The 50,137-nt window shown below is 67.8% G+C and carries 42 protein-coding genes, 1 other RNA gene, 1 pseudogene and 1 riboswitch (1 of these 45 only partly in view); of the genes and pseudogenes, 28 read left to right on the top strand and 16 right to left on the bottom strand.

From position 1 onward, the window contains the following. Window positions 1–308 precede the first annotated feature (308 nt). The 4 genes from AC5P7F_RS20245 to AC5P7F_RS20230 form a co-directional block, all read right to left on the bottom strand. Window positions 309–1,694 carry an FAD-binding oxidoreductase gene (locus AC5P7F_RS20245; protein ID WP_014645929.1) on the bottom strand — a complete coding sequence of 462 codons (1,386 nt, stop codon included), beginning with the start codon at window positions 1,692–1,694 and terminating at the stop codon, window positions 309–311. After that, a complete protein-coding gene (locus tag AC5P7F_RS20240) occupies window positions 1,691–2,371 on the bottom strand; it encodes a metal-dependent hydrolase (RefSeq protein ID WP_046428806.1) in 681 nt (226 codons plus the stop codon). Before AC5P7F_RS20240 ends, AC5P7F_RS20245 begins: the two co-directional genes overlap by 4 nt. Window positions 2,372–2,481: 110 nt before the next feature. Beyond that, a complete protein-coding gene (locus AC5P7F_RS20235; protein ID WP_172412182.1) occupies window positions 2,482–2,850 on the bottom strand; it encodes a YraN family protein in 369 nt (122 codons plus the stop codon). Further along, window positions 2,840–4,561, bottom strand: a complete 1,722-nt coding sequence (locus AC5P7F_RS20230) for a penicillin-binding protein activator (RefSeq protein WP_046428809.1) — start codon at window positions 4,559–4,561, stop codon at window positions 2,840–2,842. The genes AC5P7F_RS20235 and AC5P7F_RS20230 overlap by 11 nt, the downstream gene beginning before the upstream one ends. Window positions 4,562–4,642: 81 nt before the next feature. Between AC5P7F_RS20230 and rsmI the strand changes: the two genes are divergently transcribed. Together rsmI and rnpB are read left to right on the top strand one after the other, a co-directional pair. Next, window positions 4,643–5,461 carry a 16S rRNA (cytidine(1402)-2'-O)-methyltransferase gene (gene rsmI / locus AC5P7F_RS20225; protein ID WP_014645933.1) on the top strand — a complete coding sequence of 273 codons (819 nt, stop codon included), beginning with the start codon at window positions 4,643–4,645 and terminating at the stop codon, window positions 5,459–5,461. Between the two features lie 151 nt (window positions 5,462–5,612). Next, an RNA gene (gene rnpB, locus AC5P7F_RS20220) (RNase P RNA component class A) lies at window positions 5,613–5,964 on the top strand. 88 nt (window positions 5,965–6,052) lie between these two features. On the opposite strand, the gene AC5P7F_RS20215 is transcribed toward rnpB, so the two are convergent. Beyond that, a complete protein-coding gene (locus AC5P7F_RS20215) occupies window positions 6,053–6,532 on the bottom strand; it encodes a DM13 domain-containing protein (protein ID WP_014645934.1) in 480 nt (159 codons plus the stop codon). A 360-nt stretch (window positions 6,533–6,892) separates the two neighbouring features. Further along, window positions 6,893–7,681 carry an NRDE family protein gene (locus tag AC5P7F_RS20210; protein ID WP_046428811.1) on the bottom strand — a complete coding sequence of 263 codons (789 nt, stop codon included), beginning with the start codon at window positions 7,679–7,681 and terminating at the stop codon, window positions 6,893–6,895. A gap of 324 nt (window positions 7,682–8,005) precedes the next feature. On the opposite strand from AC5P7F_RS20210, the gene mraZ reads away from it, so the two are divergent. The 15 genes and pseudogenes from mraZ to lpxC all read left to right on the top strand — a co-directional run bounded on the left by mraZ (window position 8,006) and on the right by lpxC (window position 24,856). Then, a complete protein-coding gene (mraZ, locus tag AC5P7F_RS20205) occupies window positions 8,006–8,452 on the top strand; it encodes a division/cell wall cluster transcriptional repressor MraZ (RefSeq protein WP_004143635.1) in 447 nt (148 codons plus the stop codon). 14 nt (window positions 8,453–8,466) lie between these two features. Continuing rightward, complete coding sequence (gene rsmH / locus AC5P7F_RS20200; protein ID WP_014645936.1) at window positions 8,467–9,435, top strand: 16S rRNA (cytosine(1402)-N(4))-methyltransferase RsmH; 969 nt, start codon at window positions 8,467–8,469, stop codon at window positions 9,433–9,435. After that, window positions 9,432–9,695: a cell division protein FtsL gene (gene ftsL / locus AC5P7F_RS20195; RefSeq protein ID WP_005415286.1), complete on the top strand. Its 264-nt coding sequence runs from the start codon at window positions 9,432–9,434 to the stop codon at window positions 9,693–9,695. The genes rsmH and ftsL overlap by 4 nt, the downstream gene beginning before the upstream one ends. Further along, window positions 9,692–11,536, top strand: a complete 1,845-nt coding sequence (locus AC5P7F_RS20190; protein WP_014645937.1) for a peptidoglycan D,D-transpeptidase FtsI family protein — start codon at window positions 9,692–9,694, stop codon at window positions 11,534–11,536. Before ftsL ends, AC5P7F_RS20190 begins: the two co-directional genes overlap by 4 nt. Further along, window positions 11,533–13,041 carry a UDP-N-acetylmuramoyl-L-alanyl-D-glutamate--2,6-diaminopimelate ligase gene (locus tag AC5P7F_RS20185; protein WP_046428817.1) on the top strand — a complete coding sequence of 503 codons (1,509 nt, stop codon included), beginning with the start codon at window positions 11,533–11,535 and terminating at the stop codon, window positions 13,039–13,041. The genes AC5P7F_RS20190 and AC5P7F_RS20185 overlap by 4 nt, the downstream gene beginning before the upstream one ends. Then, a complete protein-coding gene (locus AC5P7F_RS20180; RefSeq protein WP_046428819.1) occupies window positions 13,038–14,432 on the top strand; it encodes a UDP-N-acetylmuramoyl-tripeptide--D-alanyl-D-alanine ligase in 1,395 nt (464 codons plus the stop codon). The genes AC5P7F_RS20185 and AC5P7F_RS20180 overlap by 4 nt, the downstream gene beginning before the upstream one ends. Further along, window positions 14,422–15,507 carry a phospho-N-acetylmuramoyl-pentapeptide-transferase gene (mraY, locus tag AC5P7F_RS20175; protein WP_004154219.1) on the top strand — a complete coding sequence of 362 codons (1,086 nt, stop codon included), beginning with the start codon at window positions 14,422–14,424 and terminating at the stop codon, window positions 15,505–15,507. Before AC5P7F_RS20180 ends, mraY begins: the two co-directional genes overlap by 11 nt. Window position 15,508: 1 nt before the next feature. Further along, window positions 15,509–16,834: a putative lipid II flippase FtsW gene (gene ftsW / locus AC5P7F_RS20170; RefSeq protein ID WP_014645940.1), complete on the top strand. Its 1,326-nt coding sequence runs from the start codon at window positions 15,509–15,511 to the stop codon at window positions 16,832–16,834. Continuing rightward, window positions 16,831–17,919 (top strand): undecaprenyldiphospho-muramoylpentapeptide beta-N-acetylglucosaminyltransferase, encoded by a 1,089-nt coding sequence (gene murG, locus AC5P7F_RS20165; protein ID WP_046428823.1) that lies wholly within the window; start codon window positions 16,831–16,833, stop codon window positions 17,917–17,919. The genes ftsW and murG overlap by 4 nt, the downstream gene beginning before the upstream one ends. A gap of 40 nt (window positions 17,920–17,959) precedes the next feature. Beyond that, window positions 17,960–19,396, top strand: a complete 1,437-nt coding sequence (murC, locus tag AC5P7F_RS20160; RefSeq protein WP_014645942.1) for a UDP-N-acetylmuramate--L-alanine ligase — start codon at window positions 17,960–17,962, stop codon at window positions 19,394–19,396. Continuing rightward, window positions 19,393–20,355, top strand: coding sequence for a D-alanine--D-alanine ligase (locus tag AC5P7F_RS20155; RefSeq protein WP_014645943.1), 963 nt, complete (start codon window positions 19,393–19,395; stop codon window positions 20,353–20,355). The genes murC and AC5P7F_RS20155 overlap by 4 nt, the downstream gene beginning before the upstream one ends. After that, window positions 20,352–21,029, top strand: a pseudogene (locus AC5P7F_RS20150) (cell division protein FtsQ/DivIB); the annotation flags it as partial. The gene AC5P7F_RS20155 and the pseudogene AC5P7F_RS20150, both read left to right, overlap by 4 nt. Window positions 21,030–21,097: 68 nt before the next feature. Then, window positions 21,098–22,333: a cell division protein FtsA gene (gene ftsA / locus AC5P7F_RS20145; RefSeq protein WP_005408083.1), complete on the top strand. Its 1,236-nt coding sequence runs from the start codon at window positions 21,098–21,100 to the stop codon at window positions 22,331–22,333. Window positions 22,334–22,503: 170 nt separating this feature from the next. Further along, complete coding sequence (gene ftsZ, locus AC5P7F_RS20140; protein WP_005415297.1) at window positions 22,504–23,739, top strand: cell division protein FtsZ; 1,236 nt, start codon at window positions 22,504–22,506, stop codon at window positions 23,737–23,739. A 205-nt stretch (window positions 23,740–23,944) separates the two neighbouring features. Beyond that, window positions 23,945–24,856, top strand: coding sequence for a UDP-3-O-acyl-N-acetylglucosamine deacetylase (lpxC, locus tag AC5P7F_RS20135; RefSeq protein WP_014645945.1), 912 nt, complete (start codon window positions 23,945–23,947; stop codon window positions 24,854–24,856). Window positions 24,857–25,137: 281 nt separating this feature from the next. Here lpxC and AC5P7F_RS20130 read toward each other — a convergent pair whose 3' ends face one another. Then, window positions 25,138–25,587 carry a DciA family protein gene (locus AC5P7F_RS20130; protein WP_032956682.1) on the bottom strand — a complete coding sequence of 150 codons (450 nt, stop codon included), beginning with the start codon at window positions 25,585–25,587 and terminating at the stop codon, window positions 25,138–25,140. A gap of 12 nt (window positions 25,588–25,599) precedes the next feature. Here AC5P7F_RS20130 and AC5P7F_RS20125 point away from each other — a divergent pair, with 12 nt between their 5' ends. The 3 genes from AC5P7F_RS20125 (at window position 25,600) to AC5P7F_RS20115 (ending at window position 30,632) form a co-directional block, all read left to right on the top strand. After that, a complete protein-coding gene (locus AC5P7F_RS20125; protein WP_014645946.1) occupies window positions 25,600–26,556 on the top strand; it encodes a M23 family metallopeptidase in 957 nt (318 codons plus the stop codon). A 287-nt stretch (window positions 26,557–26,843) separates the two neighbouring features. Next, window positions 26,844–29,576 (top strand): preprotein translocase subunit SecA, encoded by a 2,733-nt coding sequence (gene secA / locus AC5P7F_RS20120; RefSeq protein ID WP_014645947.1) that lies wholly within the window; start codon window positions 26,844–26,846, stop codon window positions 29,574–29,576. Between the two features lie 102 nt (window positions 29,577–29,678). Next, complete coding sequence (locus AC5P7F_RS20115; RefSeq protein WP_046428827.1) at window positions 29,679–30,632, top strand: Nudix family hydrolase; 954 nt, start codon at window positions 29,679–29,681, stop codon at window positions 30,630–30,632. Window positions 30,633–30,735: 103 nt separating this feature from the next. On the opposite strand, the gene AC5P7F_RS20110 is transcribed toward AC5P7F_RS20115, so the two are convergent. Together AC5P7F_RS20110 and metF are read right to left on the bottom strand one after the other, a co-directional pair. Next, entirely contained in the window at window positions 30,736–31,320 is a 585-nt protein-coding gene (locus AC5P7F_RS20110) for a DUF4124 domain-containing protein (RefSeq protein ID WP_046428829.1), read from the bottom strand. A 40-nt stretch (window positions 31,321–31,360) separates the two neighbouring features. After that, complete coding sequence (gene metF, locus AC5P7F_RS20105; protein WP_014645950.1) at window positions 31,361–32,188, bottom strand: methylenetetrahydrofolate reductase [NAD(P)H]; 828 nt, start codon at window positions 32,186–32,188, stop codon at window positions 31,361–31,363. 203 nt (window positions 32,189–32,391) lie between these two features. Between metF and AC5P7F_RS20100 the strand changes: the two genes are divergently transcribed. From AC5P7F_RS20100 to AC5P7F_RS20080, 5 genes are all read left to right on the top strand, one after another. Further along, a complete protein-coding gene (locus AC5P7F_RS20100; RefSeq protein ID WP_014645951.1) occupies window positions 32,392–33,318 on the top strand; it encodes an alpha/beta fold hydrolase in 927 nt (308 codons plus the stop codon). A gap of 121 nt (window positions 33,319–33,439) precedes the next feature. Further along, window positions 33,440–34,402 carry a sensor histidine kinase gene (locus AC5P7F_RS20095; RefSeq protein ID WP_230548468.1) on the top strand — a complete coding sequence of 321 codons (963 nt, stop codon included), beginning with the start codon at window positions 33,440–33,442 and terminating at the stop codon, window positions 34,400–34,402. Further along, window positions 34,399–35,130 (top strand): LytR/AlgR family response regulator transcription factor, encoded by a 732-nt coding sequence (locus AC5P7F_RS20090; protein WP_014645953.1) that lies wholly within the window; start codon window positions 34,399–34,401, stop codon window positions 35,128–35,130. The genes AC5P7F_RS20095 and AC5P7F_RS20090 overlap by 4 nt, the downstream gene beginning before the upstream one ends. 50 nt (window positions 35,131–35,180) lie before the next feature. Beyond that, window positions 35,181–35,765: a DUF3228 family protein gene (locus AC5P7F_RS20085; protein ID WP_014645954.1), complete on the top strand. Its 585-nt coding sequence runs from the start codon at window positions 35,181–35,183 to the stop codon at window positions 35,763–35,765. Window positions 35,766–35,866: 101 nt separating this feature from the next. Beyond that, entirely contained in the window at window positions 35,867–36,502 is a 636-nt protein-coding gene (locus tag AC5P7F_RS20080) for an energy transducer TonB (RefSeq protein WP_046428832.1), read from the top strand. A gap of 70 nt (window positions 36,503–36,572) precedes the next feature. Here the strand turns inward: AC5P7F_RS20080 and AC5P7F_RS20075 are convergent, their stop codons facing one another. The 5 genes from AC5P7F_RS20075 to ahcY all read right to left on the bottom strand — a co-directional run bounded on the left by AC5P7F_RS20075 (window position 36,573) and on the right by ahcY (window position 41,528). Next, the gene (locus tag AC5P7F_RS20075; protein ID WP_046428836.1) at window positions 36,573–37,058 is read right to left on the bottom strand and encodes a hypothetical protein; all 486 of its coding nucleotides are present in this window, start codon (window positions 37,056–37,058) and stop codon (window positions 36,573–36,575) included. After that, complete coding sequence (ybaK, locus tag AC5P7F_RS20070) at window positions 37,058–37,531, bottom strand: Cys-tRNA(Pro) deacylase (RefSeq protein ID WP_046428838.1); 474 nt, start codon at window positions 37,529–37,531, stop codon at window positions 37,058–37,060. Before ybaK ends, AC5P7F_RS20075 begins: the two co-directional genes overlap by 1 nt. Window positions 37,532–37,641: 110 nt before the next feature. After that, window positions 37,642–38,985, bottom strand: coding sequence for a peptidoglycan-binding domain-containing protein (locus tag AC5P7F_RS20065; protein WP_080342711.1), 1,344 nt, complete (start codon window positions 38,983–38,985; stop codon window positions 37,642–37,644). A 50-nt stretch (window positions 38,986–39,035) separates the two neighbouring features. Further along, window positions 39,036–39,824, bottom strand: a complete 789-nt coding sequence (locus tag AC5P7F_RS20060) for a lysozyme inhibitor LprI family protein (protein ID WP_046428860.1) — start codon at window positions 39,822–39,824, stop codon at window positions 39,036–39,038. A 258-nt stretch (window positions 39,825–40,082) separates the two neighbouring features. Further along, window positions 40,083–41,528, bottom strand: a complete 1,446-nt coding sequence (ahcY, locus tag AC5P7F_RS20055) for an adenosylhomocysteinase (RefSeq protein ID WP_014645960.1) — start codon at window positions 41,526–41,528, stop codon at window positions 40,083–40,085. A gap of 36 nt (window positions 41,529–41,564) precedes the next feature. Next, window positions 41,565–41,648: riboswitch (S-adenosyl-L-homocysteine riboswitch) on the bottom strand. A 120-nt stretch (window positions 41,649–41,768) separates the two neighbouring features. Here ahcY and AC5P7F_RS20050 point away from each other — a divergent pair. Next, on the top strand, window positions 41,769–44,285 hold the full coding sequence (locus AC5P7F_RS20050; RefSeq protein ID WP_046428844.1) for a S9 family peptidase: 2,517 nt from the start codon (window positions 41,769–41,771) through the stop codon (window positions 44,283–44,285). A gap of 237 nt (window positions 44,286–44,522) precedes the next feature. Next, window positions 44,523–47,234 (top strand): phosphoenolpyruvate carboxylase, encoded by a 2,712-nt coding sequence (gene ppc, locus AC5P7F_RS20045; protein WP_032956706.1) that lies wholly within the window; start codon window positions 44,523–44,525, stop codon window positions 47,232–47,234. A gap of 116 nt (window positions 47,235–47,350) precedes the next feature. On the opposite strand, the gene AC5P7F_RS20040 is transcribed toward ppc, so the two are convergent. Both AC5P7F_RS20040 and metK read right to left on the bottom strand, forming a co-directional pair. Beyond that, a complete protein-coding gene (locus AC5P7F_RS20040) occupies window positions 47,351–47,857 on the bottom strand; it encodes an acyl-CoA thioesterase (protein ID WP_010481883.1) in 507 nt (168 codons plus the stop codon). 140 nt (window positions 47,858–47,997) lie between these two features. After that, window positions 47,998–49,209 (bottom strand): methionine adenosyltransferase, encoded by a 1,212-nt coding sequence (gene metK, locus AC5P7F_RS20035; protein ID WP_010481882.1) that lies wholly within the window; start codon window positions 49,207–49,209, stop codon window positions 47,998–48,000. Window positions 49,210–49,544: 335 nt separating this feature from the next. On the opposite strand from metK, the gene olsF reads away from it, so the two are divergent. After that, window positions 49,545–50,137: the 5' portion of a bifunctional ornithine lipid synthase OlsF gene (gene olsF / locus AC5P7F_RS20030; protein ID WP_046428847.1), read on the top strand. The gene runs 1,123 nt beyond the window's last position; 593 of the gene's 1,716 nt are visible here — the first part of the coding sequence; its start codon is at window positions 49,545–49,547; the stop codon falls past the right edge of the window.

Raw genomic sequence — 50,137 nt, 5'->3', positions numbered from 1 at the left:
GTCATCGCGATCTGGTCGAAGAGCAGCCGAGCATGGCTCGGCTCTACAGGAGCGCGAAGGTGAACGACACGTCGTTGTAGAGCCGAGCCCACGCTCGGCTTGCGCACACAGCGCGGGCGTCATCGCGATCTGGTCGAAGAGGAGCCGAGCATGGCTCGGCTCTACAGGAGCGCGAAGGTGAACGACACGTTGTTGTAGAGCCGAGCCCACGCTCGGCTTGCGCGCATGGCGCGGGCGTCATCGCGATCTGGTCGAAGAGCAGCCGAGCATGGCTCGGCTCTACAGGAGCGCGCAGGAGTGCGCGCAGTCTATGCCGGCGGCAGCACCTTACCGGGGTTGAGGATGCCGTCCGGGTCCAGCGCGGCCTTGATCGCGCGCATCGTTGCCAGCGTTTCCGGGGTGAAGGCCTGCGCCATGAAATCGCGCTTGGCCAGGCCGATGCCGTGTTCGCCCGACAACGTGCCGCCCAATGCCAGCGTCAGCTCGAAGATCCTTGGCAGCGCGGCATGCGCGCGCGTGTTCTCGTCGGCATCGTCCGGGTGGTAGAGGATGTTGACGTGCAGGTTGCCGTTGCCGGCATGGCCGAAGGTGACGATGGTCAGCGTGTAGTCACGTGCCAGCGCCTGCACGCCGGCCACCAGCTCCGGAATGCGCGACACCGGGACCACTACATCTTCATTGATCTTGCCCGGCGCCACACTGCGCAGCGCAGGCGACAGCGCCTTGCGCGCCGCCCACAGCTGGTCGCGTGCGCGGCCTTCCATCGCCACGTCCAGTTCGATCATGCCGTCGCCTTCGGCGGCGCTGGCCAGGGCCTGCAGCAGATAGGGCAGGGTGTCGTGGTCACCATCGGCCTCGACCAGCAGCATCGCACCGGCCTCTGGCACGTCAGCACCATTGAGCCGCAGCAGCTCCAGGCTGCGCGCGTCCATGAATTCCAGGCGGGTGGGTACCACCGGCTGCGACATCAACCGCGACACGGCGGCCGCAGCAGCATCGGCATCGCGGTACAGCACGCGCAGCCCGGCCTGGCTGACCGGCAACGGGGTCAGCTTCAGCGTGGCTTCCACGATCAGTGCCAGCGTGCCTTCGCTGCCCACAAGCAGATGGGTGAGGTCGTAGCCGGTGGCGTCCTTGGTGTAGGCACCACCGCAGCGGATCAGCTCGCCGGTGCCGGTCACCGCCACCAGGCCCAGCACGTTGTCGCGGCTGGTGCCGTACTTCACCGCGCGCGGGCCGCCGGCATTGCAAGCGAGGTTGCCGCCGATGCTGCAGATCTCGGCGCTGGAAGGATCCGGCGCCCAGAACAGGCCATGCGGGGCCAGTGCCTGCTGCAGGGTGCCATTGAGCACGCCGGGCTGCACGACCGCGCAGCGATCACCGGCGCGGATCTCGATGATGCGGTCCATGCGGGTGAACGACAGCACGATGCTGCCCGGCTGCGGGACGGCTGCACCGGTCGTGCCGGTGCCGGCGCCGCGCGCGACCAGCGCCACGCCATGCGCGCGACAGGCACGTACCAGTGCCTGAACCTGTTCGACGTCGGCGGGCAGCGCCACGGCTGCCGGACGCTGGCGGCGCCATGAATTGTCCTGCGCGTTGGCCTCCAGCGCGCTGTCATCCATGCGCCAGCCCTCCGCGCCCAGCAGGACGGACAGTTCGGCAACCAGGGCAGCAGGCAGGGCAGGACTCATGACGGATCTCGAGAGGCAGCAGGAGCGGGTTGGATCAGTTTCCAGGCGACAACGGCGCCGGCCAGCGGCAGCCACACCCAGCGCAGTTCGGAGAGCAGGGTAGCCACGCCGCGTGCGCTGAAGAACTGTGGGGCGAAGGGTGAAACGCGGATCGGTCGCCACGGCGCGAAGAAGCGGTGTTCGCTCCACGGCCAGGCCAGTGCGACGCCGAGGCCGCCGGTGGTCATCGCATCCAGCAGCGGATGGCTGGCGGCACAGACGAAGACGAATACAGCGGCTTGTACGGTCGATGCCACCGTTGGCCCTGCCTTGGTAGGTGCCAACCTTGGTTGGCACGAAACCGCCGACCAAGGTCGGCGACTACCGGGGCTGTGCTGCGCCGACCAAGGTCGGCGACTACCGGGGCTGTGTGGTGCCGACCAAGGTCGGCCGCTACCAAAGAATGCGAACGCCGCCGCCAATGCCGCCAGCACGCCGGCAAACAGCAGCGAATGGCTGGCACCGCGATGGCCGAAGGCATCCGCATAGGGAATGTGCAGCGCAAAGGCCAGTACATCGGCATCGGGCAGCATCGCGGCGATCACGCCTGCAACCAGCAGGCGCGGCGGGATGCGGCCACGATCAGCGGCGCACCACAGCGCCAGCGGCACGGCGGCATGGGTGATGATCGAAGGCATCAGTCACGCACCATGGTAGTGCCGGCCAGGCTGCGCTCTGGCGGGGGCCAACCTTGGTTGGCACAGACGCGCCGACCAAGGTCGGCTTCTACCAAGGCGGACAGTACACATCAGCAATCATCCAGCCGGAATGCGTCACGCAGCCAATGCAGCTGCGGCGGTTCGCCACTGGCTTCCACCACGTCGAAGCGGCAGGGCGCATTGGCCAGCGCGGGGTGGTCCCGCAGGTACAGCTGCGCGGCATGCGCCAGGCGCCGGCATTTGCGCGCATCGACTGAAGCGGCACCGCCACCGTACTCCGATCGCGCGCGATAGCGCACCTCCACGAACACCACGATGCCGGCATCGTCCATCACCAGGTCCAGTTCACCGCCGCGATAACGCACGTTGCGCGCGCGCGGCTGCAGTCCGGCCTGTTGCAGATGCTGCTCGGCGGCGGCTTCCACCGCCGAGCCACGTTGGCTGCGCTCAGCGACCACCGACGATCGGCATCGGCCGGCCGCCATTGAAGGTCGACCATGCCGGCTGGCGCAGGATGTTGCCGTTGCTGTCCAGGAACAGGGTGCCGGTGGCACCGTCCAGGCCGCCTTCGTTGGACAGCTTGTCCAGATAGGCGGTGATCTTCCAGGCGTCGGCGCCGAACGCGAACAGGCGGCCGGCCGCACCGCGTGCGCTCGGCAGGGTGCTGGCCACCTGGCTGGCCGAGGGCAGGCCGGACACGCTGCGCACGTTCCAGGCTTCATTCGGGTAGACGATGCCGTCCAGGGCCACGTCTTCTTCCACCTTGCCGCTGCCGACGGTCAGCTGCGAGGTGCCGACGCGGGTGGCGCCACCGGCACCGGCCAGCGCCAGCTGCGGCGCCAGCAGGCGGGCCTGCGGTGCACGCACGGCGAGGAACACCGCATCGACCTGGCCGGCATTGCGCACCTGCGCGCCGACATCGCCAACGGCATCGCTGACGTTGAAGGTGGCCACCACCTGCCCACCGCGCTGTGCGAAGCGCTGCGCGAAGGCGGCGGCGGAACGGCGGCCGGTGTCGTCATTGCTGCTGATCACCAGTGCGCGGTTGCGTTCGCGGCCACGCAGGTATTCGGCGGCGACGATGCCGTCGTCTTCCGGTGCCAGCGAGAAACCGGCGCTGCCGGCCGGCGGTGCGTCCTTGCCACGGTTCAGGGCCAGCACCGGCACCTGCAGCTGCTGGCGGCCGTAAACGGCGTCCACTTCGTCGCGGCCCAGCGGTCCGACTACGAAGTCGGCACCGGAGGCGACCGCCTTGTCATAGGCGGCGAGGGCACCGGCCGGGGTGCCGGCGGTGTCGAAGAAGTTGATGTCCGGACGGCGGCGGCTTTCACCGTAGTAGGCGCTCAACAGGCCATCGCGCACCGGCTGCGCGGCGGTGGCCAGGCGGCCGCTGAGCGGCAGCAGCACGGCCAGCTTGGCCGGCGGGCGGTAACCGTCGCTCATCGCCGGCGGGCGCTTACTGGTGTCGAACTGGGCCGCGCCATCGCGGTCGAACGGGCGCGGCAGCGGCAGGCCGCGCGCGATCAGCGCACGGCCGGCGAAGTTGTACAGCGGGTCGTTGGCCGGCAGCGCGGCGGCACGGCTGCGCAGGGTGGCGTCGTCGAGGGTGCCGAGCAGGCCGGCGATGGCGGCCTGGTTCTCGCTGCGCGTGCTGCCGGTCAGGCCGGCATGGGCACGGGCGCGCTCGTTGGCGGCACCGAAGGCATCGCCGGTGCCCTGCAGGGCCTGGGCGCGGGCCAGCAGCCAGCGGGTGCGCAGGCCGACCGCAACGCTGTCGGCATGATCCTTCAGCAGGGCCAGCGCCTGCGCCGGCTGCTTGTCGGCCAGCGCCAGCTCGGCACCGGTCAGCTGGTAGCGCTGCAGGCTGGCGCCGGACAGCTGGCGGGCGGTGAGCTGGCCCAGCAGGCTGCGCGCGCGGGCACTGTCACCGGCCAGGTGCCAGGCCCAGGCCGCATCGGCCAGTGCGTTGCTGCGGGCACCGCCACGCAGCGTGGCGGCCAGGCCTTCCAGCTGCAGTGCGGCGTCGCGCGGCTTGCCCTGTTCGATCAGCGCCAGCGCCTGGCCCTGGGCCGGCGAATCGGGGGTGCTGGTCAGGCTGGTGGTGGCACAACCGGCCAGCAGCATCAGCGACAACGACAGGGCGGAGAACCGTGCGGCGGGCTTGTTCATGATCGGGTCCATGCGATGAGGGCAGCGGCCTTGGCCGGGTACACGCTACGATTCTACCCTTGCCCCGTGAGTACCGCTGAAATGAGTGTCCCAACCCTGTACGTCGTCGCCACCCCGATCGGCAACCTGGCCGATCTGAGCCCGCGCGCGCAGGAGGTGCTGCGTTCGGTGGCGGCCATCTGTGCCGAGGACACCCGCCGCAGTGGCCAGCTGCTGTCCCATTTTGGCATCCAGCAACCACTGGTGGCCCTGCACGAACACAATGAAGAGGCCCTGGCGCAGCGCTTGGTCTCGCGCCTGCAGGCCGGCGAGTCGCTGGCGCTGGTCAGCGATGCCGGTACCCCGCTGGTCAGTGACCCCGGGTTCCGCCTGGTGCGTGCCGCGCGCGCGGCGGGCATCAAGGTCAGCCCGGTGCCCGGTGCCTGTGCCGCCATCGCCGCGCTGAGCGTGGCCGGCCTGCCCAGCGACCGTTTCAGTTTCGAGGGCTTCCTGCCGGCCAAGGCCAGCGGCCGCCGCGACCGCCTGCAGGCGCTGGCCGGCGAAGTGCGCACGATGGTGTTCTACGAATCGTCGCACCGCATCGCCGAATCGCTGGCCGACATGGCGGCGATCTTCGGTGGCGAACGCCCGGCGGTGCTGGCCCGCGAGCTGACCAAGCTGTTCGAGACCGTGCTCGATGGTGACCTGGCGGGCCTGCTGGCGAAGGTCGAGGCCGACGACAACCAGCGCAAGGGCGAGTTCGTGGTGATGGTGCAGGGCGCGGGTGATGACGAACAAGCGCAGCTGGCACATGGCCGCCGCGTCTACGCGAAGCTGAGCGAGCACCTGCCACCGTCGACCGCCGCCAAACTGGCCGCGGAACTGACGGGCGCGCCGCGCAAGGCGTTGTACGGTAGTTGATTGATCGTGCGGACCAAGGTCCGCACCCACCAAAGCAGAATCCGCACCCACCAGAGCGGCGGAAAAGATCCACGCCATGCGTGGATGGATGAACCGGACGCCGCGATCAGCACGGCAGGAAGGACCTGCGTACGCTAGAATATGCGCTGGCGGAGCCGGCCAGACAGTCGCGTCATCCCTTCGGGGGTGCCGAGGAAAGTCCGGGCTCCATAGGGCAAGGTGCCAGGTAACGCCTGGGCGGCGCAAGCCGACGGAAAGTGCAACAGAAAGATACCGCCTACGTCTTCTTCGGAAGGCCGGTAAGGGTGAAATGGTGCGGTAAGAGCGCACCGCGAGTCTGGCAACAGACCGGCACGGCAAACCCCACCTGGAGCAAGACCAAATAGGGATCCTTTGGCGCGGCCCGCGTTGGATCCGGGTAGGTTGCTTGAGCGTTGCGGTGACGTAACGCCTAGAGGAATGACTGTCCACGACAGAACCCGGCTTATCGGCCGGCTCCGCCTCCTTCTTCTTCCACGCATGGCGTGGAGCTACCGTGATTGCGGCGTCGGGTCCCTTTCCGGAGGAAAGGGACCCGACGCCACGCCCTGCTCAGCCCGGCGTGCGGTACTGCCCGGCGGAAATGAACTGCGAGAAGCGCTCGCACCACACCACCACCGTGGTGTAGTCGTCCACGTCCACGTTCGCGGGCACATCCACCAGGAAGCGGTTGAAGGTCTTCACCTCGCCGATGCGCTGGGCCTGCGCCTTGATCTTCAGGAAGTCGGCCTTGTTGTCGACGAAGTCGCGGACCAGGTAGACCTTGTAGTCCGGGCCCGGTCCCATCTTGCCGTCGAAGGCAACCTGGGTGGCGCTGACGCTGACCTTGCCTTCGGCCCAGTGCACCGCGTCGCTGCCTTTGAGGTCGCGACGGAAGGTGGTGCGATAGGTGGCGTCGTTCATCGCGGCCTGCACCTGCGTGACCGGCGGGTCATCGGGGGCGATCAGGATCGGCAGCAGATAGATGCCCAGGCCGAAGCCCAGGCCGAGAGCAAGCAGGTGGGTGGCGAACTGGATGAGAATGCGACGCATGGGGCCTCCTTGAGGGTTGTGGTCGATGGCGCGGCGCGATGCCGGGCGCGACCACCCTGGGAGGTCAGGGGCGACATTTATAGACACAGTGCCGATTGCGAAAAGGGCACAGTCGGCTGGCTGTGATGCTGAAACCGCTGTGGCGCGGACGGATCGCGGTCGCGGCTGGAAGCTGAATGACGTTTCAGGCCCGCTGCGATGACGACTGCCGTCGCGTGGATCGCGACAGCACGCTGCGGGTAGTGCCGGCCGCTGGCCGGCAACTTCATGCTGCATCCGAAGATCCAGAGGTTGCCGGCCAGCGGCCGGCACTACCCCCCCCCCGCCAAGAGCATCCGGCCAAGGGCCGTCATGACCGGGTCAGAAAATGACGTGGCTCTGGCCGCTGGGAGCGCCCTGCGGGCCGAAGCGGCGTTCGTGGATCTCGCCATGGCCGTCGGCGTCGATCAGCAGCACGGTGCTGGCGCGGGTGCCGTAGTCATCGCCACGGATGAAGGCCGGGCTCAGCCAGCGCTCGCGTTCCAGGCCGATGCCGGTGTCGGGCAGGTCGCTGTCGGCAGGGCGGTGTTCGTCGGCCAGAGCATTCCAGAGTGGGGTCAGGTCCGGGGTCAGATCCCTTTCGCTGTGCGAAAGGGATCTGACCCCGTCTTTCTGAAGCCAGGCTTCAAGGGCCGCCATCAGCCGCCGGGTCTTCGGCCAGGGCGCGTCCAGCGCGCCGTTGGACATGCCGTGCACGCCCGGGCCGAGGGTCTGCCGTTCGGCGGGATGGTTGCCGAGGTACTCCAGGCTGTCGCTATCGGCCAGCAACAGATTGAACGGGGCATAGGCGCCAGCCACGGTCGCCAATCGGTCGATATGCACAGCGGCCGGGTCGCGGCCGCGCAGGAAGTCGGCCACCAGCGCGCCCCGCGACGGGCCGGTCTGGGCCGCCAGCGGGTCGCGGACGTTGGTGACCACCGCCATCCGGCCCGAGGCGCCAACCCCGGCCCAGCCACCGCCGGAGCGCAGATCGCGCCCGCCGATGACGGACGTCTCATCCTGCCAGGGGGCCAGCGCCGCCGTCGGGCGGGCGTGGAACTCATCACGGTTGCCGGCCATCACCAGCCGCCAGCGCGGGTGGTGCATCCAGCCAAGAGCGAGCAGGCACATGGCCTCATTGTGCACGGTTTGCGCAGTTCGGCGCCGTTTCCGGCCCGTTCCGGATGAATGCGCGGCCGATGTTTCACGCCCTCTCCACGCCCCTGAACTTCCGTTCAATCTCAAAAATTGAGACGGATCAGCAACTTGTGGATAAGCCTTGAACAATTCTCTAAAGGTTGTTGCAAGCCATTGATGCGGCTGGCGATTTCCCCGCTGAAAAGTTGTTGACAACCCTCGGCCCGCTGCTAAGGTGGGCATCAGAGGGAAATCCGGGTGTTTTGTGGGTTTTCGTGGTTCAATGTTTCACCGGGCGAAGGACAAGGTGCAGGCGTCGTGTTCCAGGGCGAGACGGCCATCACAGTTGACGACAAAGGGCGCATGGCGGTTCCCACCGCTTACCGCGACCTCGTCGCGCGCGCCAGCAACAACCGTCTCGTGCTGACCTACAACCCGTTCGAAGCCGGCTGCCTGTGGCTGTATGCAGAGTCGGAATGGGAGCGGGTCCGCGACGATGTGATGTCCAAGCCCAACACCCAGCGCGTCGTGCGCCTGTTGCAGCAGAAGCTGGTCGGCTCGGCCGCCCATCTGGAACTGGACGGCAACGGTCGCATCAGCATCCCCGCCAGCCACCGCGGTGCGGTGGGCATTGAGAAGAAGGCGGTATTGCTCGGTATGGGCGACAAGTTCGAATTGTGGAGCGAGCAGGCGCATCGGGCCCTGATCCAGCAGACGTTGTCTGACGAGGATCTGGGTGATGGGTTGCTCGACCTGAAGTTGTGAGCCGGGGTGCCCGGATGCGCCCAGAAGCGCAGGCCGGTCACCTTCCGGTGTCGCAGTCGCCGGCGGTGCACCTGCCGGTCCTGTACACCCAGGTCCTTGAAGGCCTGAGGGTGATCGAAAACGGACGTTATCTGGATGGCACGTTCGGTCGTGGCGGTCATGCACGTGGCGTGCTCACCCAGCTCGGTCCCGAGGGGCGCCTGCTGGTCATGGACAAGGATCCGGAAGCCATCGCCGTTGCCGAGCGCGATTTCGCGCCGGACCCGCGCGTGTCCATTTTCCGGGGCAGCTTCGCCCAGCTGCTGCAGTGGGACGCGACGGCCGAAGGCCTGGACGGCGTGCTGTTCGACCTCGGCGTGTCGTCGCCGCAGCTGGACGTGGCCGAACGTGGCTTCAGCTTCGGCAAGGACGGCCCGCTGGACATGCGCATGGATCCGGACAGCGGTGAAAGCGCCGCGCAGTGGATCAACCGCGTCGAAGAGCGCGAGATCGCTGATGTGCTGTGGACCTACGGCGAAGAGCGCCAGAGCCGGCGCATCGCCCGCGCCATCGTGGCCCGCCGCGAGAAGCAGCCGTTCTCCCGCACCGCCGAACTGGCCGAGCTGATCGCCTCGGTGATGCCGCGTGGGAAGGACAAGATTCACCCGGCCACGCGCAGCTTCCAGGCCATCCGCATCCACATCAACCGCGAGCTGGCCGATCTGGAAGCCGGGCTCGATGCGGCGGTGGAACGGCTCAAGCCCGGTGGCCGCCTGGCGGTGATCAGCTTCCACTCGCTGGAAGACCGCATCGTCAAGCAGTACATGAACCGCCTGGCCAAGGCGCCGCCGGCCAACCGCCGGCTGCCCGAGGCGGTTGCGTTCGTGCCGACGCTGGACCTGATCGGCGGCGCCATCAAGGCCACCGACGAAGAGCTGGCCGCCAACCCGCGTGCCCGCAGCGCCGTGCTGCGCGTGGCACAGAAGCGGGGGGGCGATGCATGAGCCGGCTGCTGCTGATCATCCTGCTGGCCTGCACCGTCGCCTCGGCGATCGGCGTGGTGTTCGTGCGCCACCGCCACCGGCAGACCTTCATCGAGCTGTCGCGTGCCGAGCGCAAGCGCGATGACATCAACCTTGAGTTCGGCCGCCTGCAGCTGGAACAGGCCACCCTGGCCGAAGCCAACCGCGTGGACCGCATTGCCCGCGAGAAGCTGGGCATGAAGTTCCCCGAGGCCGCTGACATCGTGGTGGTGCGCCCATGAGCAAGACCGGCCGCAACCGCCCGCGCAACGCCTTCAACCTGCGCCAGCGCCTGCGCTGGGTCGCGCTGGCGCTTGGCCTGTGCTCGGTGTCGCTGGTGGGTCGCGCGGCCTACGTGCAGATCATCAACAGCGATTTCTACCAGCGCCAGGGCGAGGCCCGCTACCTGCGCGAGCTGCCGATCAAGACCTCGCGCGGCATGATCACCGACCGCAACGGCGAGCCGCTGGCGGTGTCCACCCCGGTCGCCTCGATCTGGGTCAACCCGCAGGACCTGCTGCGTTCGCCCGAGCGCATCCCGGAGCTGGCCCAGGCGGTCGGCATGTCGGTGGATGAGCTGAGCAGCCGCCTGTCGCAGAAGTCGGACAAGGAATTCATGTACCTGCGCCGCCGGATCAATCCGGACGAGGCAGAGAAGGTGGTCGCGCTGAAGATTCCGGGCGTGGCCGCGCAGCGCGAGTTCCGCCGCTTCTACCCGCAGGGCGAAGCGATGGCGCACGTGCTGGGCTTCACCAACATCGACGACCGCGGCCAGGAAGGCCTGGAACTGGCGTTCGACGAATGGCTGCGCGGCAAGGCCGGTGCCAAGCGGGTGATCCGCAACCGCAAGGGCGAGACCGTCGAAAGCGATCTGCTGCGCGCCGCCGAGCCGGGCAAGGACCTGACCCTCAGCATCGACCGCCGCATCCAGTACCTGGCCTTCAAGGAACTGCGCAACGCGCTGGTGGCCAACAAGGCGGCCGGTGGTTCGATGGTGATCATGGACGTGACCACCGGCGAGATCCTGGCCATGGTCAACCTGCCGACCTACAACCCGAACTCGCTGACCGGTGCGATCCCCGATACGCGCCGCAACCGCGCGGTGACCGACCTGGTCGAGCCGGGTTCGACGATGAAGCCGCTGACCATCGCCACCGCGCTGCAGGCCGGTGCGGTGACCAAGGACACCATCATCGACACCAACCCGGGCTACATGACCCTGGGCCGCTTCACCATCCGCGACGTGCCGCGCAACAACGGTGTGCTCAACGTGACCGGCGTGATCACCCGCAGTTCGAACGTGGGTGCGGCCAAGGTTGCGGCGAAGATGCCGGACCAGACCTTCTACGACGGCGTGCGCCGCTTCGGCTATGGCTCGGCGCCGCACAGCGGTTTCCCGGGCGAATCGGCCGGCGTGGTGATGCGTCCGGCACGCTGGTCGGGTACCACCAAGACCACCATGTCCTATGGCTACGGCCTGTCGGTCACGCCGCTGCAGATTGCCACCGCGTACTCGGCGCTGGCCAACGGCGGGCGCCTGATCGCGCCGACCTTCGTCAAGGGCCAGCGCAATGAAGGCCAGCAGATCATCGACGAGAACGTCGCCCGGCAGGTGGTGGCGATGATGGAAACGGTAGTCACCCAGGGCGGCGCCAAGCAGGCGGCGGTGCTGGGTTACCGCGTGGCCGGCAAGACCGGCACCGCGCGCAAGGCCGGCCCGGGCGGTTATGAGCGCGGCCATTACAACGCGCTGTTCGCCGGCGTGGTGCCGGCCACCAACCCGCGTTTCGCCACCGTCATCGTCATCAACGACCCGCAGGCCGGCAAGTTCTACGGCGGCCTGGTGTCGGCGCCGGTCTACCACAACGTGATGGAAGGCACCCTGCGCCTGATGGACGTGCCGCTGGACGACCTGCAGTCGTGGCTGGCCGCACAGCAGTCGGGCAAGGTCGGCCATTCGGCCTCGATCCTGCCTGCGCCGCCGGCCGAGACCGCGCTGCCGGTCGATGCCGCCGCTGAATTCGACGCTGCGCTGCCGAGCGCGCAAGCCCAGACGCCGCCCGCTACGGGAGGCACGCAATGAGTCCTTCGATGTTGCTTTCGCAGTTGCTTCCGGACGTGGCCCTGGCGGGTCATGATCCCGTTCTGACCGGCCTGGTGCTGGACAGCCGTGCCGTGCGCCCCGGTAACGCCTTCGTCGCCATCGCCGGTTTCGGCGCGCATGGCCTGGGCTTTGTCGAGCAGGCGCGCGCTGCCGGTGCCAGTGCCATCCTGTTCGAACCGCCGGCACCGGCCGATCTGCCGGCCCCGGCTGATGCGATCGCCGTGCCGGGCCTGCGCGCGCGCATGGGCGCGATGGCCGACCAGTTCCATGGCGCGCCATCGCGGGCGATGGCGATGGTCGGCGTGACCGGCACCAACGGCAAGACCTCCACCGTGCAGCTGCTGGCCCAGGCCTGGCATCTGCTCGGAACGCCCAGTGGCAGTATCGGCACGCTGGGTGCCGGACTTTATGGTGCGGTCGAGCCGACCGGCTTCACCACGCCGCTGGTGCTGCAGATGCATGCGCTTCTGGCGCAGCTGCGCGACGCCGGTGCGCGCGCGGTGGCGATGGAAGTCAGCTCGCATGCGCTGGACCAGGGCCGCGTGGACGCCGTGCACTACGACGTGGCGGTGTTCACCAACCTCACCCGCGACCATCTGGACTACCACGGTGACATGGCCAGCTACGGCGCGGCCAAGGCGCGGCTGTTCCATCGCCCGGGCCTGAAGGCCGCGGTGATCAATCTGGACGATGCCTTCGGCCGGCAGCTGTTCGCGGGCCTGCCGGCCGGCGTGCAGGCGATCGGGCTGAGCTCGCGTGGTGCCACTGACGCCAGCGTGCGCGCCGAGGCGCTGCAGCTGGACGGTCGTGGCATCGCCTTTGAACTGGTCATCGACGGCCAGCGCGCGGCGGTGCAGTCGCCGCTGCTGGGCCGCTTCAACGTGGACAACCTGCTGGCCGTGGCCGGTACCCTGCACGCGCAGGGCCAGCCGCTGCCGCGTATCGCCGAAGTGCTGTCGGCGCTGCAGCCGATCCGCGGCCGCATGAACCGCCTGGGCGGTGAAGACGGCCTGCCGACGGTGGTGGTCGACTACGCGCACACCCCGGATGCGCTGGAACAGGCGCTGGACAGCCTCCACGGGCACCTGCAGGGCACGCTGTTCTGCGTGTTCGGCTGCGGCGGCGAGCGCGACACCGGCAAGCGCCCGCAGATGGCGGCGATTGCCGAGCGCCTGGCCAACCAGGTCATCGTCACCGACGACAACCCGCGCGGCGAAGATGGCGATGTGATCGTGGCTGACATCCTGGCCGGCTTCCAGAACGCCGATGCCGTGACCGTGCAGCGCAGCCGCGCGCGTGCGATCGGCCTGGCGGTGAAGCGTGCCGGTGCAGGCGACATCATCCTGATCGCCGGCAAGGGCCACGAGCCGTACCAGGAAGTGAATGGCGTGCGCCATGACTTCGACGACACCGAAGTGGCCGCCGCCGCACTGGCGGCCAAGACCGGTGTGCTCAGCGCGCAGGCCGGGGAGGGTGCCGCATGAAGCGCACCCTGCTTTCGCTGATCGCACACTGGGCCGGTGGCGAGATCCACGGCGACGACGTGGCCATCGATGCGGTCAGCAATGACACCCGCAATCTCGGTCCGGGCAGTCTGTATGTGGCGCTGCGCGGCGAGCGGTTCGACGGCCATGACTTCGCGGCCGACGCGCAGGCGCGCGGTGCCAGTGCGCTGCTGGTCGAGCGCCTGCTGCCGGTCGAACTGCCGCAGGTGCTGGTGGCCGACAGCGAACTGGCGCTGGCGAAGATCGCCACAGGCATGCAGCGTGACCGTGGCACCGAGGTGTTCGCGATCACCGGCAGCAATGGCAAGACCAGCGTGAAGAGCCTGCTGCTGTCGATCCTGCAGCAGGTGGCCCAGCACGCGCACAAGGTGGTCTACGCCAACCCGGGCAACCGCAACAACGAGATCGGCCTGCCGCTGGCGGTGATCGATGCGCCGGAAGATGCCGACTACGCCGTCTACGAGATGGGCGCCGGCAAGCCGGGCGACATCGCCTACCTGACCGACATCGCCCGCCCGCGTTATGCGCTGGTCAACAACATCGCCCCGGCGCACCTGGAACGTATGGGCAGCCTGCTCGGCGTGGCGGTGACCAAGGGCGCGATCTACGCCGCGCTGCCGGCCGATGGCGTGGCGGTGATCAACGCCGACGATGCCTATGGCCGCTGGTTCGAACAGCATTTCATCAGCACCCCGGCGCGTTGCCGCGTGCTGCGCTATGGCCTGGAACACTCGGCGGACGTGACCGCGCGCGATATCCGCGCCGGTGCGCAGGGCAGCCAATTCACTCTGGTCGCACCGGCCGGCGAAGCCCGCGTGGTGCTGGGCCTGCCGGGTCGCCACAACGTCAGCAATGCGCTGGCCGCCGCCAGCCTGGCGCTGGCCGCCGGTGTCGATCTGGCGCTGATTGCCGCCGGCCTGGCCGAAGCGCAGCCGGTGCCGGGTCGCCAGATCGCCCATCAGCTGCGCAATGGCGCGGTGCTGGTGGATGACAGCTACAACGCCAACCCCGGGTCGCTGGCCGCGGCCATCGATGCCCTGGCCGCGGCGCCGGAAGAGGGCTGGCTGGTGCTGGGCGACATGCGCGAGCTGGGCCCGGACGCGGAAGCGCTGCATGCGCAGGCCGGCCTCCGCGCACGTGCTGCCGGCCTGAAGCGCCTGTATGCACTGGGCCCGCTCAGCGCCGCGGCCGCCTCCGCCTTCGGCGAAGGCGGCCGCCATTTCGCCACCCACGACGCGCTGTCGCAGGCGCTGAAGGACGAGCTGCACGCCGGCGTGCGCTGCCTGGTCAAGGGTTCCCGTGGCAGCGCCATGGACACGATTGTCAAAGCGCTGCTGGCGCAAGGAGAGGAATCCCCGCATGTTGTATGAACTGGCTCGATGGTTGCAGCAGTTGGAGAGCCTGTTCGGGCTGTTCAACTACCAGACGTTCCGCGCCATCCTTGCCGCGCTGACGGCCCTGTTCCTGTCGCTGTGGCTGGGCCCGGCGATGATCCGCAAGCTTGCCCAGTTCAAGGGCGGCCAGCCGATCCGCAAGGACGGTCCGCAGACCCATTTCTCCAAGGCCGGCACGCCGACCATGGGCGGTTCGCTGATCCTGCTCACCATCACCCTGTCGGTGCTGATGTGGGCCGACCTGCGCAACCGCTACGTGTGGCTGGTGCTGGCGGTGATGCTGTGCTTCGGCGCCATCGGCTGGTATGACGACTGGATCAAGATCGTCCGCCGTGACCCGAACGGCCTGAAGTCGCGCTGGAAGTACCTGCTGCAGTCGATCTTCGGCCTGGCTGCGGGCCTGTTCCTGTTCTACACGGCCGACGTGCCGGCAGCGCTGACCTTCTACATCCCGATGTTCAAGTCGGTCGCGCTGCCGCTGGCCGGCATCGGCTTCGTGGCCATCGCCTACTTCTGGATCGTCGGCTTCTCCAACGCGGTGAACCTGACCGACGGCCTTGACGGCCTGGCGATCATGCCCACCGTGCTGGTGGCCTGCGCGCTGGGCGTGTTCGCCTACGCCTCGGGCAACGTGGTGTTCGCCAACTACCTGCAGATCCCGCAGATCCCGGGCGCCGGCGAGCTGGTCATCATCTGTGCGGCCATCGCCGGCGCGGGCCTGGGCTTCCTCTGGTTCAACACCTACCCGGCCATGGTCTTCATGGGCGACATCGGCGCACTGGCACTGGGTGCGGTGCTGGGCACGATCGCGGTGATCACCCGCCAGGAGCTGGTGCTGGTGATCATGGGCGGCGTGTTCGTCATCGAAACGCTGTCGGTGATGATCCAGGTCGCCTCGTTCAAGCTGACCGGCAAGCGCGTGTTCCGCATGGCGCCGATCCACCACCATTTCGAACTGAAGGGCTGGCCGGAGCCGCGCGTGATCGTGCGTTTCTGGATCATCTCCGTCGTGCTCGTGCTGATCGGCCTGGCCACGTTGAAGGTGCGCTGAGATGAACGACCTGTCCCGCCAGGCAACACGCCTTGAAGCCATCGAAGGCAGCTACGACAAGTGGCTGCTGGGCGCGATCATCGCGCTCACCGGTGTCGGCGTGGTGATGGTGGCCTCCAGCTCGATCGCGCTGATGAGCAGTCCGTTCTATTACCTCAACCGCCACCTGATCTTCCTGGCGGTGGGTATCGTGCTGGCGGTCATTGCCGCCCGCACCGAGCTGAAGTCGATCGAGCAGTACAACCAGATGCTGCTGCTGGGCTGCTTCGTACTGCTGCTGGCGGTGTTCGCACCGGGACTGGGCAGCACGGTCAACGGTGCGCGCCGCTGGATCAACCTGGGCATTTCCAAGTTCCAGACGGTCGAAGCGGTGAAAGTGCTCTACATCGTCTGGCTGTCGAGCTACCTGGTGCGTTTCCGCGACGAGGTCAATGCGACCTGGCCGGCAATGCTCAAGCCGCTGGGTGTGGCCGGTGCGCTGGTGGTGCTGCTGTTGCTGCAGCCGGACTTCGGTTCCTCGACCCTGCTGCTGGCGATCACCGCCGGCATGCTGGTGCTGGGCGGGGTGAACATGCCGCGCATGTCGATGCCGGTGATCATCGGCCTGGTCGGCATGAGCGCGCTGGCGATCATCGAGCCGTACCGCATGCGCCGCATCACCTCCTTCCTGGACCCGTGGGCCGACCAGCAGGGCGACGGCTACCAGCTGTCCAACGCGCTGATGGCGGTGGGCCGTGGTGAATGGACCGGCGTCGGCCTGGGCAACTCCGTGCAGAAGCTGTACTACCTGCCTGAAGCGCACACCGACTTCATCTTCTCGGTCACCGCCGAGGAATTCGGTTTCCTGGGTACCTGCGTGATCGTGGCGCTGTATGCGCTGCTGGTCGGCCGCACCTTCTGGCTGGGCATGCGCTGCGTGGAAATGAAGCGCCACTTCTCCGGCTACATCGCCTTCGGCATCGGCCTGTGGATCAGCATGCAGACCTTCGTCTCGATCGGCGTGAACCTGGGCATCCTGCCGACCAAGGGCCTGACCCTGCCGCTGATCTCCTCCGGCGGTTCGTCGGTGCTGATGACCTGCGTGGCGATGGGCCTGCTGCTGCGCGTGTCGTATGAACTCAAGCGCGCCGAGCGCCGCCAGGCCGTGCGCATCGGTGGCGCCGAAGACGCCGCGGCCGAACCGATGGACAAGCCCGCCGCAGCGGTGGACGCCAGCGTGCCGATGCGTGCCGAGCCGGTCGCACCCGCGTCCGCTGCAGCGAGCGCCGCACGTGGCACCAGCCGCCTGCAGTCGCGCATCGAACCGACCTTCGGGAGGCTGTCATGAGTGCAGCCACCGAGAGTGGGCGCCCGGTGATGATCCTGGCCGGAGGCACCGGCGGTCACATCTTCCCCGGCCTGGCCGTGGCCCGCGTGCTGCGCCAGCGCGGCGTGCCGGTGACCTGGATGGGCGCCGACGGTGCGATGGAAACCCGCCTGGTGCCGCAGCACGACATCGCCATCGATACGCTGGCCATCACTGGCCTGCGCGGCAAGGGCAAGCTGGCCCTGCTGGCGGCGCCGTGGCGGCTGATGCGCGCGCTGCGCGCGGCCGGGCTCATCATCCGCCAGCGCCAGCCGCGCGCGGTGGTCGCCTTCGGTGGCTTTGCCTCCGGCCCCGGTGGCATGGCCACGCGCCTGCATGGCCTACCGCTGATCGTGCATGAGCAGAACCGTGCGCCGGGCCTGACCAACCGCATCCTGTCGCGTTATGCGCGTCGCCTGCTGACCGGTTTCCCGGGCACCTTCGCGAAGGGCGAGGAGTTCGTCGGTAACCCGGTGCGCGCGGAAATCGCTGCCATCGCGCCGCCGGAACAGCGCTTCGCCGACCGGCAGGGCCCGCTGCGGGTGCTGGTGGTGGGCGGCAGCCAGGGCGCGCGTGCCCTCAATACCGGCGTGCCGCAGGCGATTGCCGCGCTGGGCGCCGGCCTGCCGGTGCAGGTGCGCCACCAGAGCGGCGAGAAGATGCATGCCGAAGCGGTGGAGGCTTACGCCAAGGCCGGTGTGCAGGCGGAAATCACGCCGTTCATCGCCAACATGGCCGAAGCCTTTGCCTGGGCTGACCTGGTTGTCTGCCGCGCCGGCGCGTCCACGCTTGCCGAGCTGTGCGCGGTCGGTGTCGGCAGCGTGCTGGTGCCATTTCCCGCTGCCGTCGACGATCACCAGACCCGCAACGCGGAGTACCTGGTCGAGCGCGGCGCGGCGGTGTTGCTGAAGCAGGACGGAACGCTGGCCGACGGCATTGCCGCAACGCTGCGCGATCTGTCCGAAAATCCCGCCCGCCGCATGCAGATGGCGCAAGCCGCGCGTGCCCTGGCCAAGGTCGATGCCGCCGAGCGCATCGCCGATATCATTCTCGAGGAAGCTGTATGAAGAAGGCATGCCACCGCGCCTGCCCTGCGCGAGGCCGCGCATGATCCGCCGCCTGCACGACACCAACGACCTGGTGCGCGCGTTCCCGCGCGTGCATTTCGTCGGCATCGGCGGCACCGGCATGAGCGGTATCGCCGAAGTGATGCTGACGCTGGGCTATGAAGTGTCCGGCTCGGACAACGCCGATAACGTTGCGACCCGCCGCCTGGCCAGCCTGGGGGCGCGCATCATGCGCGGCCACTCCGCGGCCAACGTGCTGGGCACCGACTGCGTGGTGGTCTCCAGTGCCATCCGCGAAGACAACCCGGAGCTGATGGAAGCGCGCAGCCAGCGCATTCCGATCATGCCGCGTGCGGCGATGCTGGCCGAGCTGATGCGCTTCCGCCGCGGCATCGCCGTGGCCGGCACCCATGGCAAGACCACCACCACCAGCCTGACCGCTGCGGTGCTGAGCGAAGGTGGCCTGGACCCGACGTTCGTGATCGGTGGCCAGCTGCTGGCCGCTGGTGCCAACGCCAAGCTGGGTGGCGGGCAGTGGCTGGTGGCCGAGGCCGATGAAAGCGATGGCAGCTTCCTGCGCCTGAACCCGCTGATGTCGATCATCACGAACATCGATGCCGACCACCTGGAAAACTACGGCAACGATTTCGCCCGCGTGCAGGCGGCGTTTGCCGAGTTCCTGCAGCGCCTGCCGTTCTACGGCCTGGCGGTACTGTGCATCGATGATCCGGAAGTCGCCGCGCTGGCCGCCAGGACCCCGCGCCACGTGATGAGCTACGGCATGAGCCCGCAGGCCGACGTGCGCGCCGAGAACGTGGTGCAGGAAGGGTCGCGCATGCGCTTCACCCTGCGCCTGCCGCAGGGCACCAGCCAGGAAGTGGTGCTGGCGCTGCCGGGCAGGCACAACGTGCTCAACGCGCTGGCCGCCGCTGCGGTGGGCTGGCAGCTGGGCGTGGCCCCGGACGCGATCGCACGCGCGCTGGAGGGCTTCGCCGGTGTCGGCCGTCGCTTCAACGATCTGGGCGAGGTGACCACCGCCAGTGGCGCCAAGGTCCGCATCATCGACGACTATGGCCATCACCCGAGCGAGCTGGAGGCAGTGTTCGCCGCCGCTCGTGGTGGCTGGGCCGACAAGCGCCTGGTGGTGGCCTTCCAGCCGCACCGCTACAGCCGTACCCGCGACCAGTTCGACAAGTTCGCCGCCGTGCTGTCGAGCGTTGATGCGCTGGTGCTGAGCGAGGTCTACCCGGCCGGTGAAGAACCGATTGCCGGCGCCGACTCGCACGCGCTGGCCCGTGCCATCCGCGCGCGTGGCCGCAGTGAGCCGGTGGTGGTGGGCAAGGCCGCCGAGCTGGCCAGCGTGCTGCCGGACGTGCTGCAGGACGGTGACCTGTTGCTGATGATGGGCGCCGGCGACATCGGTGCCGTGGCCACCCATATCGCGGTGGAAGGTTTCAAGGGGGAGGGCCAGGCGTGAGCACGCTGACCTTCCCGCCGCTGCGCGTGACCGACCCGGCCGAGTTCGGCCGCGTCGCCGTGCTGCTGGGCGGCAGTTCCAGCGAACGCGAGGTGTCGCTGGATTCGGGCCGCAACGTGCTCGAAGCCCTGCAGTCGCGTGGCGTCGATGCGTTCGCGGTGGACGGCATTCCGGCGCTCGCCAGCGCGCTCGCCGCCGGTGGCATCGATCGCGTCTTCAACATCCTGCACGGCCACAACGGTGGCGGTGAGGACGGCATCGTGCAGGGCCTGATGGACGCCTTCGGCGTGCCGTACACCGGCTCGAACGTGCTGGGTTCGGCGCTGAGCATGGACAAGATCCGCACCAAGCAGGTGTGGCTGTCGCTGGGCCTGCCGACCCCGCAGTACCGCAAGGTCACTGCCGAGGACGTGCACGCCAATGCCGCCGAACTCGGCCTGCCGGTGGTGGTGAAGCCGGCCAACGAAGGCTCCAGCGTGGGCATCAGCCGGGTCACCGATGACGCCGGGCTGGATGAAGCGGTGGCCCTGGCCGCGCGCTACGACGGCCAGCTGCTGATGGAGCAGATGGTGGTCGGCGACGAATTGACCGTGGCCATCCTTGGCGACGTCGCACTGCCGTCGATCCGCATCGTGCCCAAGGGCCAGTGGTACGACTACAACGCCAAGTACATCGCCGAGGACACCCAGTACCTGTGCCCGGGCCTGGACGGTGGCGACGAAGAGGACATCCGGCGCATCGCGCTGGCCGCGTTCCGTGCCGCCGGGTGCCGTGGCTGGGGCCGCGTGGACGTGATGCGCGATCGCGACAGCGGCCGTTTCTTCCTGCTGGAAGTGAACACCGCGCCGGGCATGACCAGCCATTCGCTGGTGCCCAAGGCGGCCCGCCAGGCCGGCATCGGTTTCGAGGAGCTGGTGTGGCGCGTGCTGGAACAGACCCTGGAGGCCTCGCACGCATGAACGCGGTGCTGCGCATCTTCGTCTGGCTGTTGGCGCTGTCGGTGGTTGCACTGCCGGTGGTGGCCGTGGTCAATGGCTGGGTCGGCGCCGAGCGCTGGCCGCTGGCGAAGCTGCGCGTGCATGGTGAGTTCAAGCGGGTGCCGGCCGAACAGCTGCAGCAGGTGCTGCTGCCGTATGCGCGCGCCGGCTTCTTCGCGGTCAAGCTGCAGGACGCGCAGGACGCCCTGGAAAAGCTGCCGTGGGTGGAAAGCGCGCAGGTCCGCAAGCAGTGGCCGGACGTGCTGGAAGTGACTCTGGTCGAGCACAAGCCGTTCGCCCGCTGGGGTACCGACCGCCTGGTGTCCGAGCAGGGCAAGCTGTTCCCCACGCCGAAGAAGCTGTCCGACCTGGCGCTGCCGGAGCTGGATGGCCCGGACAGCCAGACCGCGGAAGTGATGAAGCTGTACAGCGACTCGCGTGCATTGTTCGCACCGGCCGGCGTCGATGTGCGCCGGGTGACGATGGACGCACGCGGCAGCTGGTCGCTGGTGCTGAGCAACGGCACCGAAGTGGTGGTCGGCCGCGACGACGCGCGCTCGCGCATGCAGCGCTTCGTCAAGGTACTGCCGCAGCTCAACCGTCAGGACGCGCCGATCGAGCGCGCCGACCTCCGTTACACCAATGGTTTCACGCTGAGCTGGGGTACCCCGGCCACGCCGGCGAAAACGCCGGCGACCCCGGCCAGAAGCACGCAGGAAAGGACATGAATCGCAAGGGTGACAAATCGCTGATCGTTGGCCTGGACATCGGCACCTCCAAGGTGGTGGCGCTGGTGGGCGAGTATTCGCCGGGCAACCCGATCGAAGTGATCGGCATCGGCTCGCACGAATCGCGCGGGCTGAAGCGCGGCGTGGTGGTGGACATCGAATCGACCGTGCAGTCGATCCAGCGCGCGGTGGAAGAAGCCGAGCTGATGGCCGGCTGCGAGATCCGTTCGGTGTACGCCTCGATCTCCGGCAACCACGTGCAGTGCAAGAACTCGCCGGGCATCGTGCCGATCCGCGACGGTGAAGTGACCTGGGGCGACCTGGATCGCGTGCTCGACGCGGCCAAGGCGGTGGCGATCCCGGCCGACCAGAAGATCCTCCACGCGATCCCGCGCGAGTACGTGCTGGACGATTCGCAGGAAGGCATCCGCAACCCGGTCGGCATGACCGGCGTGCGCCTGGAAGTGCATGCGCACCTGGTGGTGTGCGCGCAGTCGGCCGCGGCCAACATCAGCAAGTGCGTGCAGCGCTGCGGCCTGCAGGTGGACGACCTGGTGCTGTCCTCGCTGGCCTCCAGCGTGGCAGTGCTGACCGCCGACGAGCGCGAGCTGGGCGTGGTGCTGGTCGACATGGGCGCCGGCACCACCGACATCGCGGTGTTCGTGCAGGGTGCGATCTGCCACACCGCCTCGCTGCCGATCGCCGGCGACCACGTGACCAACGACATCGCGCACATGCTGCGCACGCCGACCCCGGAAGCCGAGCAGATCAAGGTGCGCTATGCCTGCGCCCTGGCCCAGCTGGCCACGGCCGAGGAGAGCATCCAGGTGCCGTCGGTGGGCGACCGCCCGCCGCGCCGCATGCCGCGCCATTCGCTGGCGCAGGCCGTGCAGGGCCGCTACGAGGAAATCTTCGAGATGGTGCAGGCCGAACTGCGCCGCTCCGGCTTCGAGGAGCTGGTGCGCGCCGGCATGGTGCTGACCGGTGGCGCGTCGAAGATGGAAGGCGTGGTCGAACTGGCCGAGGAAATGCTGCAGATGCCGGTGCGCGTGGGTATCCCGCAGCACGTCACCGGCCTGGGCGAAGTGGTCGGCAACCCGGTACACGCCACCGGCGTGGGCCTGCTGCTGATGGGCAGCCAGATCGAGCACCCGCGGCGGCCGTCGCTGCCCACCGGGCGCGCCGGAAGCATGTTCAAGAAACTCAAGACCTGGTTCCGCGGCGAGTTCTGACGCGGAACCCGTAAACCCGGGCCTCGCCCGGGCGCAACACCCGCAGTACCCGCATCACAACGCAATACCGGCTACACACAACCCACACAGCCGCAACGTCGGCATGCAGCAGGACGGCAGGACGCCCGAATGCCCATGCCAGCCAAAGCGGATACAACGAGGACACGGACATGGCGCATTTTGAACTGATCGAAAAGATGGCACCCAATGCGGTGATCAAGGTGGTTGGCGTGGGCGGCGGCGGCGGCAATGCCGTGGCGCACATGGTCAACTCGGCGGTGGATGGCGTGGAATTCATCACTGCCAACACCGACTCGCAGGCCATCAAGAATTGTGGTGCCAAGCTGCAGCTGCAGCTGGGTACCAACGTGACCAAGGGCCTGGGCGCAGGCGCGAACCCGGAAGTCGGCCGCCAGGCCGCGCTGGAAGACCGTGAGCGCATCATGGACGCGCTGCAGGGTGCCGACATGGTGTTCATCACCGCCGGCATGGGCGGCGGCACCGGTACCGGCGCTGCGCCGGTGGTGGCACAGCTGGCCAAGGAAATGGGCATCCTGACCGTGGCCGTGGTCACCAAGCCGTTCCCGTTCGAAGGCCGTCGCCGCATGCAGGTGGCGCTGAAGGGCATCGAGGAACTGAGCCAGCACTGCGACTCGCTGATCACCATCCCGAACGAGAAGCTGATCACCGTGCTGGGTCGCAACGCGACCATGATCCAGGCCTTCCGCGCTGCCAACGACGTGCTGCAGGGCGCCGTGCAGGGCATCGCCGACCTGATCGTGCGTCCGGGCCTGATCAACGTCGACTTCGCCGACGTGCGCACCGTCATGTCCGAAATGGGCCTGGCGATGATGGGTACCGGCACCGCCCGTGGCGATGACCGCGCCCAGGCCGCTGCCGAATCGGCGATCCAGAACCCGCTGCTGGACGATGTGAACCTGGCTGGTGCCAACGGCATCCTGGTCAACATCACCGCCGGCGCCGATTTCACCATGGCCGAGTTCGACGAGATCGGCCGCACCATCGATGGCTTCGCTTCCGAAGATGCCACCGTGGTGGTCGGCACCGTGCTCGATCCGGACATGCAGGACGAAGTGCGCGTGACCGTGGTGGCCACCGGCCTGAACCGCGTCTCGGCCAGCAAGACCCAGCGTCCGGGCGAGCGTGCGCCGATCAAGCTGGTCCGCAACGCCACCACCGGCCAGCCGGAGTTCGGCGAGTTCGACAACGGCGGCGATGCCGTCTCCAAGGCGGTGGGTGGCATGGGCCTGGGCCTGCGTCGCGCCAGCAGCGATACCGCAGCGGCCTCCGCCCCTTCGGCCCCGGCCGCTTCGGCCCCGGCGGCGGCGGAACTGCCGAACGATTACCTGGACATCCCGGCGTTCCTGCGCCGCCAGGCGGACTAAGCGGGGCGGCCCGGGGTTGTCCTCCCCGGGTTGCGCCACCATGTCCTGAAAACGCGGGCGCCGGGCCAGGATGGGCCCGGCCGCCCTGCTTCACGCGCTTTCCAGCGGCGTGCCGGTGGATCCTGCCGGTGGCTGCAACTGGCGTTTCAGCCGGGGTAGGGGAGTGCGCGTGTTAATCTAATGTGTCACTTCCGGTCCATCCCCCATGATCCAGCAACGCACCCTCAAGAACACGATCCGCGCCACCGGCGTTGGCCTGCACAGTGGTGACAAGGTCTACATGACCCTGCGCCCGGCACCGGTCAACCATGGCATCGTGTTCCGCCGCGTGGACCTGGACCCGGTGGTGGAGGTGCCGGCCAAGGCCGAACTGGTCACCGAAGTGACCCTGTGCACCGGCCTGACCTGCAACGACGCAAAGATCCAGACCGTCGAACACCTGATGTCGGCGCTGGCCGGCCTGGGTGTGGACAACATCATCGTCGAACTGTCCTCGGCCGAGCTGCCGATCATGGACGGTTCGGCCGGCCCGTTCGTGTTCCTGCTGCAGTCGGCGGGCATCATCGAACAGGATGCGCCCAAGCGCTTCATCCGCGTGCTCAAGACCGTGGAGGTGACCGAGGGCGACAAGGTGGCCCGTTTCACCCCGTACGAGGGCTACAAGCTGGGCTTCACCATCCAGTTCGACCACCCGATGATCCCGGCCAAGCAGTCGCGGCAGGAAATCGAGTTCTCGACGCTGGCCTACACCAAGGAAATCTCCCGCGCGCGCACCTTCGGTTTCATGCGCGACCTGGAATACATGCGCGAGCGCAACCTGGGCCTGGGCGGTTCGATGGACAACGCCATCGTGCTGGACGAGTTCCGCGTGCTCAACGAAGACGGCCTGCGCTACGCCGACGAGTTCGTGCGCCACAAGATCCTTGACGCCATTGGCGACCTCTACCTGGCCGGTGGCCAGGTGCTGGGCGCCTACGAGGGCTTCAAGTCCGGCCACGCGCTCAACAACAAGCTGGTGCGTGCCCTGATGGCCGACGCCAGCGCCTGGGAATGGGTCAGCTTCGACTCGCCGACCAGCCCGGATCCGGTGGAATATGCCACCCCGGCCTACGCCTGATTCCATAGATCGTTGAATTTCAAGATAAAAACGCCGCCTTCCAGGGCGGCGTCGTTGTTTCCGGGGCTTGCGACGCATTCAGCGTGCTTGAAAGGCGTCAAGGCCGGTTCAAGGTCACGGTTTTGTGAACCTGTTGGATCGGAAGCCTGAATTTAACGAAGTTTTAACTTCAATCTAACGACAGGCCCCCGGATGGCCGCTAGGATGCGACCCGGCCCCCGAAATGTTTCACGCCGTGGTGACACGCGCAACGGGGAGCGGAGCCGGATGCTCCGTTGCCATCAGGACCGTTTCTTCGGCTTCGAGGGAACGTCCTGCAGGCAAGCCAAGGCGTCGCGTAGCCCTTTGTGCGTGGCGGCTGAAACTGCGTGGGGGCCATTCCGGTTGTCGATCGCTGGGGAGCGTGAGGGAGTGGTGGACGCAGTCTTGATGGTCACCCTGGTGGCCTTCAGCCCGATGGAACGGGCCGCGTCGAGCAACTGGGCTTCGGCAAGCCGCAACTTGGCATGCCAGACCGGGGACTCGACGAGAAAAACGAGGTGTTCCCCGTCCACATTGGCCAGCCGGCAGCGGCTGCGCAGAGGTGGCGGCAACTGGGGGCGCAACTGCCGGTCCAGCGCGTCGAGCCACAAGGCCCGACGCAGCGGGTTCCCGCTTTTGTCCGCCATTACCGCATCCAGCGCCGGTTTCGGCACTGACGCGGGGCGAACGCTGGATTTCGGCTCAGACATGAAAACTCACTGATGGCATTCAAAAAGATCGTAATCAAAACGCGTGAAGGACAGGCCAAGGCGTCGCCGATCACGCGTTTGCGGTTCTATTTCGAGGACCGCCCCCGCGCCCTGCTGGGCAGCGTGCTCGGGGTAGGCTGCATTATCGGCCTTGCCGGCGGCATTGGCGCCAGTGCGCTGAATGATTCGCGCCTGCAGGCCAAGGTCGAGCGCCAGGATGCGGAGCTGGCCAAGGTCAAGCGCGATGCGCAGACCCAGGTCAACGCGCTGGCCGCCCGCCTCGGCGAGCTGCAGGCGCAGGCCACCCGCCTGAACGCCCTCGGCGAACGGCTGACCCAGATGGGCAAGCTGGAAGATGGCGAATTCGACTTCAACGAGACCCCCGGCCTCGGTGATGGCGACGCCGGCGGCCCGACCAGCGACATCCCGGTCAAGGACGTCAACGCCGACTTACAGGTGCTGGAGCAGCGCTTCGCTGCTTCAGGCCGCCAGTTGTCGGTGATGGAATCGCTGATGTTCGACCACCAGCTGCAGCAGAACGCCGTGCCGTCGCGCATGCCGATCCGCAACAGCTACGTGACCTCCGGCTTCGGCACCCGTGCCGACCCGTTCGGCCGCGGCGCCGCCACCCACAAGGGCATGGACTTCCACGCCAAGGTCGGTGACCCGGTGATGGCCGTGGCCGAAGGCGTGGTCAGCTTCGCCGGTGTGAAGGGCGGCTATGGCAACGTCGTCGATGTCGACCACGGTAACGGCTATGTCACCCGCTACGCGCACAATTCGCGCCTGGTGGTGAAGGCCGGTGACCTGGTCCGCGCCGGCCAGGAAGTGGCCAAGGCCGGTTCCACCGGCCGTTCGACCGGTGCCCACGTGCACTTCGAGGTGTGGGAGAACGGCAACGTGGTCAACCCGCGCAAGTTCCTCGGCGACGGCGGCAACACGCCGGTCGGCCGCGTCAGCCGCGGCTGATGCCCGGGTCGGATTCCTTCCGCGCCGCGGAAGGGCTCTGACCCGATTCGGTTGAGGGCTGGGGTCAGAGCCCTTTCGCCATGGCGAAAGGGGTCCGACCCCGCATCCGTGTTTCTTTGCCGAATCCGGGGCGATTGCGACCGGATTGGCGCTTGAAACCTCAGCCGCCCGTCCCAAGCTACAATGGGTGTTGCCATCGACAGGGCGCCAGGCGCCCTGTTTCGTTTGCGGCGGACGGATCCCAAGGGGGAGGCCGGGCGTCGTGTCCATCCAACCCGGTTCCTTCAATGATCAACAGCCTGCTTACCCGCGTATTTGGCAGTCGTAACGAACGACAGCTGCGCCAGCTCAACCGCATCGTCGCCAAGATCAATGCGCTGGAGCCGGAGATCGAGAAGCTTTCCGACGAGCAGCTTCAGGCCAAGACGCCGGAGTTCAAGCAGCGCATCGCCGGCGGTGAAGCCCTGGACAAAGTGCTGCCGGAAGCGTTCGCGGTCTGCCGCGAAGCCGGCCGCCGCGTGCTGGGCATGCGCCATTACGACGTGCAGCTGATCGGCGGCATGGTGCTTCACCTGGGCAAGATCGCAGAAATGCGCACCGGTGAAGGCAAGACCCTGGTGGCGACCCTGCCGGTGTACCTCAACGCGCTGGAAGGCAAGGGCGTGCACGTGGTCACCGTGAACGACTACCTGGCCCGCCGCGACGCCGCGCAGATGGGCAAGCTGTACAACTGGCTGGGCCTGAGCGTGGGCGTGGTGTACCCGGGCATGCCGCACAGCGACAAGCGCGAAGCCTACGCGGCCGACATCACCTACGGCACCAACAACGAATTCGGCTTCGACTACCTGCGCGACAACATGGCGCTGTCCAAGGCCGACCGTTACCAGCGCGGCCTGCACTACGCCATCGTCGACGAAGTCGACTCCATCCTGATCGACGAAGCGCGTACCCCGCTGATCATCTCCGGTCCGGCCGATGATTCCCCGGAGCTGTACATCCGCGTCAACCGCGTCGTGCCGCACCTGGTCAAGCAGGAAGCGGAAGACGGCGAGGGCGATTTCTGGGTCGACGAGAAGGGCAAGCAGGTGCACCTGTCCGAAGCGGGCATGGAGCACGCCGAGCAGCTGCTGGTTGAAGCCGGCATCCTCGACGGCGAGACCGAAGGCCTGTACGCGGCGCAGAACCTGACCGTGGTCCACCACCTCAACGCCGCCCTGCGCGCGCACGCGATCTACCAGCGTGACGTGGACTACATCGTGCGCGACGGCGAAGTGGTCATCGTCGATGAGTTCACCGGCCGTACCCTGGCCGGCCGCCGCTGGTCCGACGGCCTGCACCAGGCGGTGGAAGCGAAGGAAGGCGTGCCGGTCCAGCGCGAGAACCAGACGCTGGCGAGCATCACCTTCCAGAACCTGTTCCGCATGTACAAGAAGCTGTCCGGCATGACCGGTACGGCCGACACTGAAGCGTTCGAATTCCAGAGCATCTACGGCCTGGAAGTGGTGGTGATCCCGACCAACCGCCCGACCATCCGCAAGGACAGCCCGGACCAGGTGTTCCTCAACCGCAAGGGCAAGTTCAATGCGGTGCTGGCCGACATCGAAGAGTGCGCCAAGCGCGGCCAGCCGGTGCTGGTGGGTACCACCTCGATCGAAACCTCGGAAATGCTGTCCGAGCACCTGAGCAAGGCCGGCGTGAAGCACGAAGTGCTCAACGCCAAGCAGCATGACCGCGAAGCGACCATCGTCGCCAACGCTGGCCGCCCGGGCGCAGTGACCATCGCCACCAACATGGCCGGCCGCGGTACCGACATCGTGCTGGGCGGTTCGCTGGAAGCCGAGATCCACGCCCTGGGCGAGGACGCGACCGACGAGCAGAAGGCAGCGGTCAAGGCCGAATGGCAGAAGCGCCACGAGGCAGTGAAGGCGGCGGGCGGCCTGCACATCGTCGGCACCGAGCGCCACGAATCGCGTCGTATCGACAACCAGCTGCGCGGCCGTTCGGGCCGCCAGGGTGACCCGGGTTCGTCCCGCTTCTACCTGTCGCTGGAAGACAACCTGATGCGCATCTTCGCCTCCGACTGGGTGCAGAAGGCCATGCGCATGATGGGCATGAAGGAAGACGACGTCATCGAGGACCGCCTGGTCAGCCGCCAGATCGAAAAGGCGCAGCGCAAGGTCGAGGCCCACAACTTCGACATCCGCAAGAACCTGCTGGACTTCGACGACGTCAACAACGACCAGCGCAAGGTGATCTACGCCCAGCGCGACGAGCTGCTGGATGCCGAGTCGGTGAAGGCGAATGTCGATGGCATCCGCGACGACGTGATCTTCGACATCGTGGCGCGCTTCGTGCCGCCGAACTCGATCGACGAGCAGTGGGACCTGCGCGGCCTGGAAGCGACCCTGGAGTCGGACTTCGGCCTGCAGATGTCGCTGACCGACCTGGTCAAGGAACACGAAGAGCTGGACGCCGAGGCCATCGCCACCAAGGTCCAGGAGCGCGTCAACCAGCACTTCGCCGAGAAGGAAGCCGGCCTGGGCGAAGAAACCATGCGCGCGCTGGAGAAGCACGTGATGCTGACCGTGCTGGACCAGAGCTGGAAGGAGCACCTGGCGCGCATGGATTACCTGCGCCAGGGCATCTACCTGCGTGGTTACGCGCAGAAGCAGCCGAAGCAGGAATACAAGAAGGAAGCCTTCGAGCTGTTCTCGGACATGCTGGAGAACGTCAAGCGCGAAGTGGTGACCCTGCTGGCCCGCGTGCGCATCCGCAGCGACGAGGAAGTGCAGGCGCTGGAAGCGGCCGAGCGCCAGCAGGCGCAGGCGCGCCTGAGCCAGTCGCAGTTCCAGCACCAGGATGCCGGCGGTTACAGCGCCGACGAGGAAGCCGCGCAGGTCGAAGCCGCCCAGCAGGGCGTGGCCACGCTGCAGCGCGACGAGCCGAAGATCGGCCGCAATGATCCGTGCCCGTGCGGCAGTGGCAAGAAGTACAAGCACTGCCACGGCCAGCTGAGCTGACCCCGGAAGGCCCCGCGCAAGCGGGGCCTTCTGCTTTGGCGCGGGCGATCCGGCGCGGATTCGTGATTGCGCTGGCCGCCCTGTTCTGGGCATGCTGGCCCCATGGTTTCTCCCACCCGATCGATCCATGTCGTGGCCGCCGTCATCACCGACGCCCGTGGCCGCGTGCTGCTCAACCGCCGTACCGAGAACCGCGACATGGCTGGCCTGTGGGAGTTCCCCGGCGGCAAGCGCGAATCCGGCGAGACCTCCGAACAGGCGCTGGTGCGTGAACTGCGCGAAGAGCTGGGCATCGAGGCCGATGTCGGGCCCTGGCTGATGGATGTGCCGCAGCGCTATCCGGACAAGCACCTGACCCTGGAAGTGCGCCACGTGCGCAGCTGGAAGGGCACACCGCGCGGGCGCGAGGGCCAGGCGATCACCTGGGTGGCGCAGGACAAGCTGGGCCGCTATTCCATGCCACCGGCCGACTTGCCGGTGGTGGCCGCACTGCGCCAACCGGATCGCTACCTCATCACGCCGGCGCCGGCCGAAGATGCCGGCGGCGTGCAGCACTGGCATGAACGGCTGCAGCAGGCAGTGGCGGCGGGCCAGCAGCGCATCCAGCTGCGCCTGCCGCCGGAGCATCCGCAACGGCAGGCGATGATCGAACAGGCCGTGCGCGCGCATCGTCGCGGCGTGCAGTGGCTGCTCAACCGCGATGTCGCGTTGGCCCGCACACTGGGCGTGGGCGTGCACCTGGGCAGCGAGCAGTTGCTGGCCCTGCAGGAGCGGCCCTTGCCGGAAGGACAGCTGGTCGCCGCGTCCTGCCACGACCTGGAGCAGCTGCAGGCGGCGCAGCAGCTGGGCTGCGACTTCGCGGTGCTCGGCCCGGTGCAGGCCACGGCCAGCCATCCCGGGGCGGTGCCGCTGGGCTGGGAGGCCTTCGCTGCGCTGCGCGCGCAGGTATCGCTGCCGATCTACGCGTTGGGCGGCATGGTCGCCGGCCATATCGCCGAAGCGCGTCGGCATGGCGGGCAGGGCATCGCTGCGATTCGTGGGCTGTGGCCGGCGTGAGCCGGCATGCAGGGTCAGATCCCTGCGCAGCAGGGCTCTGACCCCATCGCGGCAATCCGGGGTCGGAGCCCTTTCCGCTGGGAAGGGATCCGACCCCTCCCGATCACAACGTGATCCAGAAGCATCCGTATTGCCGCCGCAATCCCAGCACCGTGGACGCTCGCGACGCGCTGCCGGGCAGCGTCTGCTCCAGGCGCAGGCCGACCGGATGCCGTGGCGCTGGCGGCTCAGGGTCGGATTCCTGCGCCGCAGGGCTCTGACCCTCTTCCTGCGAGGACGCCAGCCCCTGTGGCGGATACACCGGCACCACGTCCACCAGTGGCCGCCGTGCCAAGGATTCCAACTGGCCGAGGATGCGCTGCGCGCCGGCATCGGAGACCGCACCCCACAGGTACAGCGAGGACAGCCGGTTCACATCGTTGCTGACGATGCCGGTGCGCAGTGCCTCCACCAGCTCGCTCAGGCGTCGTGGGCAGCGCGCACCCAGGGTGTCGCGTGGCAGGGTGCTGCCGGTGGGCGCGGGCGGTGGCAATCGCGACCGGGCGCCAACGCTGTCGCAGGGGCGGTCGGTATACACGCTCTGCCCCTGCGCATCGGTGCAGCGGTTCAAGCGCGGGGACTGCGCATGGACAATGCTCGATACCGAACACAACGACAGCAGCAACAGCAGGAAGGAAAACCGGTTCATCGGCGCAGGGTAGCGCCGATCGCGGTGGCATGGCGTGCTTTCAGCCGTGCAGCAGCTTCAACACCGACGTGGTCGGCTTGGCCAGGTTCAAGGTGTAGAAGTGCAGGCCCGGCGCGCCGCCCTCGATCAGGCGCTGGCACAGTTTGGCCACCACTTCGGTACCGAACGCCCGCACCGATTCGGCGTCATCGCCATAGGCCTGCATCTTGCGGCTGATCCAGCGCGGGATCTCCGCACCGCATTGCTCGGAGAAGCGGCGCAGCTGGCTGAAGTTGGCGATCGGCATGATGCCGGGCGTGATCGGCACCTGCACGCCGAGCCGGCGCACGGCATCGACGAAGTGGAAGTACGCATCCGGGTTGTAGAAATACTGGGTGATCGCCGCGTCGGCGCCGGCATCGATCTTGGCCTTGAAGTGCTTCAGGTCGGCCAGTGCATCGGAGGCCTGTGGATGGGTCTCCGGATAGGCACCGACTTCGATGCGGAAGGCGGTGCCGTGTTCGGCGCGGATGAAGTCGATCAGCTCGGCGGCGTAGCGCATGTCACCGGGGAAGCCCATGCCGGAGGGCAGGTCGCCACGCAGCGCGACCAGGCGATGGCAGCCGATGGCGCGGTACAGCTTGAGCAGTTCGCGGATTTCCTGGCGGGTGCCGCCGACACAGGACAGGTGCGGTGCAGCCTCGAAGCCGTGGTGCTGGTTGAGGTGGCGCACGGTCTCGGAGGTATAGCTCAGGGTCGAGCCACCGGCGCCGAAGGTACAGGACACGTACTCGGGGTCGTAGTCCTTCAGCCTGGCCGCGGCGCGGTCCAGCTGGCTGCGCTGTTCGTCGGTCTTGGGCGGATAGAACTCGAAGCTGATGGCGGTCATGGCACGGGCGGCAGCGGCGGGTGCGGGTCAGTATATCTCTTCATCAAGATGGATGTTAGTTGGCTGCATGGACTGGCACCGTCCGCCGCCGGCGACCGTTTGCCCGGGTCTGCGGCCGTTGCTCCGGAATCGCAACCTGGCTGCCGTAGCCGGGCGCACGCTGCTCCCATCCCGGCACCCCCCACCTGATGAAGGAGCACACGATGAAGATCTTCCTGGCACTCTGGTACGCGATGAAGGCCCTGGCCCGGCTGGCGATGATCGGCATGGCGATGGCCGTGCTCGGCTCCGGTTCCGCGCATGCCGCCACCGGCTCGACCGCTGGCAAGGTACAGGTCGAGGTGGTCGGCATGGGGCGACCGCTGCTGATGATCCCCGGCCTCAACAGCAGCGCCGAGGCCTGGCGCGAGACCTGCCTGGCCCTGAAGGACGTGCAGTGCCACCTGGTGCAGTTGCCGGGCTTTGCTGGCGCGGCAGCGGCCGACCCGCGCCCGGCCGGCTTCCTGCCGGCGATGCGCGGGCAGCTGCTGGCCTACCTGCATGACCAGCACCTGGGGCCGGTGGTGGTGGTCGGCCACAGCCTCGGTGGCGTGCTGGGCCTGCAGATGGCGCAGGCCGAGCCGAAGGCGATCAGCGCACTGGTGGTGGTCGATGCCCTGCCGTTCCTGCCGGCGGCGCGCGACCCGAGTGCCACCGCTGACAGCGTGCGGCCGATGGCCGACCAGCTGCGCAAGGGCATGCTGGCCGCCGATGCCGCGCAATGGCAGGCGCAGTTGAAGGCGGGCCTGCCGGGCATGACCCGCGATCCGCGGCGCCAGGCCGAACTGGGCCGCTGGGGCGAAGCCAGCGACCGCCAGACCACGGCCGATGCGATGCATGCGGTGATGACCACCGACCTGCGCGACAGCATCGCTTCGATCACCGCGCCGACGCTGGTGCTCGGCAGCTGGGCCGGCTACCAGCCGATGGGCGGCACCGAGGACGGCACGCGTGCGGTGTTCCAGGCCCAGTACGCGAACCTGCAGGGCGTGCAGATCGCGATGAGCGCGCAGGGTTTCCACTTCCTGATGTGGGATGATCCGCGCTGGTTGCAGGAACAGGTGCAGCGATTCCTCGCCGCGCATCCCTGACCCTTGTCCGCCCTCCTGCCACCGCCGAGAGCCCGCATGGACCACCACGCCTTCCCGCCGTTTCTGGACGCTCAATGCACTGGCATGGGCCGGCTATGCGCTGTACGGGCTGTGGGTCGGCATGCGGATCGGTGGCGGCATCGTGTTCAGTGGCATCGTGCTGATCACCGTCAGCGTCGCGGTCTCACTCTGGCTGTGCAGCGGCGCATTGCGTTCGGTTGCACTGCGCCAGCGCTGGTGGGAGGGCAGCCTGGGCAGCCTGGTGCTGAAACTGGCTGCCGGCGTGGTGCTCGGGGCCAGCGTCGCACAGGCGGTAACGGCGGCGCTGCTGCTGCCGGCGCTGGCGCTGGGTTGGGTGCAGCTGCCTGGCGGCCATGCGGATTACCAGTGGTCTTCGGTGCTGCTGTACTGGATGAACACCGCGTTGTTCCTGCTGGTGTGGACCGGTTTGTGGGGGGGCCTGCACGGCCTGCGGCGGGCACGCCACAGCGAGCTGGCACGCCTGCGCGCCGAAGCCGAACGCAGTGTGCTGGAACGTGACGCACTGCGTGCGCGGCTCAATCCGCATTTCATGTTCAATGCGCTGAACAACCTGCGTGCGCTGATCCTGGAAGACCCGGAACGGGCCCGTGACATGGTCACCCGCCTGTCGCGCACGCTGCGCCAGGCGCTCGCCCACAACCGCAGCGAGCAGGTCACGCTGGCCGAGGAACTGGCGGTGGTCGATGATTACCTGGCCATCGAGGCGGTCCATTTCGAACAGCGCCTGCAGGTGCGGCAGCAGATCGATGCCGATGCCACGCAGGCGCAGCTGCCGGCGATGGCGTTGCAGTTGCTGGTGGAGAACGCGATCAAGCACGGTATCGCCAGCCGACCCGGCGGCGGCGAGGTGCAGATCCGCGCCACGCTGGACAATGACGTGCTGCGGTTGCAGGTGGACAATCCACTTCCAACCGGCAGCGAACCCACCCATGGCCATGGCGTCGGCCTGGCCTACCTGCGTGCGCAGCTGGGCATGCGTGGCCGATTCGTGCTGCAACCGGCCGGTGACCGCATGCAGGCCCTGCTGGAGATTCCGCAATGACTGGCATGCTGCGCGTGTTGATCGTCGATGACGCACGGCTGGCCCGGCAGGAGCTGCGCACGCTGCTGTCGGCGCTGCCGTGGGTGCAGTGCGTGGGCGAGGCCGACGACGTGCCCGCCGCACGCGAGGCGATCACCACGCTGGCACCGGACCTGGTGCTGCTGGATGTGCAGATGCCCTCCGGCAGTGGTTTCGACGTGCTGGACGGCCTGGACACGGTGCCGGCCGTGGTCTTCGTCACCGCCTACGACACCTATGCGGTGCGTGCGTTCCAGGCCAACGCGCTGGACTACCTGGTGAAGCCGGTGGAGGCGCCGCGGCTGCTGGAAGCGCTCGAGCGGGCGCGGCAGTGCGAGGCGGTTGCGGCCGACGTGCCGGAATCGCGCGGCACGCTGGGCGCGCACGACCAGGTGTTCGTGCGCGAGGGTGAACGCTGCTGGTTCGTGGCAGTCTCCGAGATCCGTCGGCTGGTGGTGGATGGCAACTACACGCGGCTGTGGTTCCGCGACCAGAACGCACTGCTGACCCGCAGCCTGAGCGCGCTGGAAGCACGCCTGCCGCCGGATCTTTTCTTCCGCGCCAACCGCAACACACTGGTCAACCTGCGCCGTATCCGTGGGGTGTCGCCCAGCATCGGCGACGGCTATGACCTGACGCTGGATGATGGCAGCGAGGTGGAGGTATCGCGGCGGCAGGCACGCGAGCTGCGCGAGCGGATGGCGTTGTAGGTGCTGCCAGCGGTTACCCTGTGCAGCGGATTCCCAGATCACGCCGCGCCATGTCCATCGTCCTCACCGATTTCGCCCGTCCCCGCCTGTTCCCGCGCGTGCCACGCGGCAATACCATCCAGGACTGCACTGCCGAGCAGTTCGAGGCACACCTCAATGCGCACGCGCCGCTGAAGGTGCTCGACGGCTACGCCCCGTTCTGCAAGTTGTTCGTCTACGAGAACTGGACCAGCACGCGCTGCCTGACGGTGCCGGTCACCGAGGCCAACCGCCACCAGCTGCGCAGCGGCTACGAAGCGCGCAACCGCGAGGAACTGCCGGTACTGGTGCGCTGGTTCGAGGGCGTGGAGTCGCCGCGCGCGAACTACCTGGTGGTGATCCTGTACAACGCCGAGCAGCTGGCCAGGGAAGGCTCACCGATCGAAGCCGACTGGGGCATCGTCGGCTGCATCTATACCGCCGAACCGGAAGAGGTGCCGATGGCGCCGATCACCATGATGCGCAATGCGCTGGGCGTGGAGGAGGGCGGTTCCGGCGTGCCATTGGACAAGGAGGCCTACCGGCGCTCGGTGGAGTTCTGGGAGAACAACGCCAACTGGCGGCCGGGGTCGGATCCCCGCATCGCAGGGCTCTGACCCGATCATTCGAGCTCCCGGTCGAAGCCTTTTCCTGAGGAGGGGATCCGACCCCAGGCGCGCGCTATGATCGGGCCAGGCAAACCCAAGGAGGGCAGGGCATGGCGGTCTGGGCAAGGATGATCCTGATGTTGCTGGCGGGCACGCTGCCCGCCACCCAGGTACTGGCCGCGAAGCCCTCTGCCGGGATGGCCTGCGAACCCATGGCACGCCTTCCCGGGCTGCGCGATGCAGGCGTGACCGCGCTGTCGATGCAGCCGCAGGACGGCCGCTGCGTGATTGAAGTGGCGGCGGCCAATGGCAACGCGCTGCGTCGGCAGCAACGAATGCTGGAGGCGCTGGTGCAGCATGCCTGCGCCGCGCCGGCGCACGTGACCGTGAATGAGGTGCAGGTATCCCTGCAGCTGCGCCTGCCGACGTCCTGCGCGGCACGCAGCAACCGGGATCTGTTCGCGGGTGAAGGTATTCCCTGGCTGCCTCCACGCGGCGTGTCGCCGCGCTATCCGGTGGAGGCCATGCGGCAGGGGCTGTCCGGCCGCAGCATGCTGAAGGCGTTGGTCGATGCGCGGGGGCGCGTTGCGGCCGTGATCGTGGAGACCTCCAGCGGTCATGCGTTGCTGGATGACGCTGCAGCGGAGGAGCTGCAGGGCTGGCGTTTCAGCCTTGCCGATGCGAAGGGTACGGTGCCGGCGTTGACCCTCGTGCGCATGCCGATGCGGTATGAATTCGTGGAGTGAGCGTCATCCACGCATGGCATGGATCTGGACGTACCGCAGCGGAGCCACGCCGTGCGTGGCTGCATCACTGTCAGAGGCGCTTCCACTCCCACCACGGGTAGTGGTATTCACGCTCGGTGGCGCTCCACGGCTGCGTGCAGGACGTGCACGTCACCCGGTAGCACTCACCCCAGCCATCCTGGGCCTCGCCTCGTCCGAGCAGCAGCACGTGGCCCTGTTCCAGCAGCGGTGCAGGGTTAAAGAACACATAAGAAGGGTAGAGTGCGCACAGGCACCCCTCACGCGCCTGCCAGTAGCGCAGCCGTTGCAGGGCCGCCTTCAGGTGCGCCTGGTTGCTGATCAGCATGCCGCCAAGGGCGATGCCCTCGCAGCTGCGTTCGATCGTATCCACATGTGCGACCAACGCGTCCAGCGACGCGGTGCTGAACAGCCGTGCCACCGTGCGTGCGGCATCGGTGATGCGCGTGGCATCGCGCGACAGCAGGTCCTGCAGCAGCACGTCGGCCTGTGCATCGTCGAGCCGGGGTACCGGCGCTGCAGACCACGGCCAGCGCATCAGCGTGACTTGCCGATGGCAGCGTAGTGGCCGGCGGTGAGGCGCAGAAGGTCGGCCGGTGCCAGTTCTACCTCGAGGCCGCGGCGCCCGGCGCTGACATGCAGCGCGGGCAGCGCTTCGGCACTGGCGTCCAGGAACGTGCGCAGGCGCTTCTTCTGCCCCAGCGGGCTGATGCCACCGACCAGGTAGCCGCTCGCGCGCTGTGCGGCATCGGCGGCGGCCATCTCGCACTTCTTGCAGCCGGCGGCTTCGGCCAGCGCCTTCAGGTCAAGCTGACCGGCGACCGGCACGATCGCCACCAGCAGTTCGTGTGCTTCCGTGCTGGCCAGCAGGGTCTTGAACACCTGGGCCGGGTCGAGGCCGAGCTTGTCGACGGCTTCGCCGCCATACGATTCGGCGTGGGCGTCGTGCACGTAGCTGCGCACGGTGTGGGCGATCTTCTCGCGCTTGAGCAGGTTGATGGCCGGGGTCATGGGCGCATCCTAGCGCGAGGTAGGGATATTGCCTTGACCGAAACTCGCGCATCAACGCAGGACGGGCCCCCGAAGGCGCCCGTCCCGGCTGTGATCGTCGGCATCCCGCGTCAGCGCGACATCGACTGCTGCGTCTGAATCTGTTCCTGGGTCTGTCGCTGCGACAGTTCGTTGTCCAGCGCCTGGCTATGCCGCGTGCTGTCCTGCAGCGTGTGGTTCGCCGCCTGCGACAGATCGACGTAAGTGCGGTGCATGGCGGGATCGCCAAGCTGGCCCTGCACGGCGAACACGCCCTGGTTGTCCGGCCGCGCCAGCACGGTATCGACCTGGCTCATGCCGGCCAGCTTGGACTCGTAAGCCACCAGGCCTGCGGCGTTCTCGAGCTGGCTGCGGTCATTGAACAGTGGCGCCAGGCCACCCTGGCGGCGTTGTTCTTCCAGCGTTTCCAGCTTTTCCACGACCTGCTGGTAACGCGGGTTGTCGGCGTGGCCGGGGGTGGCCATGGTCGGTTCGGCGGCCCGCTGTTGCTGTTGCGCGGTGGCCTTGTCGAGCGCACCCAGGGTGGTGGCACCGACCTTGCCATCGACGGTGAGCTGGTGCTCACGCTGGAACTGCTTGACCGCTTCCAGGGTGCCGGGCCCGAAATCGCCATCGGCTACCAGTGGCTTGCCGTCCTTGCCCAGATAGCCCAGGTCGGCCAGCTTCTGCTGCATCGCCTTTACCTCATCGCCCCTGGCGCCGCTGACCAGTACGCCGTTGCCGCCGGGCGCGCCGGGCGACCCGTGCGAGGGGGCATGGGTGGGGGTGATGCCCAGCTGGGTCATGGCCCGGTCGAAGCGCTCATCGCGGCTGGTCACCGCGGCCGGCGACTGGATGCCGTACTTGGTGGCATCGACGAAGTTCTGCACGTCGCCGCGGGTCGGTGGATTGCCGGCCTGGACCGTACCGCCCTGCAGCTTTTCCGCGTTGCCGGCCAGATAGCTGATGAACTGCGGGCCCATGCCGCCGAACTGGTTGTCATAGTCGGCCATGGCCAGCTGCAGTTCGGGGTTGGCCGCGATGGCATCGGCGGCGGCCGGGTTGGTGGCACGCACCTTGGCGATGGCTTCATCGACGCGCTCGATGGCGCTGTCCAGCTTGTCGTTGGTGAGCTGGTCCATCTTCGCCTGCGGAATGGCCTGCAACTTGGCGTCAAGCGCCGCCAGCTGCCGGGTGCTCAATCCGCCCTGCTGGGACAGCAGTTCGATGTCAGCGGCGGTGAAGCCGTTGTCGCGCAGGAAACGCCTGGCCTGTGGATTGCCGCCGACATCGAACTGCACCAGTCCGAACGAGTAGGTGCTTGCGCCTTTCTGCGCGTATGAGAAGTGGTCCAGGTGGCGGGTGTTGCCGCCCAGCTCCGTGTTGAGGAACAGCGTGGACAGCTGTTCGCGGGTAAGGGTGGAATCCTTTGCCATGGTCATCGTCCTTCAATGTGGGAAAAAGCGCCGGGCGCACCCAGCGGATGTCAGCCGGCGCAGTGCTGCTGCGTGAAGCCGAGCAGCTGGCGGACGGCCTGGGTGCCGTAGGCGGCCGATGCCGGTACGAGGGCGAACTGGCCGACCATCTGGTTGCTGCACAACTGCACGTTGCGCTTGCCGGCGGTGGTTTCCTGGATGCAGTTGGCCGCCAGCACGGCGTTGGGGCCACCGCCCACGTTGGTGGCGGCCGTACAGCCCAGCAGGCGGCCTTCCTGGCCGTTTTCTCCCAGCAGCGTGTTGAAGTTCGCCAACTGGCTGTTGGGGTCGCGCAGCACCAGCAGGTCCACGCACTGCTGCTGGCCGTCGGGCACTTCGCAGGCGTCCTCGTCGATCAAGCCCTCGCGCGTGGCCGAGAGCACCTTGAGGCGATCGGCAAATACCTGTTGCAGGCAGTGCGCGTCACCGCACAGGTCGCGCGTATGCTGGATCCAGCGCTGCTGCTCGGCCTGCAGCTTGTCCTTGCCGGCGGCATCGAGGGTGTCGCGTGCGGAGGCTTCGGCCTTGGCCAGCTCGGCTTCCTGCTGCAACAGGGCGGGGTCGTTGCAGATCAGGGTCTGCACCAGTGATGCCCCCTCGGCGCAGGCAGCGCTGCTGCCCGTGGCCGCTGCCGGGGTGCTGGTTGCCTTGCCGTCGGTGCTTGCCTGGCCGGTGTTCGCTGCCGGCGCGCTGGCACCGGCATCGCTGCCAGGCGGGCTGCAGGCGGCCAGCAGGGCCACCCAGCACAGGATCATCAGGGGCTTCATCGCCCGGGTCACTCGGTCATTGTTGCGCGGCATGTCCTGTCCTTTGCTGTCTGCGTCCCGGCGCATGGCCTGCAGTTGGCAGTCCATGGGGGCATAGAGACTAGCAAGCGGCTTCTTAGGGCACTGTGACAGGGCGCGCGGATCTGCTGCGGGGCGACGCAACGCAGAACGGGCGCCCGAAGGCGCCCGTTCTGTCTGCATCTGTTGCCGGGGTCAGCGCGCTTTCCTGCGGAAAGGGATCCGACCCCGCCTGCGCCGGTAGTGCCGGCCGCTGGCCGGCACCGCGCACGATCAGTAGCGGTAGTGGTCCGGCTTGAACGGACCTTCCACCGGCACGCCGATGTAGTCGGCCTGTTCCTGGCTCAGGGTGGTCAGCTTCACGCCGATCTTTTCCAGGTGCAGGCGAGCCACTTCTTCGTCCAGCTTCTTCGGCAGCAGGTACACCTTCTTCTCGTAGCTGTCCTTGTTCGCCCACAGGTCGATCTGTGCCAGGGTCTGGTTGGCGAAGCTGTTGGACATCACGAAGCTCGGGTGGCCGGTGGCGCAGCCCAGGTTCACCAGGCGGCCTTCGGCCAGCAGGAAGATCGCATTGCCGTTCGGGAAGATGTACTTGTCGACCTGCGGCTTGATGTTGACGTGCTTGATGCCGGCGAAGGACACCAGTGCGTCGACCTGGATCTCATTGTCGAAGTGGCCGATGTTGCAGACAATGGCCTGGTCCTTCATCGCGCTCAGGTGCTCGATGCGGATGATGTCCCTGTTGCCGGTGGTGGTGACGTACAGGTCGGCACGGCCCAGGGTCGATTCGATGGTGTTGACTTCATAGCCTTCCATCGCCGCCTGCAGGGCGCAGATCGGGTCGATCTCGGTGACGATCACGCGCGCGCCGTAGGCACGCAGCGACGCGGCGCAGCCCTTGCCGACATCGCCGTAGCCACAGACCACGGCTACCTTGCCGGCCAGCATCACGTCCATCGCGCGCTTCAGGCCGTCGGCCAGCGACTCGCGGCAGCCATACAGGTTGTCGAACTTGCTCTTGGTGACCGAGTCGTTGACGTTGATCGCCGGGATCAGCAGGGTGCCGGCCTGGGCCAGCTGGTACAGGCGGTGCACGCCGGTGGTGGTCTCTTCGGAGACGCCCTTCCAGTCCTTGACCACGCGGCCCCAGTAACCCGGGCGCTCCTTGGCGACCCGCTTGAGCAGGTTCTTGATGACCTGTTCTTCGTGCGAGGCGGACGCGGTGTTGACCCAGTCGCTGCCGTTCTCCAGTTCGTAGCCCTTGTGGATCAGCAGGGTCACGTCACCGCCGTCGTCCACCACCAGTTCCGGGCCGGTCAGGGTGCCGTCGGCCAGGGTGAAGGTCAGCGCGTCCAGGGTGCAGTCCCAGTACTCTTCCAGGGTCTCGCCCTTCCAGGCGAACACCGGGGTGCCGGTGGCGGCGATGGCGGCAGCCGCGTGGTCCTGGGTCGAGAAGATGTTGCACGAGGCCCAGCGCACGTCGGCGCCGATGTCCTTCAGGGTCTCGATCAGCACCGCTGTCTGGATGGTCATGTGCAGCGAGCCGGTCACGCGCACGCCCTTCAGCGGCAGCTCGGCCTGGTACTTGCGGCGGATCGACATCAGGCCCGGCATTTCGTGCTCGGCGATGTCCAGTTCCTTGCGGCCCCAGTCGGCCAGCGTGATGTCGCGGATCTTGTAATCACCTTCGGTGGAGAAGGTCTTGGCAACAGCGTTCATTCGTGTGCTCCGGTTGTGGGCGAGCGGGTGCTCGCATCTAGCCGGGCGCCGTTGTTACAAAGCCACCTTACCGAGCCTGGCCGGGCCTCATCGGATCCGGTCGCAGCGCCCCTCGGCAGGGGAGAACCCCCATTATATCGCGGCCCCGGCATGACATCCGGATGACCCAACCATCGGCAGATGGGGGCGCGTGCACGGCCTGTTAAGGTCGGTGCTTTCACGCATCACGCAGGTAGAACGATGAGCATGCACGCGCGCCGTACGCGGCGCTGGACCGGCCTGGTCCTGTCGATGGGACTGCTGGCCGTGGCCCCGCTGGCCTGGGCGGTGGCCCCACAGCCCGCTGCAGCACAGGCCCAGGGTGCCAATGGCTACGAACTGCCCTCGGCGGCGCTGCAGGCGGTGGTCGACGCACCGCGCGCGCCGTCGCTGCACCTGTCGCCTCGCCGCGACATGGCCGCGTTGATGCAGATGCCGTCGCTGCCGTCGATCCGGGTGGTGGCGCAGCCGGAATTGAAGCTGGCCGGCCTGCGCATCAACCCGCGCACGTTCTCCGACAGCCGTTTCAGCTTCGGCGAGAAGCTGTGGCTGATGAACGTGGCCGATGGCAAGGAACGGCAGATCAGCGGCCTGCCGGCCACGCTGTCGATCGCCAGCCTGATGTGGTCTCCGGATCAGAAGTGGCTCGCTTTCAACCAGGTCGACGCCACCAGCGGCGCCAACGAACTGTGGCTGGTGGACGTGGCCGCCGGCAGCGCCCGCCGCCTGGTTGCCGGCCTGAACACGGTGATCGGCAGCGGTTACCAGTGGCTGCCGGACAGCCGCGGGCTGGTGGTGTTCACCCGCCCGGCCAACCTCGGTGCGGCCCCGGCCACCGACGGCATCCCGACCGGCCCGGCCGTGCAGCAGACCCGCCGGGGCGATGGCGTGGTGTCGATCCGTACCTACCAGGACCTGCTGAAGAACGAGGCTGACGCGCGCCAGTTCGACTACTACGCCACCACACAGCCGGTGGAAGTCAGCCTGGATGGCAGCACCCGCGCGATCGGCGCGGCCGGCATCTTCATGGGCTTCTCCGTGTCGCCGGATGGCCGCTTCGTGCTGCGGCAGCCGGTGCAGCGCCCGTATTCCTACGTGGTGCCGGTGAGCAGTTTCCCGCGCCGCATTGAAGTGATCGACCGTGCCAGCGGCAAGCTGGTGCATACCGTGGCCGTGCGTCCACTGGTGGAAGGCCTGCCGACCGGCAACGACGCCGAAGTGACCGGCGTGCGTGACATCGGCTGGCGTGGTGATGCCGACGCGACCCTGGTCTGGGCCGAAGCGCAGGATGGTGGCGACCCGAACAGGGATGCCAAGGTGCGCGATGCGGTGCTGATGCAGGCCGCGCCGTTCGACACACCGCCGGTGACGCTGGCCCAGCTGGGCAGCCGCCTGGCCGGTATCAGTTGGGGCCGTGGCGACCTGGCCCTGCTGACCGAATCGTGGTGGAAGACCCGCAGGACCAAGACCTGGCTGATCGCCCCGGACAATGCCAGCGCCGAACCGCGCCTGCTGTGGGATCGCGATGCGCAGGACCGCTACGCCGATCCGGGCCGGCCGCTGCGGGCCAGCGACGAGCGCGGCCGTTCGCTGCTGCAGACCAGCGCCGATGGCGGCAGCCTGTACCTGGCCGGCGCCGGTGCTTCGCCGGAAGGCGACCGTCCGTTCGTGGACCGCTTCGACATCGCCACGGGCAAGGCAACGCGCCTGTTCCACTCGCAGGCACCGAGCTATGCGCTGCCGGTGGCATTGCTGGACAAGCAGGGCAGTTCGCTGCTGCTGAGCCGCGAGAGCCCGGACGAGCCGGCCAACTTCTACGTGCAGTCGCTGGCCGATGCTGGGAGCGCACCGCGCGCGCTGACCCATTTCGCGCATCCGCTGCCGCAGCTGAAGGGTGTGCAGAAGGAGCAGATCCGCTACAAGCGCAAGGACGGCGTCGACCTGACCGCGACCCTGCTGCTGCCGCCGGGATACGACCCGAAGCGCGACGGCCCGCGCCCGCTGCTGATGTGGGCCTACCCGGGCGAGTTCAAGAGCGCGGCCGCGGCCAGCCAGGTGACCGATTCGCCGTATCGCTTCAATGCGGTCAGCTACTGGGGTCCGCAGGCGTTCCTGGCCAAGGGTTACGTGGTGCTGGCCAGCCCGTCGATGCCGATCATCGGCGAGGGCGACAAGGAGCCGAACGACACCTACATCGAACAGCTGGTGGCCAATGCGCAGGCGGCCGTGGATGAAGTGGTGCGGCGTGGCGTGACCGACCGCGATCACATCGCCATTGGTGGCCATTCGTACGGTGCGTTCATGACGGCCAACCTGCTGGCACACACCCGCCTGTTCAAGGCGGGCATTGCGCGCAGCGGCGCCTACAACCGCACGCTCACGCCGTTCGGCTTCCAGGCCGAGGAGCGCAACTACTGGCAGGCGCAGGACGTCTACCAGAAGATGGCGCCGTTCAATTACGCCGACAGGATCAAGGATCCGATCCTGTTCATCCACGGCGTGGACGACAACAACTCCGGCACGTTCCCGATCCAGAGCGAGCGCATGTTCGCGGCGGTGAAGGGCCTGGGTGGCACCGCGCGGCTGGTGATGCTGCCCAACGAATCGCATGCCTACCGCGCACGCGAATCGATCATGACCATGCTGGCCGAGAGCGAGCGCTGGCTGGAGCAGACCATCGGCCCGGCCGAGCAGGGCACGGCGAAGAAGAAGCGCTGATACGTGCATGAGGGTGGCCGCTGCAACAGCGGCCGCCTGTGCGGCTGCGCCGCCGCCCGAGCGTGGGCTCGGGCGCTACACGGTGTCACGCGCCATGACGCTTGTAGAGCCGAGCCCATGCTCGGCTGCGTCCGCCATGGATACGTGCAGATGAAACCATTCTTGCATCGCAGCACGACGCCCGATCTGGGATAGGCTTGGGGTCTGGATCCGTTGACCGAGGCCTGTGCGTCGCCGATGAACGAGTACCGCAGCAGCATCGAGTTTGCTTCCCCCGATCTTCCGCTTCGCGATGACGTGCGCCGGCTCGGCGCACTGGTCGGTGACCTGCTGGTCGAACAGGTTTCGGCCGCTTTTCTCGACGATGTCGAGGACGTGCGCACCCGCGCCATTGCCCGCCGCGAGAACCAGGCGCCGCTGTCGGAGCTGGCCGAAGGGCTGGCCGGGCGCACGCCGCAGCAGGCCGAGACCATGGTGCGGGCCTTCAGCACCTACTTCCAGGTGGTCAACATTGCCGAGCGCGTGCATCGCATCCGCCGCCGCCGTGATTACCAGCGTGCCGGTACCGCCGGGGCGCAGCCCGACGGCCTGCAGGATGCGCTGCAGCATCTGAAGGCGCAGGGCGTGGGCCTGGATGAGCTGGCGCAGTGGCTGCCGCGCATCGACATCGAACCGGTGTTCACCGCGCACCCGACCGAAGCGGTGCGCCGCGCGCTGCTGGAGAAAGAGCAGCTGATGGTGGCCAGCCTGGTCGACAACCTCGACGGCCAGCGCACGCCGGGGGAAGCGGCCGCCGATGCTGCGCGCTTCCGCATGGCGCTGACCGCTTCGTGGCAAACCACCGATTCCTCGCCGGTGCGGCCTACCGTCGATGACGAGCGCGAGCACGTCGGCTTCTATCTGGTGCAGGTGCTGTACCGGGTGATCCCGGTGCTGTACGAATCGCTGCAGCAGGCGCTGCGCGATACCTACGGCGAAGAACTGCCGCTGCCGCGCCTGCTGCGCTTCGGTACGTGGGTGGGCGGCGACATGGACGGCAACCCGAACGTGGATGCCCACACCATCCGCACTACGCTGGACGCGCAACGGCAGGCCGTGCTGGGTCGCTACCAGAAGGAACTGCTGCAGCTGGCCAGCCTGCTCAGCCAGTCCACCGAGCGGGTGGGCGTGAGCGAGGCGCTGCAGGCGCGCGTGGCGCACTACCAGCAGCTGCTGCCGCAGGTGCAGTCGCGCCCGCGCCATGCCGACATGCCGTACCGCCTGCTCAACGACCGCATGCGCGCACGCCTGCAGGCAACGCTGGACGATGGCGAGGGCGCCTACGCCGGCCCGGACGAACTGATCGACGACCTGCAGCTGATCCTCGACAGCCTGCGCGCCAACCGCGGCGAACATGCCGGTGGCTTCGCCGTGCAGCGCCTGCTGTGGCGGGTGAAGACCTTCGGCTTCCACCTGGCGCGGTTGGACGTGCGCCAGGAATCGAGCGTGCACGCGCGCGCGCTGGCCACGGTGCTGGGCGGCGACGCAGCGTGGGACGGTCTGGATGCAGTGGGCCGCGCACGCCTGCTGGCGCCGCATGCCAGTGGTGACGCGCCGTTGCCGAAGGGCGACGACGAAGGCAACCGGCGACTGGACGCCGTGTTCGCCGCGCTGGCCGATGCCCGTGCGCGGCATGGTGGCGATGCACTGGGCAGCTACATCATCTCGATGGCACATGACCGCAGCGACGTGCTGGCGGTGCTGGCGCTGGCGCGCCGTGGCGGCCTGGTGGAAGAGAACGGATCAGTACCGCTGGATATCGCGCCGCTGTTCGAGACGGTGGAGGACCTCAAGCGCGGCACCGCGACCCTGCGTGATCTGCTGGCCGACCCGATCTATCGCGCGCACCTGCAAGCGCGCGATGACGTGCAGATGGTGATGCTGGGCTATTCGGACAGCAGCAAGGACGGTGGCATCGCCGCATCGCGCTGGGGCCTGCAGCGTGCACAGGTGGAGCTGCTGGAGGTGGCGGCCGAGGCCGGCATCCGCCTGACCTTCTTCCATGGCCGTGGCGGCTCGATCAGCCGCGGTGGCGGCAAGACCACGCACGCGGTGGACGCATCGCCGCGCGGCAGCATCGATGGCCGCCTGCGGGTGACCGAGCAGGGCGAGGTGATCCATCGCAAGTACGGCATCCGTGCGCTGGCCCTGCGCTCGCTGGAGCAGGCCACCGGTGCGGTGCTGCGTGCCAGCCTGCGCCCGCGTGCCGCCGAGCCGCGCGAGGATGAGTGGCGACCGGTGATGGACGCGGTGGCATCGGCCAGCAGCGAGGTGTATCGCGCGTTCGTTGGCCAGGCCGGTTTCATGGACTACTTCCGCACCGCCACGCCGATCGACGTGATCGAACGCATGACGCTGGGCTCGCGGCCATCGCGCCGGCTCGGCCAGGACGCCGCGCTGGGCAACCTGCGTGCGATTCCCTGGGTGTTCGCCTGGAGCCAGGCGCGCGCGGTGATTCCCGGTTGGTACGGCGTGGGCAGTGGCCTGCAGGCGGCGGTTGATGCCGGCCACGAACAGACCCTGCGCGAGATGGCGCGGGACTGGCCGTTCTTCCGCACCTTCCTGGACGACATCGCGATGGTGCTGTCTAAGGGCGATATCACCATCGCCGAGCAGTTTTCGCTGTTGTCGGGTGAACTGCACGGGCACTTCTTCCCGCAGGTGCAGCGCGAACTGGAACTCACCCGGCACTGGCTGCTGGCGCTGATGGACCAGCGGACGCTGCTCGACCACGATGCGCGGCTGGCGCTGTCGATCCGCCTGCGCAATCCCTACGTCGATCCGATCAGCGTGCTGCAGGTGGACCTGTTGCAGCGCTGGCGGGCCAGCGGGCGCGAGGATGACGGGTTGCTGCGCGCGCTGGTGGCCTGCGTGAACGGTGTTGCGCAGGGCGTGCAGAATACCGGTTGATCCGCATCCGCCGGGCATGGCCCGGCGAATTCGCAATGGTAGTGCCGGCCGCTGGCCGGCAACCTCATGATGTCCGGCAGCACGCGCGAGGTTGCCGGCCAGCGCCCGGCACTACCTCACTCCTCCGGTGACGGCGGATTCGATGCCAGCAGTTCCAGATGGCGCTGTTCCATTTCCTGGCGCAGCTGGCGGCGGATCTGCGCGGCGGCCTGGCGGCGCTTCTCGTCGGACGTCGCCGGCTGCAGGGGCGGGACGGGCGTCGGCCGGCCTTCCTCATCCACGGCCACCATGGTGAAGAAGCAGCTGTTGGCGTGGCGCACGCTGCGCTTGAGGATGTCCTCGGCCACCACCTTGATGCCGATCTCCATCGACGAGGTGCCGGTATGGTTCACCGAGGCCAGGAAGGTGACCAGCTCGCCCACCGCGATCGGCTGGCGGAACATCACCTGGTCCACCGACAGGGTGACCACGTAGCTGCCGGCGTAACGGCTGGCGCAGGCGTAGGCAACCTGGTCGAGCAGGCGCAGGATGGCGCCGCCGTGGACCTTGCCGGAGAAATTGGCCATCTCCGGCGACATCAGCACGGTCATGGACAGCTGGTGGGTTTTCAGTTCGGTCGACATGCGGCGATTGTATCGGCGTGGCGTAGCTCTTGTAGAGCCGAGCCCATGCTCGGCTGCTCTTGTCGCAGGAAAAAGAAAGCCGAGCATGGGCTCGGCTCTACAGAAAGCAGAAGGGCCGCGTGAGCGGCCCTTCGTGTTTCTTACTTCAGCTTCGCATCGGCGCGCAGGGCGGCGGCGCGGTCGGTCTTCTCCCAGGAGAAGGCCGTGGCGTTGACGGTCTCGCCTTCGCCGTTGAGGTAGCTGAACTCCTTCGGCTTGCGGCCGAAGTGGCCGTAGGCCGCGGTCTGCTGGTACATCGGGTGCACCAGGTCCAGCATCTTGATGATGCCGTACGGGCGCAGGTCGAAGTGCTTGCGGATCAGCTTCTCGATCTTGTCGTCGCTGATCTTGCCGGTGCCGAAGGTGGTGACCGAGATCGAGGTCGGCTCAGCCACGCCGATGGCGTAGGAGACCTGCACTTCGCAACGGTCGGCCAGGCCGGCGGCCACCACGTTCTTGGCGACGTAGCGGGCCGCGTAGGCTGCCGAACGGTCGACCTTGGACGGGTCCTTGCCGGAGAAGGCACCACCACCGTGACGGGCCCAGCCGCCGTAGGTGTCGACGATGATCTTGCGGCCGGTCAGGCCGCAGTCGCCCACCGGGCCACCGATCTCGAACTTGCCGGTCGGGTTGATGTGGAACTTGGTGCCCTTGTGCAGCCACTTGGCCGGCAGCACCGGCTTGATGATCTCTTCGCGGACGGCCTCGATGAGGTCCTTCTGCTTGATGCCGGGGGCGTGCTGGGTCGACAGGACCACGGCGTCGATGGCCGAGACCACGCCGTTTTCATAGCGCAGGGTGACCTGGCTCTTGGCGTCCGGACGCAGCCACGACAGCGGCGAGTTCTTCTTCTTGCGGATCTTGGCCTGCTGCTCGACCAGGCGGTGCGACAGGTGGATCGCGGCCGGCATGTAGCTGTCGGTCTCGTTGGTGGCATAGCCGAACATCAGGCCCTGGTCGCCAGCGCCCATTTCTTCCGGCTTCTTGCGATCCACGCCCTGGGCGATGTGCGGCGACTGCTTGCCGATCAGGTTCAGCACGCCGCAGGTGGCGCCGTCGAAACCGACGTCGGAGCTGTCGTAGCCGATGTCCGTGATGACCTTGCGGGTCAGCGCTTCCAGGTCGATCCAGGCGCTGGTGGTGATTTCACCGGCCACGATGGCAACGCCGGTCTTGACCATGGTCTCGCAGGCCACGCGGGCGCGCTGGTCCTGGGTCAGGATCGCGTCCAGCACCGCATCGGAGATCTGGTCGGCAACCTTGTCCGGATGGCCTTCGGAGACCGACTCGGAGGTGAAGAGATAGCTGGACATCAGGCGTAATATCCCTTGATTCGGATGGAAAGATGGGCGCGCATGATACACGGGGTGCGCCGCCTGTGCATTGTGAACCTGTGCCGGTTGCCGGTGGTTAAGCCCGCGTAGGCCTGGAGGGGCCGTCCCTTGGGGATTGGGGTCCAGCCTTGAGGCCCAGTGTTCCACCAGCGTGACAACAGACGGGACGGCTGCCGGCCCCGACCGCGCAGGCAGCGACCTCGCCGCGAAGGCGGGCCGGCCGTCATCGTTCTGCCCCGAAACCGCCATCTGGCTGCCGCCTGCCGGGCGCAGGCTGTCGGCCAATCCGGCCGCCGGGCATCACTGGATCCGCCATGCAGGAACTCGAACAGCGTCTCCAGCAACGTTTCCCCGATTGGTTCCATGGCCGTCGCGGCCAACTGGCGCGGCCGCTGCTGCGCAGCGTCGGGCGCTGGTCGCGCCTGGACCAGATCGAAGCCTTCCTGCAGCGCAGCTCAGGACTGCGCGGCTTCGGTTTCGTCGCCGCCGGCCTGGAATTCATCGGCGGCCAGTACCAGGTGGATCCGGCCGCGCTGGCCAGGATCCCGGCCACCGGCCGCCTGCTGATCGTCGCCAACCACCCCTCCGGGGCACTGGATGCCCTCGCACTGCTGGACGCGGTTGGCCGTATCCGCCGCGACGTGCGGATCGTGGCCAACGATCTGCTGGGGGCGATCGCGCCGCTGCAGGACCTGCTGCTGCCGGTGCGCATCCTCGGTGGCAAGGCCCGGCGCGGCAGCCTGCATGCGGTGGAGGAAGCATTGGCCGCCGAGCAGTGCGTGATCGTGTTCCCGGCCGGCGAGGTCTCGCGCCTGTCGCTGCGCGGCATCCGCGATGGCCGTTGGCAGCGGGGATTCGTCCGCTTTGCCCGCGCGGCCGCTGCGCCGGTGCTGCCGGTGCGGGTGGA

The sequence above is a fragment of the Stenotrophomonas sp. YJH_SMC_105-26 genome, from assembly GCF_059368915.1.
Note: the sequence above shows the minus strand (reverse complement) of the source record. Positions and strands in the feature narration are given on the sequence as shown.

Coding starts and splice junctions, on each gene's coding strand:
- AC5P7F_RS20245 (WP_014645929.1), bottom strand. CDS start 1,694: ATGAGTCCTGCCCTGCCTGCTGCCCTGGTTGCCGAACTGTCCGTCCTG.
- AC5P7F_RS20240 (WP_046428806.1), bottom strand. CDS start 2,371: ATGCCTTCGATCATCACCCATGCCGCCGTGCCGCTGGCGCTGTGGTGC.
- AC5P7F_RS20230 (WP_046428809.1), bottom strand. CDS start 4,561: ATGAACAAGCCCGCCGCACGGTTCTCCGCCCTGTCGTTGTCGCTGATG.
- rsmI (WP_014645933.1), top strand. CDS start 4,643: ATGAGTGTCCCAACCCTGTACGTCGTCGCCACCCCGATCGGCAACCTG.
- AC5P7F_RS20215 (WP_014645934.1), bottom strand. CDS start 6,532: ATGCGTCGCATTCTCATCCAGTTCGCCACCCACCTGCTTGCTCTCGGC.
- AC5P7F_RS20210 (WP_046428811.1), bottom strand. CDS start 7,681: ATGTGCCTGCTCGCTCTTGGCTGGATGCACCACCCGCGCTGGCGGCTG.
- rsmH (WP_014645936.1), top strand. CDS start 8,467: ATGCGCCCAGAAGCGCAGGCCGGTCACCTTCCGGTGTCGCAGTCGCCG.
- ftsL (WP_005415286.1), top strand. CDS start 9,432: ATGAGCCGGCTGCTGCTGATCATCCTGCTGGCCTGCACCGTCGCCTCG.
- AC5P7F_RS20190 (WP_014645937.1), top strand. CDS start 9,692: ATGAGCAAGACCGGCCGCAACCGCCCGCGCAACGCCTTCAACCTGCGC.
- AC5P7F_RS20185 (WP_046428817.1), top strand. CDS start 11,533: ATGAGTCCTTCGATGTTGCTTTCGCAGTTGCTTCCGGACGTGGCCCTG.
- AC5P7F_RS20180 (WP_046428819.1), top strand. CDS start 13,038: ATGAAGCGCACCCTGCTTTCGCTGATCGCACACTGGGCCGGTGGCGAG.
- mraY (WP_004154219.1), top strand. CDS start 14,422: ATGTTGTATGAACTGGCTCGATGGTTGCAGCAGTTGGAGAGCCTGTTC.
- ftsW (WP_014645940.1), top strand. CDS start 15,509: ATGAACGACCTGTCCCGCCAGGCAACACGCCTTGAAGCCATCGAAGGC.
- murG (WP_046428823.1), top strand. CDS start 16,831: ATGAGTGCAGCCACCGAGAGTGGGCGCCCGGTGATGATCCTGGCCGGA.
- murC (WP_014645942.1), top strand. CDS start 17,960: ATGATCCGCCGCCTGCACGACACCAACGACCTGGTGCGCGCGTTCCCG.
- ftsA (WP_005408083.1), top strand. CDS start 21,098: ATGAATCGCAAGGGTGACAAATCGCTGATCGTTGGCCTGGACATCGGC.
- ftsZ (WP_005415297.1), top strand. CDS start 22,504: ATGGCGCATTTTGAACTGATCGAAAAGATGGCACCCAATGCGGTGATC.
- lpxC (WP_014645945.1), top strand. CDS start 23,945: ATGATCCAGCAACGCACCCTCAAGAACACGATCCGCGCCACCGGCGTT.
- AC5P7F_RS20130 (WP_032956682.1), bottom strand. CDS start 25,587: ATGTCTGAGCCGAAATCCAGCGTTCGCCCCGCGTCAGTGCCGAAACCG.
- AC5P7F_RS20125 (WP_014645946.1), top strand. CDS start 25,600: ATGGCATTCAAAAAGATCGTAATCAAAACGCGTGAAGGACAGGCCAAG.
- secA (WP_014645947.1), top strand. CDS start 26,844: ATGATCAACAGCCTGCTTACCCGCGTATTTGGCAGTCGTAACGAACGA.
- AC5P7F_RS20115 (WP_046428827.1), top strand. CDS start 29,679: ATGGTTTCTCCCACCCGATCGATCCATGTCGTGGCCGCCGTCATCACC.
- AC5P7F_RS20110 (WP_046428829.1), bottom strand. CDS start 31,320: ATGAACCGGTTTTCCTTCCTGCTGTTGCTGCTGTCGTTGTGTTCGGTA.
- metF (WP_014645950.1), bottom strand. CDS start 32,188: ATGACCGCCATCAGCTTCGAGTTCTATCCGCCCAAGACCGACGAACAG.
- AC5P7F_RS20100 (WP_014645951.1), top strand. CDS start 32,392: ATGAAGATCTTCCTGGCACTCTGGTACGCGATGAAGGCCCTGGCCCGG.
- AC5P7F_RS20095 (WP_230548468.1), top strand. CDS start 33,440: ATGCGGATCGGTGGCGGCATCGTGTTCAGTGGCATCGTGCTGATCACC.
- AC5P7F_RS20090 (WP_014645953.1), top strand. CDS start 34,399: ATGACTGGCATGCTGCGCGTGTTGATCGTCGATGACGCACGGCTGGCC.
- AC5P7F_RS20085 (WP_014645954.1), top strand. CDS start 35,181: ATGTCCATCGTCCTCACCGATTTCGCCCGTCCCCGCCTGTTCCCGCGC.
- AC5P7F_RS20080 (WP_046428832.1), top strand. CDS start 35,867: ATGGCGGTCTGGGCAAGGATGATCCTGATGTTGCTGGCGGGCACGCTG.
- AC5P7F_RS20075 (WP_046428836.1), bottom strand. CDS start 37,058: ATGCGCTGGCCGTGGTCTGCAGCGCCGGTACCCCGGCTCGACGATGCA.
- ybaK (WP_046428838.1), bottom strand. CDS start 37,531: ATGACCCCGGCCATCAACCTGCTCAAGCGCGAGAAGATCGCCCACACC.
- AC5P7F_RS20065 (WP_080342711.1), bottom strand. CDS start 38,985: ATGGCAAAGGATTCCACCCTTACCCGCGAACAGCTGTCCACGCTGTTC.
- AC5P7F_RS20060 (WP_046428860.1), bottom strand. CDS start 39,824: ATGCCGCGCAACAATGACCGAGTGACCCGGGCGATGAAGCCCCTGATG.
- ahcY (WP_014645960.1), bottom strand. CDS start 41,528: ATGAACGCTGTTGCCAAGACCTTCTCCACCGAAGGTGATTACAAGATC.
- AC5P7F_RS20050 (WP_046428844.1), top strand. CDS start 41,769: ATGAGCATGCACGCGCGCCGTACGCGGCGCTGGACCGGCCTGGTCCTG.
- ppc (WP_032956706.1), top strand. CDS start 44,523: ATGAACGAGTACCGCAGCAGCATCGAGTTTGCTTCCCCCGATCTTCCG.
- AC5P7F_RS20040 (WP_010481883.1), bottom strand. CDS start 47,857: ATGTCGACCGAACTGAAAACCCACCAGCTGTCCATGACCGTGCTGATG.
- metK (WP_010481882.1), bottom strand. CDS start 49,209: ATGTCCAGCTATCTCTTCACCTCCGAGTCGGTCTCCGAAGGCCATCCG.